This is a genomic window from Cytophagales bacterium, from assembly GCA_033344775.1.
Lineage (GTDB): Bacteria > Bacteroidota > Bacteroidia > Cytophagales > Cyclobacteriaceae > JAWPMT01.
On record JAWPMT010000005.1, the window covers coordinates 2,807,059 to 2,864,729 of the forward strand.

At 43.6% G+C, this 57,671-nt stretch carries 51 protein-coding genes (2 of these 51 only partly in view); 13 read left to right on the plus strand and 38 right to left on the minus strand.

Features of this window, described 5'->3' with window-relative positions; all coding sequences use genetic code 11:
- On the plus strand, window positions 1-893 hold the 3' portion of the coding sequence (locus R8G66_29375; protein ID MDW3196523.1) for an Ig-like domain-containing protein. Its footprint begins 769 nt before the window's first position; the window shows 893 of its 1,662 coding nt (coding positions 770-1,662); its start codon lies off the left edge, out of view; the stop codon is at window positions 891-893.
- 240 nt (window positions 894-1,133) lie between these two features.
- Window positions 1,134-2,891 carry a hypothetical protein gene (locus tag R8G66_29380; GenBank protein ID MDW3196524.1) on the plus strand — a complete coding sequence of 586 codons (1,758 nt, stop codon included), beginning with the start codon at window positions 1,134-1,136 and terminating at the stop codon, window positions 2,889-2,891.
- Between the two features lie 214 nt (window positions 2,892-3,105).
- Here R8G66_29380 and R8G66_29385 read toward each other — a convergent pair whose 3' ends face one another.
- From R8G66_29385 to R8G66_29430, 10 genes are all read right to left on the minus strand, one after another.
- The gene (locus R8G66_29385) at window positions 3,106-3,690 is read right to left on the minus strand and encodes a hypothetical protein (protein ID MDW3196525.1); all 585 of its coding nucleotides are present in this window, start codon (window positions 3,688-3,690) and stop codon (window positions 3,106-3,108) included.
- 90 nt (window positions 3,691-3,780) lie between these two features.
- Complete coding sequence (locus R8G66_29390) at window positions 3,781-4,650, minus strand: LytTR family DNA-binding domain-containing protein (protein MDW3196526.1); 870 nt, start codon at window positions 4,648-4,650, stop codon at window positions 3,781-3,783.
- Window positions 4,651-4,895: 245 nt separating this feature from the next.
- Complete coding sequence (locus R8G66_29395) at window positions 4,896-6,152, minus strand: T9SS type A sorting domain-containing protein (GenBank protein MDW3196527.1); 1,257 nt, start codon at window positions 6,150-6,152, stop codon at window positions 4,896-4,898.
- A gap of 108 nt (window positions 6,153-6,260) precedes the next feature.
- The gene (locus R8G66_29400) at window positions 6,261-6,704 is read right to left on the minus strand and encodes a DUF6756 family protein (protein MDW3196528.1); all 444 of its coding nucleotides are present in this window, start codon (window positions 6,702-6,704) and stop codon (window positions 6,261-6,263) included.
- 58 nt (window positions 6,705-6,762) lie between these two features.
- Entirely contained in the window at window positions 6,763-7,437 is a 675-nt protein-coding gene (locus tag R8G66_29405; GenBank protein MDW3196529.1) for a hypothetical protein, read from the minus strand.
- Between the two features lie 32 nt (window positions 7,438-7,469).
- A complete protein-coding gene (locus tag R8G66_29410; protein MDW3196530.1) occupies window positions 7,470-7,688 on the minus strand; it encodes a helix-turn-helix transcriptional regulator in 219 nt (72 codons plus the stop codon).
- Complete coding sequence (locus tag R8G66_29415; protein ID MDW3196531.1) at window positions 7,681-8,136, minus strand: hypothetical protein; 456 nt, start codon at window positions 8,134-8,136, stop codon at window positions 7,681-7,683. The genes R8G66_29410 and R8G66_29415 overlap by 8 nt, the downstream gene beginning before the upstream one ends.
- Before the next feature lie 107 nt (window positions 8,137-8,243).
- The gene (locus R8G66_29420) at window positions 8,244-8,945 is read right to left on the minus strand and encodes a hypothetical protein (GenBank protein MDW3196532.1); all 702 of its coding nucleotides are present in this window, start codon (window positions 8,943-8,945) and stop codon (window positions 8,244-8,246) included.
- Window positions 8,946-9,008: 63 nt separating this feature from the next.
- Window positions 9,009-9,521 (minus strand): alpha-ketoglutarate-dependent dioxygenase AlkB, encoded by a 513-nt coding sequence (locus tag R8G66_29425; protein ID MDW3196533.1) that lies wholly within the window; start codon window positions 9,519-9,521, stop codon window positions 9,009-9,011.
- 71 nt (window positions 9,522-9,592) lie between these two features.
- A complete protein-coding gene (locus tag R8G66_29430) occupies window positions 9,593-11,113 on the minus strand; it encodes an AAA family ATPase (GenBank protein MDW3196534.1) in 1,521 nt (506 codons plus the stop codon).
- 214 nt (window positions 11,114-11,327) lie between these two features.
- Between R8G66_29430 and R8G66_29435 the strand changes: the two genes are divergently transcribed.
- Complete coding sequence (locus R8G66_29435) at window positions 11,328-11,675, plus strand: PadR family transcriptional regulator (protein ID MDW3196535.1); 348 nt, start codon at window positions 11,328-11,330, stop codon at window positions 11,673-11,675.
- The gene (locus tag R8G66_29440; protein MDW3196536.1) at window positions 11,668-14,298 is read left to right on the plus strand and encodes an ABC transporter permease; all 2,631 of its coding nucleotides are present in this window, start codon (window positions 11,668-11,670) and stop codon (window positions 14,296-14,298) included. The genes R8G66_29435 and R8G66_29440 overlap by 8 nt, the downstream gene beginning before the upstream one ends.
- Before the next feature lie 49 nt (window positions 14,299-14,347).
- Here the strand turns inward: R8G66_29440 and R8G66_29445 are convergent, their stop codons facing one another.
- From R8G66_29445 to R8G66_29480, 8 genes are all read right to left on the minus strand, one after another.
- On the minus strand, window positions 14,348-14,752 hold the full coding sequence (locus R8G66_29445; GenBank protein MDW3196537.1) for a hypothetical protein: 405 nt from the start codon (window positions 14,750-14,752) through the stop codon (window positions 14,348-14,350).
- 103 nt (window positions 14,753-14,855) lie between these two features.
- Window positions 14,856-17,486, minus strand: coding sequence for an ABC transporter permease (locus R8G66_29450; GenBank protein ID MDW3196538.1), 2,631 nt, complete (start codon window positions 17,484-17,486; stop codon window positions 14,856-14,858).
- A complete protein-coding gene (locus R8G66_29455; protein MDW3196539.1) occupies window positions 17,483-17,812 on the minus strand; it encodes a PadR family transcriptional regulator in 330 nt (109 codons plus the stop codon). The genes R8G66_29450 and R8G66_29455 overlap by 4 nt, the downstream gene beginning before the upstream one ends.
- A gap of 210 nt (window positions 17,813-18,022) precedes the next feature.
- A complete protein-coding gene (locus tag R8G66_29460; protein ID MDW3196540.1) occupies window positions 18,023-19,861 on the minus strand; it encodes an NACHT domain-containing protein in 1,839 nt (612 codons plus the stop codon).
- Window positions 19,862-19,998: 137 nt separating this feature from the next.
- Window positions 19,999-22,983, minus strand: coding sequence for an amidohydrolase family protein (locus R8G66_29465; protein MDW3196541.1), 2,985 nt, complete (start codon window positions 22,981-22,983; stop codon window positions 19,999-20,001).
- A gap of 59 nt (window positions 22,984-23,042) precedes the next feature.
- On the minus strand, window positions 23,043-24,011 hold the full coding sequence (locus R8G66_29470; protein MDW3196542.1) for a phosphatase PAP2 family protein: 969 nt from the start codon (window positions 24,009-24,011) through the stop codon (window positions 23,043-23,045).
- Window positions 24,012-24,071: 60 nt separating this feature from the next.
- On the minus strand, window positions 24,072-24,650 hold the full coding sequence (locus R8G66_29475; protein ID MDW3196543.1) for a hypothetical protein: 579 nt from the start codon (window positions 24,648-24,650) through the stop codon (window positions 24,072-24,074).
- An 86-nt stretch (window positions 24,651-24,736) separates the two neighbouring features.
- Window positions 24,737-25,639 carry a LytTR family DNA-binding domain-containing protein gene (locus tag R8G66_29480; protein MDW3196544.1) on the minus strand — a complete coding sequence of 301 codons (903 nt, stop codon included), beginning with the start codon at window positions 25,637-25,639 and terminating at the stop codon, window positions 24,737-24,739.
- A 167-nt stretch (window positions 25,640-25,806) separates the two neighbouring features.
- Here R8G66_29480 and R8G66_29485 point away from each other — a divergent pair, with 167 nt between their 5' ends.
- Window positions 25,807-28,566: a prolyl oligopeptidase family serine peptidase gene (locus R8G66_29485; GenBank protein MDW3196545.1), complete on the plus strand. Its 2,760-nt coding sequence runs from the start codon at window positions 25,807-25,809 to the stop codon at window positions 28,564-28,566.
- A gap of 123 nt (window positions 28,567-28,689) precedes the next feature.
- Here R8G66_29485 and ggt read toward each other — a convergent pair whose 3' ends face one another.
- From ggt to R8G66_29500, 3 genes are all read right to left on the minus strand, one after another.
- Window positions 28,690-30,402: a gamma-glutamyltransferase gene (gene ggt / locus R8G66_29490; protein MDW3196546.1), complete on the minus strand. Its 1,713-nt coding sequence runs from the start codon at window positions 30,400-30,402 to the stop codon at window positions 28,690-28,692.
- An 88-nt stretch (window positions 30,403-30,490) separates the two neighbouring features.
- Entirely contained in the window at window positions 30,491-31,852 is a 1,362-nt protein-coding gene (locus R8G66_29495; protein MDW3196547.1) for a DUF4419 domain-containing protein, read from the minus strand.
- A gap of 30 nt (window positions 31,853-31,882) precedes the next feature.
- Window positions 31,883-32,386, minus strand: a complete 504-nt coding sequence (locus R8G66_29500; protein MDW3196548.1) for a GNAT family N-acetyltransferase — start codon at window positions 32,384-32,386, stop codon at window positions 31,883-31,885.
- A 144-nt stretch (window positions 32,387-32,530) separates the two neighbouring features.
- Between R8G66_29500 and R8G66_29505 the strand changes: the two genes are divergently transcribed.
- From R8G66_29505 to R8G66_29515, 3 genes are read left to right on the plus strand one after another with little or no spacing between them, the layout of a single operon-like run.
- A complete protein-coding gene (locus R8G66_29505) occupies window positions 32,531-32,845 on the plus strand; it encodes a helix-turn-helix transcriptional regulator (GenBank protein MDW3196549.1) in 315 nt (104 codons plus the stop codon).
- Window position 32,846: 1 nt separating this feature from the next.
- Window positions 32,847-35,525 carry an FtsX-like permease family protein gene (locus R8G66_29510; protein MDW3196550.1) on the plus strand — a complete coding sequence of 893 codons (2,679 nt, stop codon included), beginning with the start codon at window positions 32,847-32,849 and terminating at the stop codon, window positions 35,523-35,525.
- 19 nt (window positions 35,526-35,544) lie between these two features.
- Entirely contained in the window at window positions 35,545-36,690 is a 1,146-nt protein-coding gene (locus tag R8G66_29515; protein ID MDW3196551.1) for a serine hydrolase domain-containing protein, read from the plus strand.
- A gap of 134 nt (window positions 36,691-36,824) precedes the next feature.
- Here the strand turns inward: R8G66_29515 and R8G66_29520 are convergent, their stop codons facing one another.
- The 9 genes from R8G66_29520 to R8G66_29560 all read right to left on the minus strand — a co-directional run bounded on the left by R8G66_29520 (window position 36,825) and on the right by R8G66_29560 (window position 44,845).
- Window positions 36,825-37,718, minus strand: a complete 894-nt coding sequence (locus tag R8G66_29520; protein MDW3196552.1) for a GNAT family N-acetyltransferase — start codon at window positions 37,716-37,718, stop codon at window positions 36,825-36,827.
- 17 nt (window positions 37,719-37,735) lie between these two features.
- The gene (locus tag R8G66_29525; protein MDW3196553.1) at window positions 37,736-38,062 is read right to left on the minus strand and encodes a hypothetical protein; all 327 of its coding nucleotides are present in this window, start codon (window positions 38,060-38,062) and stop codon (window positions 37,736-37,738) included.
- Between the two features lie 4 nt (window positions 38,063-38,066).
- Window positions 38,067-40,301, minus strand: a complete 2,235-nt coding sequence (locus R8G66_29530; protein ID MDW3196554.1) for a DPP IV N-terminal domain-containing protein — start codon at window positions 40,299-40,301, stop codon at window positions 38,067-38,069.
- 135 nt (window positions 40,302-40,436) lie between these two features.
- On the minus strand, window positions 40,437-40,856 hold the full coding sequence (locus R8G66_29535; GenBank protein ID MDW3196555.1) for a VOC family protein: 420 nt from the start codon (window positions 40,854-40,856) through the stop codon (window positions 40,437-40,439).
- 92 nt (window positions 40,857-40,948) lie between these two features.
- Window positions 40,949-41,875, minus strand: coding sequence for a LuxR C-terminal-related transcriptional regulator (locus R8G66_29540; GenBank protein MDW3196556.1), 927 nt, complete (start codon window positions 41,873-41,875; stop codon window positions 40,949-40,951).
- A gap of 170 nt (window positions 41,876-42,045) precedes the next feature.
- Window positions 42,046-42,549, minus strand: coding sequence for a hypothetical protein (locus R8G66_29545; GenBank protein MDW3196557.1), 504 nt, complete (start codon window positions 42,547-42,549; stop codon window positions 42,046-42,048).
- Window positions 42,550-42,625: 76 nt separating this feature from the next.
- Complete coding sequence (locus R8G66_29550; GenBank protein ID MDW3196558.1) at window positions 42,626-43,645, minus strand: alpha/beta hydrolase; 1,020 nt, start codon at window positions 43,643-43,645, stop codon at window positions 42,626-42,628.
- A 2-nt stretch (window positions 43,646-43,647) separates the two neighbouring features.
- Window positions 43,648-44,319: a hypothetical protein gene (locus tag R8G66_29555; protein ID MDW3196559.1), complete on the minus strand. Its 672-nt coding sequence runs from the start codon at window positions 44,317-44,319 to the stop codon at window positions 43,648-43,650.
- A 112-nt stretch (window positions 44,320-44,431) separates the two neighbouring features.
- Window positions 44,432-44,845: a DoxX family protein gene (locus R8G66_29560; protein ID MDW3196560.1), complete on the minus strand. Its 414-nt coding sequence runs from the start codon at window positions 44,843-44,845 to the stop codon at window positions 44,432-44,434.
- 86 nt (window positions 44,846-44,931) lie between these two features.
- Between R8G66_29560 and R8G66_29565 the strand changes: the two genes are divergently transcribed.
- A complete protein-coding gene (locus R8G66_29565; GenBank protein MDW3196561.1) occupies window positions 44,932-45,837 on the plus strand; it encodes a winged helix-turn-helix domain-containing protein in 906 nt (301 codons plus the stop codon).
- Between the two features lie 31 nt (window positions 45,838-45,868).
- On the opposite strand, the gene R8G66_29570 is transcribed toward R8G66_29565, so the two are convergent.
- From R8G66_29570 to R8G66_29600, 7 genes are all read right to left on the minus strand, one after another.
- On the minus strand, window positions 45,869-46,174 hold the full coding sequence (locus R8G66_29570) for an antibiotic biosynthesis monooxygenase (GenBank protein MDW3196562.1): 306 nt from the start codon (window positions 46,172-46,174) through the stop codon (window positions 45,869-45,871).
- A 120-nt stretch (window positions 46,175-46,294) separates the two neighbouring features.
- Window positions 46,295-46,873 carry a hypothetical protein gene (locus tag R8G66_29575; GenBank protein MDW3196563.1) on the minus strand — a complete coding sequence of 193 codons (579 nt, stop codon included), beginning with the start codon at window positions 46,871-46,873 and terminating at the stop codon, window positions 46,295-46,297.
- Window positions 46,874-47,032: 159 nt separating this feature from the next.
- Window positions 47,033-47,773, minus strand: coding sequence for a CPBP family glutamic-type intramembrane protease (locus tag R8G66_29580; protein MDW3196564.1), 741 nt, complete (start codon window positions 47,771-47,773; stop codon window positions 47,033-47,035).
- Between the two features lie 59 nt (window positions 47,774-47,832).
- On the minus strand, window positions 47,833-49,296 hold the full coding sequence (locus R8G66_29585; protein MDW3196565.1) for a S41 family peptidase: 1,464 nt from the start codon (window positions 49,294-49,296) through the stop codon (window positions 47,833-47,835).
- Window positions 49,297-49,369: 73 nt separating this feature from the next.
- Window positions 49,370-50,449 carry a helix-turn-helix domain-containing protein gene (locus tag R8G66_29590; GenBank protein ID MDW3196566.1) on the minus strand — a complete coding sequence of 360 codons (1,080 nt, stop codon included), beginning with the start codon at window positions 50,447-50,449 and terminating at the stop codon, window positions 49,370-49,372.
- 92 nt (window positions 50,450-50,541) lie between these two features.
- Window positions 50,542-51,144, minus strand: a complete 603-nt coding sequence (locus R8G66_29595) for a ribonuclease HII (GenBank protein MDW3196567.1) — start codon at window positions 51,142-51,144, stop codon at window positions 50,542-50,544.
- A gap of 3 nt (window positions 51,145-51,147) precedes the next feature.
- On the minus strand, window positions 51,148-51,549 hold the full coding sequence (locus R8G66_29600) for a DM13 domain-containing protein (protein MDW3196568.1): 402 nt from the start codon (window positions 51,547-51,549) through the stop codon (window positions 51,148-51,150).
- Between the two features lie 123 nt (window positions 51,550-51,672).
- On the opposite strand from R8G66_29600, the gene R8G66_29605 reads away from it, so the two are divergent.
- Both R8G66_29605 and R8G66_29610 read left to right on the plus strand, forming a co-directional pair.
- Entirely contained in the window at window positions 51,673-51,804 is a 132-nt protein-coding gene (locus R8G66_29605) for a hypothetical protein (protein MDW3196569.1), read from the plus strand.
- A 37-nt stretch (window positions 51,805-51,841) separates the two neighbouring features.
- On the plus strand, window positions 51,842-54,193 hold the full coding sequence (locus R8G66_29610) for a TonB-dependent receptor (protein MDW3196570.1): 2,352 nt from the start codon (window positions 51,842-51,844) through the stop codon (window positions 54,191-54,193).
- 315 nt (window positions 54,194-54,508) lie between these two features.
- Here R8G66_29610 and R8G66_29615 read toward each other — a convergent pair whose 3' ends face one another.
- Window positions 54,509-55,531, minus strand: coding sequence for an SPASM domain-containing protein (locus R8G66_29615; GenBank protein ID MDW3196571.1), 1,023 nt, complete (start codon window positions 55,529-55,531; stop codon window positions 54,509-54,511).
- A 33-nt stretch (window positions 55,532-55,564) separates the two neighbouring features.
- On the opposite strand from R8G66_29615, the gene R8G66_29620 reads away from it, so the two are divergent.
- Together R8G66_29620 and R8G66_29625 are read left to right on the plus strand one after the other, a co-directional pair.
- On the plus strand, window positions 55,565-56,755 hold the full coding sequence (locus R8G66_29620) for a DUF4105 domain-containing protein (protein ID MDW3196572.1): 1,191 nt from the start codon (window positions 55,565-55,567) through the stop codon (window positions 56,753-56,755).
- A 138-nt stretch (window positions 56,756-56,893) separates the two neighbouring features.
- On the plus strand, window positions 56,894-57,671 hold the 5' portion of the coding sequence (locus R8G66_29625) for a polyprenyl synthetase family protein (GenBank protein MDW3196573.1). The gene runs 308 nt beyond the window's last position; only the first 778 of its 1,086 coding nucleotides appear in the window; it begins with the start codon at window positions 56,894-56,896; its stop codon lies beyond the right edge, outside the window.

Consider the following 57,671-nt stretch of genomic DNA (forward strand, 5'->3'; position numbering starts at 1 on the left):
AAACCGGAACGGTCCGCACGATACATGAGTTTGGAGCCACTTATCATTTGGTGCTCAGTGCCTTACTTGAAGCAAGTAATGGAAAGTTTTATGGGGTGGCGACCATCGGCGGTTTTGATGCCCATGGTGCCATTTGGGAGTACGACCCTGCTACTGACGAAGCAGTTTTTATCAAAGAGTTCACCTTTGCAAGTGGGATACACATTCCAGATGCTCCTTTGATGGAAGCATTCGACAACAACATTTACGGCACCACACGATACGGCGGCACCAGTCCAGGACTTGGCACCATTTTTCAGTATAATCCGGAAGAAGAGACCTTCAATTACGTATCCAATCTGGGAGGAGGCTTCCCAACGGGTAATGCCTTGCTGGAAGTCGGTGAACGAACGGTCGATGAAATCACCTTACACGCTGAAAGAAACTATTTGGAAGTAGGTGAGCAAATGCAACTCTCCGCCTATTTATTACCAGAAGACACACAGGGGCAGGCAGTTGTTTGGTCCGTTGATGATCCCATCATCGCAACGGTATCTAAAGCAGGTGTACTGACAGCCATCAGACAGGGATCTGTGCAGGTCACTGCAACCGCCAACTTTGGTTTAGGTGTAGCTGATTCCAAATCTGTCAGTGTTTTCAACGTGGGTCAGGTGTTGGGCGTAGAAGCGAACGACCCGATTAATGTATTTCCAAACCCTATTTCGGATGGTAAACTATGGATCAAAGGTTTGACCCAACCCGCAACATATAAGGTGACAGACCTTGCGGGAAAAGTAGTAGCCAAGGGAATCGTATACACTGAAGAATTACCAATTTCACTGGTTTCAGGTATTTACACTATCCAAGTTCTAACGAAAGAAACCATCTTCAAACGAAGGGTCTTGGTGAGATAAGTCCCAAACAAAAGAGAAAAGTCTTAGGGATCACTTTTAAAAAAAAATCAAAAACTTTTCTACTACGCAAAAACACTGCGCACTTGGTGTTTTTCTTTGGCTTGTTATTAGATCCTGGCAAAAGGGAGTTCCTATAAAATCTGGAAAATTTACTCCTCGCCGGACATTTCAAATAGGTAAAGGGAGTTCCTATATCTCCATTTAAGAATTACTCCTCACTTGTTAGAAAACACAAATACGATGAAAACACTACAATTATTCAATGCCGTTGTTGCCCGGGAATCAAACGAGCGGGCTTTCGTTTCTGAAAAAGGATATGTGATCGATTCAGGGGCATTATGGGCAAAAAATGACATCCTACAATTCCTAAAAAAAGAAAATCTGGACGGATACGGACTCAACAAAACATTTCATAAGTCCTGGAAAACGATACTGAACAGCTCTCGTGAGAAACTGTGGATGGAACAGGTCCGACATTATATCTCAACTTACGGCAGCGACTTTCAGGACACGATCTACATCCCCAATGACGTGTTGGATGTGCCTGATGTGAAACTTGCCTTCAAATTCATCAAGGCCTATTCCGAAGAGCAGATGATCTCTAAGTGTCTGCAATTATTGCAATCAGGGATTGCATTGAAAGAAGAGACCATCGATGACTTGTTATCTGTGTTGGTGGATGAATTGCGCTATGAGTTCGACGGCTCTGAAAACATCCGTAACAAAGAAGCGATTGTCAAAATCGCGGACATGTACTGCGTATTGCCTTCCGATACCATGGAGTTTTTCCGATACATCATTTACCGCGCTACGGGGGATTCGCTACTGATCAAAAGCAATGAAGTCATCAATGAGATTTCCCGTTCCAAATACAATCCGACCGTACAATTTGAGCAGTTTGGTTTGGAGAAAGTTGCGGAGATCTTTAACCGATTCAAGCCTTTATTCCTGGCATTTAAAAACAAGTGTCCAAAGACCATCAATAAGCTCGCCAAGTTGTCAAAAACGCATCATCAACCTATGGTGCAAAACCCGCTCAATTTGGTGTCCAGCGTGGTGCTGACTGAAAGCGAACAACATTGGTTGGACCGGGCAACACCATTCGCCTTGTTCAAAGCGTTATCGGCTTGTCACAACAGAATGGCTGGGCAGTATGCTTTCAACTATCGTGTGAGAAATGGTAAATCCTTTGTGAAAACAGGAAAGGTTTCAGGAGCCGTTTGGCCCAACTATGAATTCCTTTTCAACTACATGAAAGGGCGGTTTGAACTCACTGGGAAGACCTTCTTTTTGCCAGAAGATGTGGAGTTTGCCTTGCCTACCTCCGAAAAAATGTATGTCGGCAACGTACCAACAGGCAGCAAGTTCTATGGCCGGGCTTTGGCCGTAGGTGTCTACTGGGAAAATCAGTGGGGTGCTCGTGACTTGGACCTCTCAGGCTTAAACATTGGCGGTAAAATTGGATGGAATGCTCAGTACAAAATGGGAAAGGGAGAACTGTTGTATTCCGGTGACATGACCAATGCATCTAATGGTGCTGTTGAATACCTCTATGCTCAGGATGGGTTGCATATGCCCACACTAGTCCAAAACAATGTGTATTCAGGTACTGGCAATTGTGAATACAAAATCATAGTAGGCCGAGGAGATCAGGTGGACTATAACTACATGATGAACCCGAACAATTTGTTTTTAGAAACCAAGTGTCAATCCGTACAGCGACAGACCATCCTGGGTATGATGATCCCTGAAAAGGATCAACAGTGCTTTGTCCTGTTAAACATGGGTGCGGGGGAAACTCGTGTTTCCGGAAATTCTGAAGTGTCCTTAAAGGCTATCAAGGCGCTGTATCAGCAATGGAGCAATCCTTTGTCTTTTCGTGAACTAGTGATCGAATTGGGTGGTGAGATCGTTATGAATCGCTCTCAGGCTGATTATGACTTTTCTTTGGATCAGTTGCAGAAGGACAGCTTCACGAAGGTGTTTGAGGGTAATTGAAATCTAACATCTCTTTTTTTGAGAGGCGAATTATGCTAAGCCTAAAAAGATGATCGTCATTCCGATGGCACCGCAGCGGCGGACCGTCGGCCACCGGCGAATGCCGGAATCTCAAGGTCATTGAGCACATACTACATTGAGATTCCTGAACTACGTCAGGAATGACGCTTTGCTTAACAGCACCTCTAGGCACCCGGCATGATGATTATTCATTCTATTCCTTCTTCTCACAGAAAAGATACCATAATGGATAGACAATGGATTCATCCTTACTGGTCCATTCACCGGCCCAGTTGAAGCTATCGTAGCTTATGTCGGAGAAAGTGATGCGATAGAACCCTTCCATGCCATTGGGGGCAGTATTGTCCCGGTACAGGATCATCGTGGTATCATTGGTTTTTCCGCCTTCCCATGAAGGCAATGTTGAAGGAATTCCAGGAATGGAATAGTAGTGCACGTACCAGGCTGCACTATCTGCATTGTATTGGCGAATGCTTCCGGCATAGGTCCAATCTTCCTTGAAAGTCTCGTCCTGCACCGCATGACCATTCATGATGTATTTGTAGCGCCAGGTCATGGTCGTCGTGTCGCCCCAGGTCTGGTCTGGTAGTCGGGTAACGGATTTACAGTGGCTTTCCCCCATCAATGGATCATAGTCTTTGATTTCGGGTGGCGCCTTCGGGTTTGGCAAGCCAAATGGATTTTCCACAGAGGGTTCGTATTGAAACTTTGATTGGTCCTGCGCTTGCAGCGTCATGGCCAACAAAACAAAAAGTGGGAGTAAAAGATTGGTTTTCATTTTTGTCCTTTGAGTTCAGCAAACATGCTTTTGGACAATGGTAAGGGTCTTTGTGAATCGAAAAAAGGTTTTTGCAGGGAGTGCCGTGAATTATGCAGGGAGTCCGAGGTATCCTTTGAAATGCTCTTTTACTTTAGACACCCGCCCCAGGGCAATCGGTAATACCTGACCATCTTTCAAAGTGACACAAGGTTCAGGAGTATAGCTAAGCGTATCAACTTCATCTTTATTGACCAGCGTATTTCTGTGCAATCGAATAAAGCCCCATGGTTCCAGTTCCTGTTCCATGAGTTTCATGGATTTTCTTAGATTGTACGCCCCGCTTTTAGAATGAATCTTGACACAATAGTCGTCAGATTGTACCCAGAGAATATCATCAAGCAGGATGTTCTTGATTTTATTGCCCACTTTGATCTGGATCAGTGGAGCATGGTCATCTTTGATCTGATTGCTTAATTCATCGTATCGCGACTTAAATTCAACTTTCAGGTCGGTCAATTCTACCATTTTGGAATCCAGTAATTGAGCACTCTGATGCAAATTGAGGAGGATGATCATGCCCAGGTATGCATTGACAAATAAGGCTGCCTTTTGATACGTGAAGTAAGCGAGGAGCTCCCCAAAGTATTCCCTACTCAAGCCACCGCTCCACAATTCTACCCCACTTATTGCAATTAAAGTAACGACTAAGGTCAATACTGATCCAATACCATATCGGATCACTAGTCCCGAGTTAAGTTGCCTGGCCGGGTGCTTAAAAACAAACCGAGCCAACGGAAAGGTCAATATCAACCATATGATCCAACGAATGGAATGTCTGCTCATCAGACCCAAAATGGTCACTTCATCCTTACCTGCCAATTCGAAACTGGTGATGTAGAAGTATTGCTGCGCCGCTTCGAACCATACCAATCCGGCGAAGTAGAGGAAAGTTGCGATATAGATCCAACGTCGTTTCACATTTAGGAAACCAGTTTAAGTGGGGAATCCATTATGAGTCTTGGTCAATTTAGGGAATTAAGCGGATTTATTCAGTCGATTAATCCAAACCTAATATCGTCCATTTGTTATTAGGAAGTTGTGAAAGATCGTCGGAAAAGATACCGGTCTTTTTTCAGCTTCCTTCGAAATATAAGCTGAAAAAAACCGGTCTGACGATCTTAATTTTCCTGATTAATTGGAATCCTAACATTGTTTGGCCTTATTCACTCCTTAACAAACTTGATCGTTTCCTGTTTGATGGTCAGCAGATAAATACCACGATCCAATCCCGAAACGTCAATCGTATTTTCTGTTCCACTTTTAACCAACCGTCCATTCAGATCGAAAATTTTGAACGGAGTACTTGCTTGCTGATTTTCCAGATACAGTGTTTCTGCTGTCGGGTTCGGATAAACGCGGATCCGGCTATGCTCATTGTCTGATACAGATAATATCAATGGTGCTTCCTCCAGTCCGTTCTTTAAATGTCTGGCCAAAAAGATCTCCCCTATCTCACCTTCTGTCGTATCAATACTCTGGAAATTGATGGCAGCTTTGACCTCAGGCAGGTTGGCTGCCAGTGCCTGCTCCCATATGGCAATGGAGTGTGCGCCATGGTGAAAAACATCCTGTTCTGGCAAAGAAGCACCTGAAGAACTCAAAATATATAAAGGAGGATCATCCGCACTCATGTGGTTGAGCATGTCCACCTCTTCCCTGTAGGCAATTAAAGCCTCGTCTTGATAGATCTGATCCACAGATTCAAGTCCTCCGTAAAAATCGGACAGGCGATCAAAACCCAGGATTGCCTCAATATCGGCCAGGGTGAAGCCAAACTCGAGATAAACGAGGCTTTCCCATTTTGGAATGTCATAGGTGGCCTGGCTTCCTCCTAAGCGAACCGCTGTAACCCGCGTAGACTCCTGAAGAACAGGATCTTCGGAATTTGGGTCAGCCATATCGTTATGGGTGGCCAACCAAAGGGCTGTCCCTGCTCCTGCGGAGCTACCCATTAAACCAATTCTTTCTGGCATGATATGCAAATCTTCTGCGTAATGTCTGATGAACTGTAGTGCTCTTTTAGAATCTTTCAAGGACTTGATCACTCCTTCTTCCTCGGTGCGATTGTCAATCAATCTATAACCGGCGCTAATAAAGGCGATGCCATTTTCAAGAAAGTATTTTATGGCTCGCTGTAGTGCTTCATCTTCGAATACTTTGTCTCTGCTGCCTCCGGTGAAACCACCCCCATGATAAAAAATCACCACTGGGAATTGCCCGTCTGTATCAGGAAGGAAGAGGTGAAAAGCTTGCCGGTCCTGATTGATATCATCATAAGGAATGTCAAGGGATTGTACCGGATCTGGGCTGTTGATGCTACTATTGATGGGTTCAAATTGAATTGACAACTGCGCGAAGCTGCTGTTGGAAAGCACCCAAGTAAAGGTGAAGAGCCCAATGAAGGCCAAATTAAATTTCATGTCCAAGCTATCTATTCAGGTAAGTTAAACCTTAGACAATTCTGTACGGTGAAGGTTTAATCCGCATGAAATTGAATCAGGAAAAAAGGAGGGTGATCGGGAATTGTTTTATTGAGAATTCTTCTTTAGTGACTCGATTTTTGATTTCATCGGACCAGTTCCACTTAGTACCCAGTGGTGGTCAAAAGTGAGAATCCAATCTAGTTTTTTTGACACGACAATGAGTTCATCGATCAGATACGATTCATCCAAAATCTGGTCAAAAGCAGCAACCTTTCCTTCGTAATACCAGAATTTGCTTCTACCGTTCAGCGAATCATCAAGAATGAACCACACGGCCTCTTCCGGCTCAATGAAATCTTTGAAGTATAACTTACTGAAGTCGATGACAATGGACGAATGCGGTAATATCAAAGAATCCCATATACTAAATGGCTTTGGAGGATTCGAAAACTTTGTCCAAACATTCGCATCAATATCCCTCCATTCATGAATCCCTATCTCTGAAAAATCTTCTTTCGGGATATTCAGTTGTTGACATAATTGTACGATTTAGCGCGGAGTTCGGTCCATGTATTTTTTTTATTCGATCTTAAGTGTCGAGGCTTTCTCACTTCGCTTGATATTCTTGAATCTGCTCTTTCATAGCTCGCTTCCAAAAGTCCCTTTGGCCCAGATACAATTCTGTCAAAGGAAAACTTCCTTGTTCTCTCTTTCCACTCCATGTCAAATGAACAAGAGCTAATTGTCCATTTTCTATCTCGATTAAGATGTCGTCATTATCCTGTCTTTTAGCCAAAATTTCTACGCCTTTTTCAAACAACGGATGATCTTCATGGAGCTCCTTTTCTAGCTCTGCCTTCAGTGAATCACCAAAATCTTCCAAATCATAACAATCTATCCAGGGTTCAAGAAAATCCAAGGCAAAAACAGATTCATTTAACAGCTCTTCTAGATCTCCTTCTTGAAGTAGCTCCGATATGGTTTGCTCGACACATTCACGTGTCAATTCTTTTACATACAAATCGGATGGCAACTGATAAATCACTTCTTTATTGGCAGATTCCCGGTTGATTTCCGTTTGGAAATATTTGAAGGTGCAAAGGGTAATGACATAACGCCGCCCATCCATAAGGTTCACTTCGATGTTAGCATAGTCGTCTGTCAGATCTTCCCAATTTCCGGTGTTTTCGAATTCTGTCCACAGTTTGAAATTAAAATCCCCAGCAGAAATGACTTTGTTTCTTAGTGCTTCTAATTCTTCCTCACTGATATCGTCACTCATTGTTGTATTGTAGATTGTTGTCCAATTTTATCTTAGAAATCCTTAGCGATCAACTCAAAAACTTCCTCAACCTTCAATTCAAAGGCCTTGGCAATTCTAAATGCCGTGATCGTAGAAGGAATGAACTTGCCAGTCTCTATCGTATTGATCGTCTTACGGGAAACGCCAACGATCAACGCCAATTCGGCCTGGGTCATGTCTCTTTTAGCGCGTTCTACCTTGATCGTATTTCTCAACTCAAACTCAGCCATCCGTCGGATTCCTATCAAAATAAATAAAGCTCCCAATGGCGGATACCACCGAGACGAAGATGGTTAGCTCAGCCGCAAATACTCCCGAGATTTGAATGTAGTCAAAGGACAATGCAATGATCCCAACTTGCGTAAATACCACTGCTATCAACGCAAGTCGCCAGGTTTTCAGTCGGGTGGCAGCTACCATTTCATCGTTCAGGACTTGTAATGCCATTTTAGTCTTTTTGGCTTTCATTCCCAGCCGGGTCAATTGGATAAAGCCCAGGACCCAAATGAGCCAACCAATGATCAGAATGATCTGGTAGGTATTGGAAATTCCTCCTGAGATGACATAACTATCCAGCATTCTGAAACCATCCCAGATGATGAATCCAATCAGATTGATCAAAAGCCAACGGGTCCTCATCCGTTCCAATGCTTCGATTTCGTTGGCTAGTGTATTCATAATTGTAACTTGAAGGTTTTAAAAAGATACCTTTAGGTTACATACGAAATACTAAGAATTTTTGTTGCGGTTATGGATGGGATTGAATCTTTCGTTGCTGGAAAAGCTTATTTTATGACGTAGGTTAATCCAAGTCGCAAGATGAATGAAGAGGGCAAAAAGTTGTCCTTTACATTGTCCGCTAAGAATCTTTGCCGTGCAGCAAGTTGGGGATTGTCGATTCTGGATCTAACATGATGCAGATCAAAAAATCCAATTTTCGCATTGGCATCCAAACTAAACTTCGAATTAATTGCGTACATGACCCTTGGAATGATATGAAGAGTTAACCTGGAATAATTTTCCGTGACTTTGAAGCCGGGTGAATTTCCCTCTTCCGGAGTTAATGCCGCATTTGTATGGTACATGCTGGCACCAAGGCCCCCAATCAATTGTATGCGCCCTTGACTATATAGGTGCTTGCTAAGCTCATATTGCAGAGAATAGTTCTTTTTATCATGATCGTCTGTCTCGGGAACCCAAGACTCATGAGTTACAGGCTGATTGGCCCTACTAAATGATACACCTATTTCATTATTCCAATTTCTTTTATTAACCAACATAACCGCCAGTGAAAACCGGTTAAAATCCTGATAAGATTGTTTCAATCGTGCATATTCACCTGTATTGGTGTTGAATTGATCATATTGAATTTCTGATCGTTGATAGAAGGAAGAGTGGTGGTAAATCTTAGCGTAGATTTGATCCTGAGCAATTGCCGAACAAAAACAAGTGGATACAATAAGCAGGTGAATGAAAAGCTGTTTCATAATATTGTTTGATCACAACTTAATCAATTTCCACGAGCAAACCAGGCAATCCAATAGCTCTCTTCAAATCATCTTTCTGAATGTCAAACTCATTCTCCCCTGATCGGTATCGGATTTAGGGATGGCGTGGTGCCACTCATCCTGCATCTCCTGCGACATGTAGATCAGGGATCCTGAAGGCAGGGGATAATCAATGAGTTCTTCTTTGTTATTAATATTTCTGAATCGCAGGGTTCGGGTTTCCCCGATAGAAACAATTGCTACACCGGTCTGCCCTTCCAAAATATCTGTCTGATCCGAATGAAATCCCATCTTTGATTTCCCATCCAGGTAGTAATTGATCAGGCAGTTGTTGGGCTCAAAATCAAGTGCCTTCAAAATCAATTGGTTGATCTCCGCCAACTCGGGTAAGAATTCCTGAAAAGGATAACTGATCTGCGAATAGTTGTAAGCCTTGCCATAACTGGCCGTTTTCCGAGCTTTCATGCGTTCGTCCCAGGCTACCTCAGTTTGTAGTTTTTCAAACAGTGCTGCCGGGTTGGGCAAAAAGTCTTCGATGTAGGTTATTCCTTTCATTATGTTGTTTTCTAACTACGAGAAGTATGAGATTATTGTTCTCTTAGCAATCTCCTCGATAGCAGTAATTCCTACTTGTTAGAATTTAATTGTTCATTTATCAATTTCAAAACATCAATGATTTCAGACGCACTTATTTTGAATTCTTCTTTTGCTAGATTATCATTATCATAAATCCATTGTTTGACTTCATCTAAAAGCATTTTTTTGGCTTGACGTTTTTCTTGCTTTCCTTTTATTGACAAGACACGATTAACTTCTTCTTGGAATCTCTCAGGGTAGTATTTTTCAAAATCATGCTCCGAAAACTGATTGAAGTTCTCTTCCTGCCAACCTGAGGCTGCATAAATGCGGCGCATCTCTGAAATAATTGATTCCTCTTCCTCTCCCGAATCGATGTAAACCCAAACTTTGTTTTTGTATGTTGGTTCTAAATGTAAGAAGACAAACAACTTATTGAAATCATCGAACTTTGGTTTTACACGACTAGAAGAACCAGCAGAAAAAGTTCTTAATTCGAATTGCAATTTTGGAAAAAACCATCGAATTAAATGGTCTCTCACAATCACTTCGGCAGACGATTCTTCTAGAAACAACCATGCCTTCCAGAGGTTGAGATCAAAAAAGTCATAGCCAAGTTCTTCTAATACCTGTAACCGTTCAACTGGTGTATTTGGAACTTCTTTTAGAGAAGACATTCTCAAATTGACTCTTTCTTTATCAAATTCATCATTCGTTACTTTGAAAACTTTGGAGTCGTTGACTGCTCCTAGATGTTTCATGACGATATTAGAATGCGTAGATATGAAGAATTGGTTTGTGGTTGACTTTTCTTCTATCAGATTCAATAGCGCTTTTAGTGCTTTCGGATGAATATCGTTTTCAGGCTCCTCAATTAGGAATATTTTGTTTTCAGCAACACATAAATCTGTAATCAAGCCTAAAATATTGGCAACTCCCTCTCCCATCGCAGTAAGCGGAATGTGCTCAAAATTACGAACGTAATAAACGGCTCGTTTACCATTCCCCTTTGCAAGAGTAGAAACTTCAAACCCTAATATTTCATTACAGGCCTTTACATATTGAGCGTTACCAGGTTGAAATTGTGGAGTTACCAAACGATCAATTTTGGAATAAAGGTGTTCAAAATTGCCTAAAACTGAATTTGTATTTGACTCTGAAATTGAATCCGAATACCCTCCAACCTTCCTTTTTGACAAATATGGATAAATCAAATTATCAGGTTCTACGTCTTTGATAATGTTTACTTTACCTGCAATTCTTCCATCAGCAAATTCATAAAACCTTTCACCGTTTACCAGGTCAATCACGATCTTCCATGTTTCACGCTCACTTTTCTTTATTCTGTTATGCGAGCCATAGTAATGCAAGCGAACGGCTCCACTATTTTCTCCGATTGTAATATCTCCATTTCCAAGCCCATCTCTTTGAAGCAGAAATATTGAACTCAGAATCGTTGATTTTCCTGCATTATTCGGGCCAATAAAAACGTTTATGGTTTCAGATAATCCAGTTTTATTGACTCTTTGAAATCCGCGGACATTTTCTAATTCAATAGCCGTTATTTTCATTTTAAGAGTGGTTAATAAAGCAGCATAAGATCAATATAGTTAACTCCCATTCTTTACCCAACCATTTCTTGTCAAAAACCTCTCTCTTATTCTCTTACTCAAAACTCACCATCTTCTTAGCTCAGCTTTTCCTTAATCCAATCATGTTAAAATCTCTTAACTATACTGGATTATCTATGTACATTGATTATCTATGTATATAGATAAGTAACGTATGAAACCTTCCAAGTCCCTCGTAGCAGCCTCTTCCAAGCCATTGATCCTCGGTATTTTGCAAAAAGGACCTACCTATGGCTATGACATCATTCAGCAGATCAAAGCACTTTCTGGCGGTCAACTGGAATTTGCGGATGGCATGCTGTATCCGGTGCTGCATCGATTGGAGAAGGATGGCCTGGTGACTTCACAATGGAATCAATCTGAGAAAGGTCGTCACCGGAAGTATTACTCGATCACTGAGTCGGGTAAAGAAGCCATCCATCTGGAACGTGAGAATTGGATGGGCATGCATACAGTCTTATTGAAATTATGGTCACAAAACTCAAATACGCAACATGGCTGAATTAAGCAAAAACCTGGAGGGGCAAATTTCCGCATGGAAAAAGCAGCTCCGAAAACAAGATTACCTCGATGATGGGGTCATCGAAGAACTGGAAGATCACCTTCGAGAAGGTCTGGACCGTCTTTTGACGCAAGGGATCTCGGAAGACGAAGCTTTCAACAAGGCGGTCGCTGACCTGGGCACTCCGGCCGATCTGAGCAGTCAGGAAGCAGCGGTCCAATTCAAATACAGTAGTTCTCCCTGGCCTTTACTCATTAGTTATTTCTTCATCGCCTTGCGCAACATCAGGAAGAAAAAGCTGATCTCTACCATCAATGTTGTGGGGTTATCTATTGGTATGGCGGTAACGATCCTCCTCGGGACCTATTCCTGGAACATCATCACTTATGATCAGTACCATGAAAATTCAGAGGACATCTACTTCCTTTACCGGACCCGGGTATTACCGGAAGGTGGAAAAATGGAAGTTTCCGATACCTGGCCACCGATGGCCGAAGAAGTCCAGAATGCTTTTCCTACCGTAAAGAGCATTGCCCGGTTTGTTTTTTGGGGTGATACCCGCATCAAATACGGCGACAAAGAACTCACCCGGGAAATAAGCATGGGCGAGCAGGGCACCTTTGATGTCTTTTCGTTTCCGCTATCCAAAGGCAATCAGGATCATGTATTTGACAATGCCAACTCCATTGTGATCAATCAGGAAGTGGCCGATGCCTTGTTTGGCGAGGAAGACCCGATGGGCAAGACCGTGGAATTGATGATAGGTGAACCCACTTCGTTTGTGGTGACAGGTGTCTTTGAGAAAATTCCTTTTAACTCCAGTCTGAATTTTGAAATTCTGGTCAACATGGATTTCAGGAAAACGCTATGGACAGAAAGAGGTTATTGGGGCTGGAATGCTTCTTTTATGTGGAGTTTTGTCAAGTTAGAACCCGGAGAAACCGAAGAAAACCTGGAGGCTCAATTCCCGCCATTGGTAGAAAAATTTGTGCTCCCTTCGGAGCGTGGCACCTTCGAATTGCTCCCGATCTCGGAGTACTATGATTACAATACTCAGCAGCAAGAATACGGTTACCTATTGGGATACATCGCCATTGGCCTGCTGCTCATTGCCTTCTTCAATTTCACTAACCTGAATGCCGCTCAATCGCTCACCCGGAACAAGGAAGTCTCTTTGCGGAAGGTCTTTGGGGCTGGGAAAAACAACCTGATCCAACAACTCATTGGTGAAACGGTCTTTTTGTTTTTGTTTTCTTCTCTCCTGGGCATTGGCCTGGCTTTTCTCCTGTTGCCTTACTTCATTGACCTGTTTGAGCAACAAATGTCTTTGAGCTTCCTGTTTGAACCTGTGACAACTCTGATTGTCCTGTTTGGCATATTGGCAATGGGTTTGTTGGCAGGTGCATACCCAACGATTCGCCTCTCCCGATTACGAGCAGGGGACGCCATTCGTGGCAGTCGGGCCGGAACGCGTCGTGGCTTTGACCCTAAGAATATTCTGGTGACCATTCAATTCAGTATCGCTATCATCTTGCTAAGTGCTGTGACAATCATGTACCAGCAGATCGATTTCATGAAGACCACCGACAAGCATTTCAATCCCGACAATCTACTGACCATTCAGGCCGCTCAGGGTGGTGGCGATGATTCTCCACAACGCCTGGAGAGTTTCCAAAATGCCGTTTCGGCAATCACTGGTGTTGAATCCGTAAGTGCCACCGGATCGGTACCGGGTCGGTACTGGCCCAGCTATGCACTGATTGTGAACGCGGATGAAAAGAACAAACCTCCATTTGATTGGTTGCTTTCTTCTGTGGATGCAAACTACTTCCCGGCACTGGAAACCGAGTTTGTCGCAGGTAGAAATTTTGATCCTTCATTGGGTTCAGATGAGGGGAAAGCGATCATCAACGAAGCCGCGTATCAACAATTGGGATGGACGTCTCTCGAAGGCAAAAAGTTGGCCTTTCCCGGTGCAGACTTTGAGATGGAAGTGGTTGGGGTCGTCAAAGACTTCAATTATGAATCACTGACGGAGCAAGTAGCACCTGTCGTTCACCGGTATCGGGGCAGAGCCAGCGAAAGATATGGTATGCTGATGGTTCGACTCAATGGTGGTTCTATTGGTGAGACGCTTTCCCAAATCGAAGAAGCCTGGGGTACTTACGAAACCAATCAGCCATTTGAATATTCTTTCATAGATGAAGCTTTTGCTGAGGCTTATGAAAATGAAGAGCGCATCAGCACCATGACGGGCTATTCTGCCATGATTGCGATTGCCGTGGCCATTTTGGGCATTCTGGGGCTGGCCAGTTTCACCGTCATCGAGCGCATGAAAGAAATGGCCATTCGAAAAGTACTTGGAGCTTCCATACGGCAGCTTCTTTTCATTTTGCTCAAGCAAACGACGATATTGATGCTCATCGGTCTGGCAGTCGCTGTTCCGATCAACTATTATTTCATGGAAGACTGGCTGGCCGATTTTCCGTTCCGAATTGAATTGAACTTTCTGGTCTATGTATTTGCGACCCTTCTGGTAATGGCCAGCTCCTGGGTAGTCCTCGGATCATATACGTTGAAAATGGTCAAAGCCAATCCATCGCAGACGTTACGAGACGAATAAAAAACTTGCATTGCTTCCCCGGTGCGCTCCCAGGAGTATAGCCGGGGATTCAATTCCCCACCTGAGTGATGGTAATACCATCGAAATAATTGCCATTTTGGAGGCTGATGATTAGTACTCTTTCATCAGGTGATGGGTTTTCGGTCAGGGTGATATGGATCTCAGTACCGTTCCTTCTTTCAATCGTGAACTCCTCTGCCTCGATGATGAAATTTTCTTCAATGGTATCCTCCCCAACAGCGCTGCTCCAGTCTCCGTTCCACCCATAGCTTTCAACCCACCAGCCAGTTTCGCCAGTAGTGATCATCGTAGAAGTGGCCTCTGCCGGTAAGTCCACCGATTTGGTAGAGAGATGTATGTTATCGTCCCAATCTCCTTCTGGTCGAGCCGTGTCGCAGGACACTACGGCAAGCACTATGATGACCGTAAGTCCGATGTTGATTACTTTATTCATTTTGTTTTTGTTTAAAAAAGGAAAGTTAGCGCAATAAACGTACCTCCCGACTAATCATGAAGTTTTTCTGAATGGACAATATTCTTAAGTAAATTCATCTACTTCATTCAGTTCTCAATAATTCTGTTGGATTGGCTCTGGCCGCATTCAATGTTCTGAAGGAAATCGTGATCAGGATCATCAGCACCATGACCAACGCGGCGGCAGGGTAAATGGTCCAATGAATTTGAATGTGGTAAGCAAATCCTGTTAACCAATCCGTGAGTAAGTGGTGTACAATTGGCAAGATGATGAGCAGGGCCAGGACAGTCTGCAAAATGTATTTCTTAACGAATAATATGTACAACGAACGTATCGAGGCACCCAGAACTTTCCTCACACCAAATTCTTTGATCCGCGTATTGATCATGAAGGCCACAATACCATACAATCCCAGGCAAGCCAGCAGTATGGCCAATACGGCAAACACCTGGATCATCTCAGAAAGCTTCTCTTCAGAATGATACAACCGATCCAGTTTTTCATCTAAAAACCGCCAATCCAGGGGCATCCCCGGAGCCACTTGCTGCCAGGTACCTTCCATGAATGCGACCTGTTCCTGAAGATTTCCGGATTCAAATCGTACGTACATAAATTCCATATCGATGAAGGGCATAATGACCACCGCAGGACCAATCTCATCGTGTAAAGAAGTGTAGTTAAAGTCCTCCACAACGCCTATGATCGTGCGCGGACCTTCCAACTCGAAAAAGTGTACTTGTTTACCAACAGGGTCCTGGAGATTCAGATAATCGGCGGCTTTCTGATTGATGATCATGGACCGGGTCGGGTCATTCACATGGGCTTCAGAAAAGGAACGGCCTTCGGATAAAGGAATGCCCATGGTTTTGAAATAGTCGTAATCGGCCAGGTTGAAGAATACGCGTTTACTGTTTTCCGGATCTTCATTGACCGGGAGGGCCACGCTCCATGGCCAGGGGTCGCCCACTACGCGTTCACTGCGACTCACATGGGCTACTGTCGACTGTTGCAGTAATCTTTCTCTGAAAATCTCATAGTGATGGGACAGGTCTTCCGGCAACATTTTGATGGCCACTACATTTTCGGTCTCATAACCCATATCCGCACTCGACAAATAATTGAGCTGTTTCGTGATGATGATTGTCGCTGTAATGAATCCAATGGAAATCGAGAACTGCAGCAAAATCAGCACATTTTTCAGCTGCCAGGGTTTGTTGGCCCCACCCTTGAAAGCTCCTCGCAGGGATTTGATCACATCAAATCCTGCCAGGGCCAGCGCCGGATATATGCCAGCGAGCAAACCAGTCACCATGCCTGCGGCAATCATTAGGGCACTCACGGACCAAAACTCCCCTGGACCTGGAGTAATCTCCCAATCTAACCATGAGGAAACCATCGGAAATAAATAAATTGTCAAGCCAATAGAAAATGCCAGGCACAAAGTGGTCAATAGCAATGATTCGGTTAACAGCTGAGCAATGATGTTTCTCCTATTGGCACCCAATACTTTTCTGATCCCCGTGGATTTGCTGCGGTTGATGGACAAAGCATAACTCAGGTTTGCAAAGTTGAATCCTGCAATGATCAAAATGAGAACGGCAATCGTCGAGAGGGCATTTACGGTGAATTGATTTCCTGAACGGATGTGGCTTGCCAGGTCGTCCGCCATGCCAACTGAACCCAGATAAATGTCAGACAAAGACTGAATTTCCGGTAACATCGGATTCGGATTATCGGGATTTAAATCTTTGAAATGCTGCACAAGTTTCTCCTCAAAAACCTCTGGGTCCGATTGGGCACTCAATTCCACATAGGTCAGGAATCCTAGCCAACTCCAGCTGCTTAAGTCCGACGCATATCCTTCGGGAATGGTGTAAGTTGAAAAGGAAATCAAAAAATTGAAGTCGAGATGTGAGTTATCAGGGAGGTCTGCCAAAATACCGGTGACCTTCAAGGGAGTCGTATTATTGAACATCAGGGTCCTTCCAATGGGATCAGTACGATTGAAGTATTTTGATGCCAGCGATTCAGTAATGACAATTGAATTAGGATTATCCAGCGCGGTACCAGGATCACCAGCAGACATTTCGAATTGGAGTGTTTCCAGAAAAAGCGAGTCTGCATAATAACCGTGATCCTCGTAAAACCGACGGTCGCCGTTTGCCAACAAACTGTTCATGGCATAGCGCATCCGTGAGATTTTTTGGAGCTCCGGAAACTTTCCCCAAACGCCCGTCGCTAATGCTGGTGGTGAATTCACCAGTTTGGTCACATTCCCTGCATTGTCCTGAAAGGCAAAATTGACCCGATAAACCTGGTCCTTGTTCGCATGAAATTGATCAAAAGATTGTTGATGATTGACAAAAAGCATGATCAACAGGATACTGGTAAAACCGATCGTAAGTCCAAACACATTGATCGCTGTAAATCGCTTATTGCGACTTAAAAAACGAAGGGAGCTGATGAAATTATTCTTAAGCATAGGTATGGTATTGGAATGATGGGATGTGGATTGGTTTTCGCGTTTTAGGGTAAATCGGTTGAAGAATTGAAGTACACCCAGCCAATAGTAGAGTCGTGCTTTTTGGACACCATACTTGTCTAAATTCTGACAGAACTGTTCGTCCAGGTCCCCGAGAATTGAATCGTGCAGTCGGTTGCGGCAGTACCAACTGAAGAAACGTTGGGCGAGTTTGGGTGGGCTATTTTTCATAGGCCTTCAAAGCTGATTTTCGGGATCATCTCCCACAACATGTTCCGGGACTGCCGGGAGGATTCCAACGCTTGTTTGCCTAAACTGGTGATTTTGAAGATGCGCTTGCTGCGGCCTCCTCTTTCTTTGGTTGATCCACCAACCTGAGATACTAAAAAACCCTTTTCTTCCATACGGTAGAGGGCGGTATGTACACTACTCAACGTCACATTTCTGTTCAGTTTTTTCTGAATGGAATTCGCAATGGAAAGCCCATACGCATCCTCGTGGTGCACGGCAACCAAAAGCAAAACAATCTCTTCAAACTCACCCAGGTGCAATTTCATTGTTATTTACCCATTTGTAAAAGAAATACGTAAAATAAGATAAAGATGTTTGGCATAACTGCGAGAGACCCTAAAATTCCTATTAAACTATGCAATGAACATTTAAATTCTTTGAGCAATTAAACACTAATCGAGTCTATTATATCCTATTCATATGGACTGAATACCATAAGAAGAAACGGTATTCGAGAGTATCCGAACTGGAAACCGTTAATCAAACATAATAGCAGTAGCTTTTAATTCATGAGGAGAATCTGATACCATTCTTGATCGCTTTTTCAAAGAAAAAATGTTATCACGTTGCAATGGCTCCACTTCATAAAAGTTTAAAAGTAGTTTACAGCTTTCCTTTATTCCTGAGAGATTGCAAAATGTAACCCATATTTCTTTATCAGGATCATCAAGTGCAAAATCCGCAAAGAGTTCACACAGAGTCACGCCGAAATAAAAATCTTCCTCGAAATCGATTTTCTCCAAAATGATTCTATTTAAAAATTTATCACGTGTGTCCGGACCTAATACCTTTAGACATTCACTAAATACATGATTTTTATTTGTTGAAAAGCTAATAAATACAGCAAGCTCATTTGGCATTACAGCCAGATAATGGCTGATTTTGGATAAGGGGCGATAGTTAGAAATGTATTCCGCTGAAAGGAATTCTTGTAAACACTTATGGGGAAATTCGAATTTGTGGTAACCCGAATTCACAAAAAGTCCTGATGATGCTTCAAGTTCCGCAACAATTTCATTTACCTCTTCTTTTTGTAAACCAAATCGCTTTGTGTTATTGCGAAATACTGACCCCAATGTTGAAGGAGTAAAGCTCGTGTCCTCCCTTTTTGACAACTCAAAAGCCAAGAGTGTAAGAAAACTATATTTATCGGAATCGATAAATCCGGCGAACTTACTTTTTCGTCTGATGTGTCTTTGTCTGTCCCATTTTGTGATCAGTAGGTCAACAATTTCCTTGTAAACAGACCATGGCTTTGGAGGCAAGTAGCCGTTACTTTCGAATAGAGCGATAAGAAATGTTAAATTAAGAGGTCTAATGGTTGTATCATAAAATGGGGATCCTTTAACTTGTTCTACGAAGGATTCCGCCTTTTCTTCACTATCGAGCCAACTCAAACTAAAATCAAGAATCTTTTTTTCAGTTAATGGAGCTATCTCAAAAGCTTTGGCACTCTCAATAGTATCAAATGTATTAGTTCTTGAAGTTATAACGACCTTTGAATTGTTTAAAGAAAGACATAAAAATTCGATTTCCTTTCTCATCTCAAATTGAACAATTTGAGGGATTTCATCAAACCCTTCAAGTATAACTAGGCAGTTAAGTTTCTCCAGAATATTTATGACATAGTTTTTAATAAATCCACTATCAAAATCTCTATATAACTGTTCATCATCTCTATGGTCTAAACTCAAACCGAGTTCCCTATATATAAGACTAAATAGAAGATTATTAGCATAAATTCTTTTTGTGTGTTCCTCTATCTTCTCCGGAGAAATCTTCGATATATCAATACTGTGATGTCCTAGTAATACATGTTTATTCGTGTGATTAAGGAGAGTAGAACTATGCTCCCTAAACCGAACAACAAACGGGAAAGAATACTCTACTTCGATTCGACTCAGTAAAATATTTCTAGATAACATCTTCATAGATGTTGTTTTCCCGGATCCTGGTCCACCAAGTAGTATTACATGTCTACTGCTGATTTGTAAAAAATTCTGAATCAAATTGATTTCTTTTTTCGGACCATTTTCTCCGTATGAATACTTCAAAGGCTTCAAATAGAAATCCAAATAAATATGATTATCATCTAAAAACTTATCTCCTTCTACCTCAGGTAATGAGGTTGTGTAAGTCGTCCAATTAGCCGTTCTTTTTAAGTTGTTTTGTAAAGAATCTGCTAAGTCCTCAAGCTTGTGTCGTGATTTTCTATCGGTATTTTTTAGTGTTTCGATAGAGAATTGAAATGCTTCTTTAACTGCGGAAGTAGCGACTATCTTAGTAATTATTTCGGTAAAATCTAGATCTGCCATTATTCTTCAGTAATGGGGAAATTTGGGTTGATAGTAAATAACAGTAATACTTACAGTTGCCGTGATTATTTAATTGACACTTCACTGAAAAGAGAATTAAATTACAAAAAATAATCTATAAACCCTTACTAGATAATTCACTCCCCCTTAATCAACCGTTCCAACTCAAACACTTCTCCATTCTTAATCACCATCCGGGTTTTACGGGCATTTCGAATGTCTTCTAATGGATTACCCTCGACAATCACCAAATCGGCGAGCTTCCCCACTTCAATGGTACCCAGATCATCTTGTGCATTAAGTGCCTTTGCGTTATTGATCGTGGCGGTTCTTAATACATCGATTGGTCGCAAGCCCGCATCCTGGTAATTTTCCAGTTCCACATGCAATCCAAACCCCTGTGGAATGATAGGCGCGTCTGTTCCTGCGACCACCAGACCTCCTTTTCGATGCACATCGGCTACCATCCGAATGACATTTTCATAGAGCTCATCGTAAGTTTCCTGATCACTCTGAATCTGTTCTGCAGAGGCACTGATGCTGGCCAGGTAGCGCAACTCTGTCAGTTCCTGCAAGCGGGCATCTTCCATGACACTTGGGTCCCTGGCAACTACATATTGATAACCCAAGTAAATCGCGGTGGTAGGGGTAAACCACATTCCTGACTCGGCCAATAGATTCGTCACGTCATCATAGGCTTGCCGGGTTTCGGAGAGTTTAGCAGAGTAGCCACGCCGGCTCGTTCCTTTGACGTGTTCTACGCCATCAATGTTAAAACCCACGGCCGGATACAGCTCATGAGAAGTCACTGGAATGCCAATACGATGCGCACCATCCACCACACGCTTCTGAAGCACATCCGGCAAACGCACATACGTCTTGATCAGGTCATAATCTAATAATTCCGCTTTCCTAAGTTCCTCATCGACCTGCTGCTCGGAAGTAGTGGTAGAGGCACCACCATAGAAAATCCGGTTACCATCGATCGGGCTTCCTGTAAAATATATCCTGGGACCAAGGGCTTTTCCCGATTGCATCGCTTCCCGTCGATTGAGAGCATCATACGGATCACCGGCAGGATTCCTGATGGTAGTCACTCCCCAGGAAAGCCAGGTCCGACCCAATCGCTCACCGTTTTCACTGCCTTCATGTACATGGATGTCAATCAAACCGGGCATTACAAAAGCATCAGACGCATCAATTTTCTGATCTGCTTCGCGCGACTCGTCATGAGCCGCTATTTCCACAATTCGATGCCCATCGATCACAATGTCAATGTCCTGCTTTAACGTATCACTCACAGCGTCGATGAGGCCTCCGGCATGAATGATCGTTCTTCCTTGTGCATGTTTTCTTTCCCAGGTGAGGTGCAGGGCTATCTTTTCGGCAATTTTAGTATCCACATTCAGTACCTTTAGTTGATCCGTCGCCATATAGAGTAATTTTTTCGAATCACCACTCCAGGTGGGGGCATCAGCCATTTCTTCCGTCAATTGAATGGGATCCCCAGTCGAATTTCCAAAGGAATCTACTGGCATCATCCAGAGTCTCCCTTTGGAGATCAAGGCCATGTATTCGCCATCTGGTGACCACACTGGACCATCATTCGCCCTTACACCAAATGACCAGTGTTCCGGTGCTTTTTGAACCCGTTGACGACCGCCATCCACCGAGAATAACATGACTCGATTTACCCCTTCTCGATAGCGGGTAGAATAGGGCGCTAAAGCAGACAGAGCGACTATTTTTCCATCCGGTGACCAGGTCGGTGTTCCTACACTGCTACCCACGCCTGCTCCTAATCGTTTTTGTTCTCCGGTTGCCAGGTCCAACAGGTTAAGTGTGCCGAATCTTGGACCATAACTCTTCGTAAAAGCGATCGTTTTCCCATCGGGGGACCAGGTCATCCCGGAGACGCTGCTACCAGTTGCCAGAACTTTGTTAGCATCCGATCCATCAGCATCCATGGTCCAGATACCAAAAGATCCATCTTTGTCTGAGCTGTAGGCAATTTGTTGCCCATCGGGTGACCATATTGGTAACCACTGTACGGCCGCATCATCAGTCAGTTGTACCAGATCTGGCCCGGTTTTTATCCAAAGGTCTTGTAATGCCACAAAGAGCACCGATTCGCCATCCGGGGAAATAGACGGATACACAATGCCTTTTGCCAGCTGTGGGGCTGCATCATCAAAGTCACGTTTTTTACGCTGATAAGGTGTCCGGTCCAATTCCACTTTGACCGAAAAAGGAATGGTCTGTTTTTCACCCTGCGCACTCAATTGATACATGTTCCCTGAAGCGGTGTAGATCAGCGAGCCATCGGACATCCAGGAATGTCGAAAAGGAAAAACATCTTCTCCTTCAGAGGACACGGTTTTTACCTCCTGGCTTTCAGCATCCACTTGTTTTAAGGTAGCGGTCACATCCTTGTGCTCATTGATTAGCAATTGGTTGCCATCCGGCGACCAGGAGGCACCTGTCAACTTACCGCTTGCAGTATACAGGGAAGTGCTTGCTCCGGATATTGCAGATCGCTTGACCAATTCGAAATTGCCATCCATCTCTTTCACGTAAGCCAATTCCTTTCCGTCCGGTGACCAGCTAGGTCCTGATTCATTTCCGTCAGCCGAAGTAACCGGCACCATCTGCTCACTGACAATCTGAAGCGTCCAAATGTCATAATTACCATTTCGATCAGATGAAAAGGCCAGTGTTGTTCCGTCAGGCGACCAATGTGGTTCACGGTGATCAAATTCCCCGGAGGTCATTTGTTTTATACCTGTTCCGTCTGTATTGACCGTATAAATGTGCCAATTTCCATCCCAGTATGCCTGGAAAGCGATTTTCTTACCATCTGGCGACCAGGAAGGTTCTCTTGCATTGCCATAGGGATCGGTGATTGGTATGCCCTCGCCTCCCGAGACGGGCATCAGCCAAATGCGCCCTAACAAATCATAGGCCAGTGTATCTCCACTCGGGGATAAAGCCACAGCCATGTTGGTCCCTTCGGTCAGGGTCAATTCCTTTAGTTCTTTCTTAGGCTTATCCTCCACAGGAGGGCCATCACATTGAGAAAAAACAATACCGCATATCAGCAGGAAGCATAATCCTTGACGCATTTATGAACAGGTTGATGAGCGTAGGAAGATACGGATTTTTGAGGAAACCCAAATGGCTCTTATTCCATCTGATATAAACCAGCCTGCTTTGAAATGACTATTCCCCCAACAAAGGCAATCACAAAAGTTAAATAAGTACTCATCATGGCAACTACGGGTAATTCATCCCAGCCGTGAGGTTCCAAAAACCCTTTGAGTATCATATCAATTAACACAAAATTGATGGAGACGATAACCACCCGACCTGCTCTTTTCCAAAAGCTACCTGAGTCCTTTGGGATACCCTGTTGGATCAGATAAGCATATATCGTAAGCAAAGCGAGCACCCTTCCTGCATTTTCATTGTGAATCTGCGAAGCGAATGGAGCGACTGTGGCAATAGGAATAATCAAAAAAGCTAATGGGATAAGCGTCCGCCATTCTGAACTTTCGTCTCTTAACAACTTACGTAATAAAACATGAGCAAGCCATAAGCCAAGCATACCAACCAATACTCCTCCAATCACATCTGCTAAAAAGTGCCGTCCGAGGTACATTCTGGAAAGGCACATCAAGGGTATCCAAAGCATGGAAAACCAAAGCACACTCCTGGAACGAAAAAAGAAGGCAATCGCTAGTAAGCATACCGTGGCTGAACTTACGTGACCTGAAGGTAGACCATAACTCCAATCAGGCTGCATACTAACCAAACGACGTGCTTCAATTGAAGGCAGATCCCAAAAACTTGTTCCTGCACCGCTCTCTTTCAAATCAAAAGGAAGCTGATAGCCTTCTGGTAATACTCGTATATCCACATCACTAGGCCGGGGAAACTGTATGGTCGTTTTTAAACTAAATGTCAACAAACCCACGATTATCGCTGCGATCATCACGGCCAGGCCTTTTCTCAGGTGGACTCCAAAAACAAGGCATACCATGATGGTACCGTAAACTTCGGAGTATCCTAGTTGGGAAATGGTCGTCATCAACCAGTCCATAGCCGGTGATGTTAATGATCGCAACCACAAAATCGGTTCAATTTGAAACATGGCATTTCAGTTTTTAATCCGGGCCTATCCGGTTCGTTGAAACATGAGATGTGATTGTAATTATTCTCTGGTCGAAATCAGCTTACCGCTTTCATATGAGCGACTGATCTGGGTTCCATCACGGAAAAAGAGTGTGCCAGCACCATGTTTAAGGCCTGCTTCCCAGGAACCTACATACTTCAATAGGCGATTGCCGGGCTCATACCAATAGGTACCCATACCCCACCTCTGACCATTTTTGAACGTTCCTTCATAATAGTCCCCGTCATCGTTATACATGCGGCCAAAGCCCTCTGGGGAACCTTTGCGAAAATGCCCTTCAAAACGATCACCATCCAGCCAGAGGATCTGACCAGCCCCTTCTGCTTTGCCATTCACCAGTGAACCTGAAAAGAAGGCATAGTCAAAGCCATTCTGAATCACGGTTAATTCTCCGGCACCATGAGCAAAACCTGATACACACTCACCGGTCCACCTAAAGGACCGATGTTCAAAGTTTTGGCTTGTCCAGCATTTACACTCCGAGTCGACTTCTACAATCCAACCCGCATTTTCAGTTGGTTTTTTGAAACGTACAGCGAAGTACAGGATAACCATTAAAGGGAATACCTGAACAATGATGAACAACAGGAACTTCATGGATTTCACAAGTTTCATCGCATCACATCAATACTTGCAAACTATCGTCTGTCATCGGAAGAAATAAATGGATGTTATCAACGGCTTTAATTTGTGACGAATTGACAGGAAGCATACTCATTTAAAGCACTTTTGAGCCACTTGATTTTCGGTCTTGCGACTGGGATTTTTTCCGGTTGTTTATCGATATGAACAAACAATCCTTGGGAGTTACCCTTTAAAGATGAGATCGCTTTGAGGTTGATCACAAAGGATCGGTGACATCTGAAGAATGCAGGGAACTCAACAAGAGCAGCTTCCATTTGTTTCATGGTTGCTCGATACAACAGGTTTTTGCTTTGACCTCTAACTTTTAGAGAGATGTAATTTCCTTCTGCGCTGATCCACAATAAATCATCGCTATTCAATAAAATTTCTTTTCCTTCCAGTGCCAACCTGACTGCTGATGAATTACCCAACTTGTGTGGCTGCTCTACTATTTCCCGCGACCAGTCATTCAATTCCTGGGCAATTTGCAAATGCCTTCTCGTCAATATATTGTAGCGGATCAATACCAGGAACCCCGATGCCACCAGGCCAATAGCCACCACCTTTGAAATGCCTGATACGAGTTGTTCAGGAGAAGCCATCAGGAATATGTTCTCCTCAACAAAAACAACCTGATACAGGTGATACCAAAATCCAATGATTAGAAAATTGTAAGAAAGGAAAATCAATGCTTTGACAATGGACCAATGGCTATCTTTAAAAAGTGTCGGGAATAATGTGGGTAGCACAATAAAGTTGACCCCCATGGTTATTGCCCCAATGACTATCACCGCTAAAAACTGGAAACTTTGATCAGTAATAGAAAAACCAAAGGGTTGTAATAAGATGAGGACAAGTCCTGCAGAAGCAGACAGGATCAAAATCGTGTTCCGCTTTTCTTCAAAAGTCTCTTCAAATGGATACTGGAGGTTAAGCCATGAGAAATTCATGCTAACAGGCATTGATCAAGTATTTAAAAATGCGAAATCATGCCTTCAATTCAAAATAGCCTTACTAGCTAAGGGCTTATTCCACCATTCAAATCGACATGATGGTACCCCATCAATCTCACGGCCAGAAATCACTGCAATTACAATTATCTTTCCCTTTTACAGAATTGACCTGAACCATGAAAAATCTTGTCCTATTTCTTCTGATTGCATCGCCATTCCTAGCCTTTTCACAAAACAAAAAGACCCTGGATCATTCGGCATACGATGAATGGCGTCGCATCAACAAAGACCTGATCAGCAATGACGGTAAGTATGTGGCCTATAGCACCAAGACCAATGGCTACGGCAATGAGGTCGTTCACCTGCACGAGATCAGCGGGAAACCTTTGGTTGCTTATGAGCGAGGATCCAACCCTACATTCAGTAACAATTCAAGCCACCTGATTTTCAAAGCTTCTCCTGATTATTATGACTTTCGGGACCTGAAACGAAAGAAAACAAAAGAGAAAGACCTCCCCAGCGATACGTTGGTCATCTACTCGATGGCAAATGGAGACATGGAGCGTTTGGCGGGGTTAAAATCATTCAAAGTGCCTGAAAAGTGGGACGATTATTTGGTGTACTTGTATGCGCCTACCATCGACTCCACCAACATGAAGGAGAAGAAGAGAAACAAGAAAAATGGCTATGACTTAGTGGTGAGAAACCTTACCAATCAATCAGAAGCCACTTTCCCCTATGTGCTGGATTACACCATCGCCGAAGAAGGTGCTGCTATTGCACTAACAACCACCGGAAATGATAGCACGTTGCTGCCGGGAGTATATGCTTTCGATTTCGATAGCCAGACTTTCGATCCGGTATTCCGATCCAAGGGAGAATACAAGCAATTGGTTTGGGACAAGAAAGGGGAACAACTTTCATTTATCTCGGATACGGACAGCACGAAAACGCTGCTACGAGATTATCACCTGCATTACTTCCAATCAGCCTGGGACAGCAGCAAAACCATTGCGAAAAGTGATCTGCTTCAGGACCTGATCGTGAATAAGGATTATAGAAATTCCTTCTCAGAGTCTGGTAAACGGCTGTTTTTCCAAACCAAGGAATATCCAGTCCTGCAGGATACGGCCTTACTCGCAGATGAAATCGTAAATGTCGAAGTTTGGAATTACAATGATCAACGACTTTTCACCCAACAAGAAAATCAGAAGAGCAATGACCTGAAATTCGGCTACGGAATCTACTACGATGTAGCCGGTGATCGTCTGGTTGAATTAGGTGGAAAGCCTTATTCTTCTGTTCGATTGAGTGATCAGGGTGATGGCAACAACGGTATTGCCATCAGTAACTACAACTATCGCAAGTTGAGGAGCTGGGAAGGCTACGTGCTACAGGACATTTATGATCTGGATGTTACGTCTGGCGAAAAAACCAAAATCGCAGAGGCTGTACGAGGGAACATTTCTCTATCCCCTAAAGGTGAGTACGCCTATTGGTACAACAACCTGGATTCTGCCTGGTTTACGTATTCCTTCGGCGATAAGGAAATCCGACAAATAACTACTAACGATCAGGTGGCTTTCTACAACGAGATCCACGACACCCCTTCCGACCCCTGGCCTTATGGTGTGATGAGCTGGACGGAAAATGATGACAAAATGCTGATCTATGATCGTTATGATATCTGGGAAGTTGATCCTTCCAATCAAGTGGCTCCTATAAGAATCACCAACGGACGGTCAGGGAAATTGGTGCATCGATATATCAGACTGGATCGGGAAGAGCGCTTCATCAAAAAAGGTCAGACGCTAATGTTGACTGGCTTTTATGAAGGTGACAAACACGCGTCAATCATGAAAATGAAGTACGGATCGAGCAAGACTTCCGAATTGATCTCCGGAAATTATCGGATTAGAAATTTCCAAAAAGCCCGTGATACCAATGCACTGATCTACAGCCAGGAAAACTTCCAGACCTTCCCGGATTTGATTGCTTCCGACCTCAACCTGAAAAAGAGTACTCGAATCAGTGACGTCAACCCACAACAGAAAGATTACAATTGGGGAAGCATCGAGCTGGTTTACTGGAACTCGTTGGAAGGGGAAAAAATGGAAGGCATGCTCGTGAAACCCGAGAATTTCGACCCGAATAAAAAGTATCCTCTTATGGTCAATTTCTACGAAAAGAGTTCCAACGGATTGCACAACCACCGCGATCCTTTTCCGCATCGATCTACCATGAACTATAGCTTTTATGCTTCCCGAGGATATGTGATCTTCAATCCCAATGTGAATTATGGCACAGGGTACCCGGGAGAAGATGCGTACAATTGTGTAATCCCAGGAATCACCTCGCTGATCGAAAAAGGATTTATCGATGAGGAAAACATTGGTGTTCAGGGGCACAGCTGGGGCGGTTACCAAATCGCGCACTTGCTTGCAGAGACGGACATTTTCAAATGTGCAGAAGCTGGGGCACCGGTGGTGAACATGATCAGTGCTTATGGTGGCATTCGTTGGGGTTCTGGCCTTAGCCGTATGTTCCAGTACGAGCATACCCAAAGCAGAATTGGTGGCTCACTCTGGGAGTACCCGCTGCGATACATTGAGAACTCTCCGATTTTCACGCTGGACAAGGTGAATACACCCGTATTGATCATGCACAATGACGAAGACGGTGCAGTGCCGTGGTATCAGGGAATCGAATATTTTGTTGGGTTGAGAAGACTCGGCAAGCCTGCCTGGATGCTCAACTATAGGGGCGAACCTCACTGGCCATTGAAAACACAAAACCGGATTGATTTCAATATCCGTATGTCGCAGTTCTTTGATCATTACCTGAAAGGCCAGCCGCTACCCAAATGGATGCGGGATGGTGTCCCTGCAACGGAACTGGGTATTAAGCAAGGTTATGAGTTACTGGATCAAGAGTAAAGAGGCTGGAGCCTCTTGCAATATGAACTTCTCGGCCGGAGCCAAGAAGTTGATCTTATTGAATAGGAAGATCCCGGAATAAATCCGGGAATTCAATTCCGCGTAAGTTAATTAGACAATAAATCAGTATCCTACGGCCGCTCCATCTGGTCTGGAGGAATCTGAAGCTCCGATCATGACGTTGTTCTCTGTGTCCACCTGAATGCCCATCAATGCACCTAATCCACCCCAGGGAACCACAGTATGGCCCATCGCTTCCAATGCCTTTCTGGTATCGGGTGACATAAGATTTTGCTCATAAGCAATGCGGTCTGGCAGCCATTGGTGATGAATTTTCATGGCTTCAATGGCTTTGTTCACTGGCATATCATAAGCCAGCACATTCAGTACGGTTTGGAAAACGGTATTGATAATGGTTCTGCCTCCTGGGCTTCCAATGACCAAATACGGTTTCCCGTCCTTGGCGACAATGGTTGGGGTCATGCTGGAGAGCATGCGCTTTTCAGGTTGTATGAGGTTGGGGTCTGTTCCAACTTGACCAAAACTTGTGGTGATCCCTGGTTGTGGATTGAAGTCGCCCATTTCGTTGTTAAAAATGAAGCCCAGTGCATCAGCACCCATACCCGAACCATAACCATGTTCCAGGGTGTAAGTCATAGAAACCGCATTTCCGTCTTTGTCCATGACAGAAAAATGTGTGGTACTTGTTCCATCATAAAGCTGTCCAAATTTCGAAGAATCACTCACAGAGGCTTTCGTCATGTCAATGCTTGTAAATCGTTTCTTCGCATGTTCCTTCGAAGTGAGTCGGTCAAGGGGAATATTCTCATTAAAATCCATATCTCCCATGTGCTCTGCCCGGTCGGCAAAGGCCCTGCGCATGGCTTCTGCCACTACATGCACATAGTCCGCTGAATTGAAAGGAATCTCTTCAATCTTGGCCAGTTCCATGATGTTCATCATCTCCACTAGTGCTACACCCCCGGAGCTTGGAGGCGGCATTGAGTAGATCTCATAATCTTTATAGGTGCCTTTGATAGGTGTTCGTTCTACCGCTTCATATCGTGCCAGGTCTTCTTTGGTAATGATCCCATCATTCTCTTCCATGAACTGGACAATTTCCTTGGCCACTTTCCCTTTATAAAATCCATCATGTCCTTTGTCTCTGATGGCCATCAAAGTTTTGGCCAGCTCCGGTTGCTGCCATGCTTCCCCGAATGGTGTCAACTCTCCCTGGTCATTATCAAAGAAGTTTTGAAGGAAAGGAATGGGCGAGTTCGCCTTGAAAAAGCCCGCAGCACTAGCTAAAGTCCAGGTTAGTGGAAAACCATCTTGAGCAAGGTCAATGGCCGGTTGTACCAGATCAGCCCAGGGTAAGCTACCATATTTTTGATGCGCCTTGTAAAGCCCGGCCACTGTTCCTGGCACTCCGATTGACTTGGCCCCGATGTGGTTGACGGTGGAATTTCTTCCATATAGGTTAGTCCCTTTCATGACCTGCCCCTCTTCATCCATAAACATTTCAGGCGTTGCGGCCAGTGGCGCTTTTTCCCGGAAATCGAAGGTCGTGGCTGCGCCAGCCGCATCCATGTAAACAATAAAACCTCCTCCGCCAATGTTACCCGCCGTAGGGTGAACAACAGCTAAAGCGAAAGCAGTAGCTACCGTAGCATCGATCGCATTCCCTCCCTTCTTCAATACTTCTACACCTACTTCAGAGGCCAGTTTATTGGCAGAAACCACCATGCCATTTTTGGCATGAACCTGGGCTTTCGAAAGATTAATCTGCAAACAAATGACCAGAACAATAAGTACGAAACGGGTAAGGTATTTCATGATTTTAGAGATTCCACAGTGATTGATTGAACTCGAAAATATTGGAATTGAAGGCTGATTCCAAGTCGGAATACAGAAGTGGTCGGACTCATATCTCCTTACCCTCACCGTAAATCTCATTATCATAGTTTAATATCACCATGGTCATGCTACCCTTGAATTTCTCCTGAAGGTCCTCGAGCATTCCTTCTGGCACAATTCCATTCATCGTCAACCTAGTGGCTTTAATGCACTCCAATTCTTCCGGATATTTTATCTCTCGCTTGAAATGTAAAATCAGATCTCCAAATTCTTCTCCTGATAATAATTCCTGAGGAAATTCTTCCAGTGAAAAGTACTCTCTCGATTCTCCTCCTATAAATCCGTTGGGGCGTTCTTCTGGAATGCGCTTATCTGTTTTATCACCAACTAACCAACCGATTTCCGGACGTAATCGCATGGTTGATGGATCCTGACTTAATCCTACGAACCCTGCAGTGAATTCTAAATGTTGTTCTTTTAACACTTCCCCTGTAGGATCGGCAATTCTTATTTTGAAAGGGATGATTTTTAGTTCCGGGGGCAATTCATTAAAGATCTTTTCTACAGAAAGCTTTTTTAATTCCTTTCCGATGATTCTTCGCCCGGTTTTATCAAAAGGGTAGAAATTCATGATCCAACCATCGATCACCTTGGGCTCACCATATTCTTTTTTGGTGTGGACCTTGAACATGTTCATCCAAAAGTCAGTGGCAGTCACTCCGTCAGCGGAAGCCTTTATCTGGGTAATGATTGGCTCAATATGATCAAACCACCAATCCAGGTCGAACTTGCGGAAATAGGTCAGTTTTTGCAAAATTTTGTCCCAGTCTCCGGATGTCCCCTGCAATTCAACACTTGGAATACCACAAACCAGTGAAAAAATGATGTATTCAAAATAGGGACTCATGGCATCCATGATCATCAGATCGCCTACGGTACATTCCTCTTGCGTACTTGCACTAAAGTTGAGCCGGAACTGATCAATAAATTCCTGATCGAGATAGTCTTGCGTCAAATCCACAAATTCTGCCGCAATTGCTTCCCAATCCGACTGACCAAAACTGACTTTATCTCTACTGATCTCAAGGCTTTTTTTCTCGAGCAGCTCTGGGTAATATTTGGTAACACTCCCCATACTCCGATACAAGTGCATGGATATTCCTTGCTGGATCAAGAGCCAGATCATTTCTGGAGAAATTGTGAAAGGTCGATGTTCAGCATATGCCTGATACATTCCTGCAATGAAGGTATGAGAACCTAAATCCACCAATTTTGATGGTAAATCACAACTTGCCTGAACGTTTTGTCCATGCTTTGCCATCAAATCATCCGAATTCACCTCTGGCAATAATTCCTCCGGTCCCGAAAGCTCTTCTATTTCGATAATTCGGGAATTTCTGGTTTTTAATGTGCTTGTTGTTTTGGACATTTATTCAGGTTTTTGAAGCTTCTTCAGGTACTATTTAATCAATTTTTCCATGATCAACTCGTCGTAAAAACGATCATTGTATCGAAGTTCCTGATTTAGCATACCTACGCGCTGAAACCCGAATTGCTCATACAAGTTAATCGTAGCAGTAAGTTCGGCATTTACGGCCAATTTGATCTTTCTGATTGTTCCGATCGCTGTGAGTTTCTCAATAGCCGCTGACATTAAGAGCTTTCCAATTCCTTTCTCCCTGTGCGAAGACTGCACATATAAGCCAAAGACATTGGCCACATGCCTGGACTTGATGTTGGTCTGTTGGATCAATACCACCATTCCTATCAGTTTATCATTTTCCAGGGCAAAAAGCGCGTTTTTGATTCTTGTTTGCCATTCTGCATCAGATATGTTCTTTTCTTCTTCATAAGAACTGCCAAAAGCAAGGGGTTCTTCCCTCAATGCTTCCAACCGAAGATCACGACAAGCTTTCCAACGACTTTGTGGTAATTCCTGAATCTCAATCTTTCTGGCGGTCATTCATGCTGAGTTTATGGTCATCAATTTTTGCATAATAGGATCAAAAACCAAAGCGATCACAATTACCTAAACAAATATTTACCATATTCGTATATCCTAAACGAATGTTATCTAAATAGCATTGCCACAATTGATCAACAAACTATGAATCCTACTTTGGGAGCCCTGGAAGAAATAATTCTCTTACTCGTCCTTAGAGAAAAAGAATCGTATGGAGCAGAGCTGGTCAAGCTTTATATCCAACAACTGAAAAAAGAAATCACGCTACCTGCGGTGGTGATGGTCCTGAAACGGCTGGAGAAAAAAGGCATGCTGAAGTCGCATGTCGGTGAACCTTCCAAGGCAAGGGGTGGTCGTAGAAAAGTGATTTATGAGGCCACAGAATTGGGTTACCGTACGGTTGAAGAAACCATGAAGGCCAAAACTCAAATTTGGGACATGGTACCAAAATTTTCCTGACATGAAGCCTGAATATCCACGTCCTCCCAAAATCGCTTACTGGCTGCTCAAATTTTTTTGTCGCAAAGACTATTGCGACGAGGTGGCTGGAGACTTGCAGGAAGTCTACGAATGGCGTTTGGCCAATAGCAATCGTAGGGTTGCTCAATATCGGTATTTTCTGGATGCTTTTAGTGCCATTCGATTTTATCGAGGCGGACGAGTAACATCTTTTCTTTCAAAAGCACTGATTTTCAGTTTCATCAAGAGTGCCTTCCGGAATTTCAAGCGTCATGCAGGGTACACTGCACTTAATGTTTTTGGACTTGCGGTAAGTCTTTCTGCTGCATTGTTCATCCTCGAGTATGTATCAGAAGAATTGAGTTATAACCACAGTTCTCAAGCGGATCAACTCTATCGCGTCTCTAATGATTACTATCGTTTCGGAGGTATGATCTACGAAAGTAGCATGACCTTTTCGGGAGTGGGTCCGGCAATGCAACAGGCATTTCCTGAAGTGACCGAATTCGCCCGATTGTATAGCCCTACTTTGAGCCGAGGGGGTTCAGTTGTACTTACACGACCAGATGCTCCACAAATCAATTTCAAGGAGCACCAGCTCTTTTTTGCTGATCCCGCTTATCCGGAATTCTTTGATTTGGACATTACTCATGGCTCTAATGCATTGAACAAGCCTAACACTTTAATGATCACTGCAGCACTGGCCGAAAAATATTTTGGAAGCATCAACTCCGCCATTGGTCAGCTTTTGCAATATGATGATGGCCAGATGAGTCACGGGTTGATTGTCAAGGGAATTTTTGAAAAGCCTTCCTTTCCCTTGCAAGTAGATGCGGACATACTTGTTTCTTACCCCACATTGGAGATGTACAACCCTGAGAGGTTCGTGAATGATTGGGGAGGTAATGCGTTCATCACCTTCGTGAAAGTTACTGAAAATACGAACCCGGTACAGATTGAGGAAAGTATGAGTGAACTCACCTTACGTTATAAACCAGGCTATCTGGAAAAGAATGAACAAGGTGAATATTTGAGGGTCAATCGATATTTTTTGGTGGGAGTCACGGATATTCATTTGCATTCCACTTATCAAAATGAAGTCGGGCCAATGGGTGATGCTACTACCATCGAGGTATTAAAGATCATCGCCATCTTCATTGTGATCATTGCGTGGATCAATTTTATAAATCTAAGTACGGCAAAATCCGTTGATCGGGCACGTGAAGTAGGCGTGAGAAAAGTGATGGGTGCACGAAGACTTGAATTAGTTATGCAGTTTTTTACGGAGGCGGTACTGATCAGTAGCATGGCTATCCTCATCGCTCTGACGCTGGTTTTCTTCGGTCAGTCCTTGTTCAATCAGTTTGTAGAAAAAACACTTTTACTTGACAGTATTGACCTTCAACGTTTCGGCTTACCCGCATTACTCATTTTTCTGACTGGGACAATTCTTTCTGGATTTTACCCTGCCCTCATTCTATCTGCTCATCAATCCATCAATGCACTGAAGGGTAAATCGAAAGTCAGTTCGGGCCACTTCCTGAGGCGCGGGCTTATTGCTTTTCAACTCCTGTTCAGTTCCTTGCTCATCATCGCAACCCTCGCCATCAATCAACAGTTGGCCTTTATGAATGATCAGGACATGGGATTTGATATGGATGAGGTCTTGATAATGAAAGGGCCAGTCATCAGTGAATCACAAGGACGAGATAAAATTCCAAAGATCGAATTGTTCAAACAGCAGGTTATGAGCATTCCGGGAGTAAGCCAGGTAGGAACCTCCACAGTAATTCCTGGTCAGGGAATATTGCGAGGAATTGCCATTTCGCGAATCAAGGAAAGTGAAGCAGACATGAAATCCATTGAGCGGGTAGTGATCAGTAATGGCTTTCTTTCTGCGATGGACGTCACATTTATCGCAGGTCAGGATTTTAATGCCAGCATGAAAGGCTATGAACCGATCATTCTCAATACATCAGCGGCCAAAGCCCTGGGATTTGATGATCCGAAAGCATCCCTTGGCCAAACACTCTTTGAGTTTACGCGCGAGGAAAGGAAGGTTGTCGGAGTAATTCAGGATTATCATCACGAATCATTGAACCGGTCCATCGATCCGATGTACTTTGTTCGCCATGCCGCATTCGATTCATTTTATGCCATTCGACTTAATAGGGATCAAGTAAGTACAACACTGGCCAAAATTGAACAACAATACCTGACTTCCTACCCGGGGAATCCAACAGAATACTACTTTTTGGATCGTTTTTTCGCCAAACAATACAAGAAGGATGAAGTCAATAGAAAAGTATTCAGTGCTTTTGCGCTCATGGCCATCATTGTTTCTTGCCTGGGCCTTTATGGATTGTCTTCTTATTCAGCCTTGCAGCGAACGAAGGAGGTTGGAGTAAGGAAAGTGCTGGGAGCCAGTATTTCCGGACTTTTTATGTTGCTGTTAAAAGAGATCTTCTTGCTGGTTGTGCTAGGTTTTGTCATGGCCATTCCCATTGCCTGGGTCGGGATCGATAGCTGGTTAAGCGAATTTGCGTATCGGATGCAGGTTGGGCCGTTATTATTTCTACTACCACTTTTACTGATTACGGCAATCACCTTAGCCGCCACAGGTTCACGCATTTTGAAAGTAACCCTGGCCAATCCAGTACAATCATTGCGATATGAATAAATCAAAGGTCAAAACTCATATGAAGAAATCACTCATCATCATTGTCAGTATATGCCTGACCCTGGGAACCCTGGCCTGGTCGACCCGAACAAAACCAATCGCCCTGCCCTCAATTCCTGTTCCTCAAAACGTCTACGAGACTGCATTGCAGGAGATTGATTTGACTTCCAAAATGGAACGTTACGGTGTTCCCGGAGTAAGTCTGGGAGTGGTAAAAGATGGAAAGCTAGCATGGGCCAAAGGATATGGCCTGATTCAATTAGGGCGGCCGGAAGAAATAAATACCGCAACCATGTTCTCGGTAGGCTCAGTGAGTAAAGTTGGTGCGGCAGTCATTACTTTGAAAATGCAGAAGACCGGCCAACTGGATATTGATACGGATGTGAATCAATACCTGACATCCTGGAAGGTGCCTCAGAATCAATATACGGAACAAGCCTCTGTTACACTTCGCCGAATCATGTCCCATACCGCAGGCTTAACAGTCCATGGATTTGCCGACTTTGACCCAGAGGAAGAGCTGCCTACTACGGTACAGATATTGGAGGGCAAATCGCCTGCAAAAAGTAATAGGGTTTATGTGAATATTCCCATTGGTCGCCGATTTCGGTATTCCGGTGGTGGAACAACCGTAGAACAGCTAGTCATTGAGGATATTACAGGAAAGTCCTTTCATGAAGTTACTTCAGAGATGCTCTTTCAGCCATTGGGTATGTCCAGAAGTAGTTATCAGAATCCCTTACCTGAGGAAATGGGAAACATTGCCAAAGCCCATAACAGACACGGGCATCCGGTAGCTCTGCCCCGAGGCTATCAAAGCATGCCCGAAGCAGCGGCTTCCGGGTTATGGACCACTCCTTCTGATTTTGCCAAATTAATGCTCATGTTGATGGAGGCTTATGAAGGGAAACATTCCTTCCTGAATCAAAATTCGGTTCGCGATATGATGACGTCAGTTTACCCGAGTGAATACGGTTTAGGTCCAAGGATTACAAGGAATGGAGACGACATCATTTTTTCGCATGGCGGTGCCAATGATTGCTACAAGGCTCACTTCAGTGGTTCAATTTCCCAAAAAACAGGGTTTATCATCTTCACAAATGGAGCAGGAGGACATCAATTGATCCGGGATTTGCAGCCCGTTTTTGAGGAAATGCTTTATTAGGGTGTACAGATTACAACTCTAAGGTAATTAGGTTTGAAAGCCTCAGAATCCCCTAACCCCCTTTAACGAAAAGGGGGATTATTTGCCTCAAACCCACTGATTGCCGCTCATTTGACAATTCTTGCAGAATAACATTAAGCATGCGACATGATCGGGAACATCCATTGATTTTCCTTGAAAAAGTTGGATTGATCTTGAAGCATAAACAATTGATCTTCTCCGGTAATCAGGCTCTTTTCAAGTCCCGAAATATCGAGTGGTGTAAACCCTAATTTGACTTGATTAATATTGCTGGAAGAAATCTTCTGGATCACCTCATTCAAATCAACGCCCCGTTTACAGAATACCTCGTGCAATACTAAAGTGTCTCCTTCCTGATCAGCAAAAACGATGGTTTTCAGTTCCTCTAACAGGTATATACTTTCCTTCATGAATGACATCCCATAAAACAGGATCATCGAAGCATGATCACGTACGGAAATTTTGGATACGGGAACGGATTGATTTACGGTCTCTTTCAACAATGCCAAATCGTCGTTGTTTTCAATATTTAACTTTCTGAACGCGGAAGTTGAATCGGAATTGACTGACCTTGAATATTGATATTCCTCCAATGACTCGAATCCAAACTTCGGATAAAAGTCCAAGACAGAATCATTAGCAAAGAGATAAATGAAATCTGCCTGACCTTTCCAATCTTCCAGAACCCTTAACAACAGGTATTTATTGAGTCCTCGCTTGCGATAGGCTTCATCGGTCATGACTGTCCCGATTTGAATGCCGAGTTTGGCCTGACCATTGATAACGAACTCCAGTCGGTTAATAGAGACATTGGACACGACCTCTTTTCCATCAATCAGCGCATAAGGAACATAATAGTCTCCCCAATAGCCTGACTGATACCAATCTTCCAGGCTGAACCCAAAGTGAGTTTCAGTCATGGAATTGAAACTCTTTCTCAGGACCTCATCGTGTTTGAAGTCCTTGATGAAGTGATAAGAATTGTCCTTGATAACTAATTTCTCCATATTACGAAGTACGTAGTTTATCCCTTTTTCAGATCAATTTTGACCGAAACCACTCTGCCATTCTCTCGGGTTACTTCCGCATCATCTTCTTCTGCCAGCATATCTAAGAACTGCTGGGTAAATGGATTATTACTACCCCGCCTTGCCCATGTCTCCGTCTGTAAGAACATATGTCTTGCATGATTAATCGGCAGATCAAACTTCTTTGACAACAGCTCCATACAAAAATTCGGGCTTGCTCCGGCACATAGCAGGTCTTCAACGAATGCACTGATTTCATCCTTGGAATCCTTAAGCTCTCGTCGCGAAATGCGTTCTAGTAATGCCTGATCCGGTTTTTTCAAGGGCTTATTTGTTCAACGGCAAATTCTCCAGGAAGAAGTTGTAGATCATCGTATACAAATGTCTACGGGTGTTCTGCCCTTCGTAAATGCCATGAGTTCGATTGGGATATGCCATCATCTGGAACTGCTTGTTGTGTTTGATCAGCTCATTCACCAACATTTCCGTGTTCTGGTAGTGCACATTATCGTCTCCGGTCCCATGGATCAGTAGCAGCTTTCCTTCCAGCTTCTTCGCATGTGTCACTGGTGATCCCTGTACAAAATCTTCCTTATTCTCCTGTGGTAAGCCCATGTAGCGCTCCTGATAGATGTTATCGTAAGTAAGCTGATTAGCCACTGGAGCTACGGAAACACCAGTTTTGAATAATTCGGGATATTGGAACAGCAAGTTCAGGGTAGAAGATCCGCCTCCACTCCAGCCCCACACGCCTATTCGATCTTCATCGATATAAGGGAACCTGGCAATTTCTTTGGCCGCCAGTCCCAGGTCCGCAATGTTCACTCTTCCAATCTGACGATAGATGGATTTTCTCCAATCAGAGCCTTTCAGACATGGTGTGCCTCGCGGATCAATAGAAATCACTACATAGCCTTGTTGGGCCAGCATGATATTCCAAAGGCCGATATAGGAATCCGTGGCCATTTGCCCGGCAGGTTCTCCATATACGTTGAATATGACCGGGTATTTGGTGTTTTCATCAAAGTTGACTGGCTTGATCAAGCGGCCATCTACCGTAACTCCTTGTTCGGTTTTGACCTGAAAAAACTCAACTGCAGGCAGGTCCAATTCAGCCAGTTGCTCCTGATACGTGTCATTGTTCACTATCGTCTTGATGGTCTTGTGATCAGGAAGAGAAATCAGCCGAACATTACCAGTTCTCAAAGCACTGGAATGGGAATGGAAAGCATACTTACCATTCGGTGAAATGTTGTAAGTATTGATCCCCGTGAAAGAAGCCGGAGTAATCCTTTTGTCTTTTTTCTTGCCCCCCAGGTCAACTGAATACAGATAGCGCTGGGAGTTCTCATCAGGAGAGGCGTTATAATAAACCGACTTTTTGGTGTTTCCGGCAACAACAGCGACATCATAGGTACCTGTAGAAATCAAGGTTTTATCCCCGGACGTAAGGTTGATTTTATAGATGTTTCTCCAGTCATCTTCTACCATTCTTAAGACCGACTTTCCTCCTTCTACCGGCCTCAAATCGTTGTTTTCTCTTCCGGCTTTTGATCGGTCCGGGTAGCGAATATCTACCCAGCTTTCTTCTTTTTCTTCGTACAACAAATTAGTGACTTTGGACGTGGTATTGTATATCCAGACTTTCAGGTGATTTTGTTTGCGATTGAGTTGTTGGATCAGCAATTGTTCGTCACTTAACCATTGGATCGCAGGGATATAGTTCTCGATCGTACTTCCTTCTAGTTTCACCCACTCCGTGCTACCGGATTCCGTATCAACAATACCTATTCTTGCTGAAGAGGGGTCTTCACCCACTTTTGGATATTGCACCGGGACGATTTTCGAGTACACGTCATCTGTGTTATTGATCATGTTGAATACACCAATGTTCGAGGCATCAATCTGCCAATAGGCAATCATGGAAGCATTGGGACTCCATCGAAAGCCATCTCTGTTACCAAATTCTTCCTCGTATACCCAATCAAATGTTCCATTGATCACTTCGATGTTACCATCTTTAGTCAGCATGGTGACTTCTCCTGTCGTGAAATCCTCTTTGTAGATGTTGAATTCCATGACGTACGCCACGTAGCTGTTGTCGTTGGAAAATTTCGCAAACATCAATGAAGAAGCTGGAAAATCCTTCCCGATCTGAGACAGGTTACTTGTCGACAAATCATATACCCAATAATCGCCTTTGGTATTGGATCTCCAAACCCGCTTGGAATTGGTGAAGATCAGCACCTTGCTTTCATCATTGGACAATGAAAAAGACTCTATACGCAATGGTGTACTCTGCCCATTTGGTGTAAGCTGTACACTGGAAAGAAATATCGACCGTTCTGCATTAGAAGAGCTGTATCGGATCATTTCGTTTTGCCCCTGATCGTTTCTTTCGATGATGATGAACGCATTACCCTCTTCAATCCAGGTAGCGGGTCGCTGACGATCTTCTCGAAATTCGCCGGAATAAAGACGATCGATCGACAACTGACTGTCCTGGGCCTGTAATGCAACAACGGTTAATAAAGTGATAAAAAGGGTAGAAACGCGTTTCATTTTGATCAATTACGATGGAATGGGTAAATGTGCGGCTAAACTCAACAGGTTTAGCCAGTTCGCCCAAAAGTATCTGATCAAGTGAGCCTATGCAAGTTTCAATGGAGACGGCCGCGTTCTAATAGCCGTCTTTGATCAAGCATAGCTATTCCGCTCTGTTACTTCTTCACTCAGGTATTGCACAAATTCATATTCATTTCCCTCCTGATCCATGAAATATTCCCTGATCCGGAATTTTTCGACCTGTTTCGGAAAGCCGTGTTGGTAACCTGCTGCCGAGAGATTTTCTGCAATGGTTTCTACATCCTCCACTACAAAACCCAGGTGATTGATGCCTGCCCGATAATAGTTCTTTTCTGTTTTGGGGGTTAGGTCCAGTGCCTGATTTAGGGCTAGGTAGGTATTGTCATCTCCTAAATGAACCCATTCGTGCACCTCTTTCCCTCTTCCTCTGATCTTGAAATGCGGAAAAGCGGTTTGAAAAAAATGTATCGCTGCTTCAAGGTTTAGAACGGTGATGTTAGCGTGTTCAAGGTAAATGCTTTGTGTACTCATAATCTTTCTATCTGTTGAGTACAAAGGTCAATGAACGAAGCACCCCATAAAACGGACCTAAGTCCAAATTGCTACCTGTACTTTGGTACAGTTCATCGTCTAAGAAGGCCTCGCTTAAGGCAAATATCTACCGCTTCAGTACGGGTACTGGCGTGGAGTTTGGACAAGATCGAGGTTACGTGAAATTTTACCGTGCGTTCAGCGATGTAAAGTTGCTCTCCAATTTGCGCATTTGTTCTTCCCTGCTTGATCAGGGCAATCACTTCAAGTTCTCTTTTCGTCAGCGGCAGCTCAGGATAATGAAATTCCTGTTTGCGATCTGGCTGATGATGTTCCTCCACCTCCTTCGCAATGTCCTTCAATTGATGCTGTAGCTCCTCCACTTTTGTAAGGATCGCTTGCTGATCGTCAGCTCCGAATTCGAGCATCTTCCGCATGTCCGTCAACTGTTGTTGAAAAACACGCGTGATTACTTTCTGAAAATTGATCTCAGTGGATTCAGCCCCTCCAAAATAGGTTTGTTGTAAACGGGTCCGTTCAATGGCTGAGCCAATCAATTCACTCACCGTATTAAGTAATGACAACTCTTGCTCATCAAGCTGTCTGGAGGCTTGGCTTAGCAAATTCATCAAACCTACTTTTTGATCGGCAATCATGATCGGTATCGTAGCGTGATATAATAAACCCCTGGTGTCCGTCTCCAGGTCTACGAGTCTTGAACATTTGATCTCACTGATGTTGATCGCTTCTTCCATCTCATCAGAAAGGTATTGCTTGATGCACCAGCACCACCCCGAAAGTCTTTCTGGATGATTACTCAAGGCAGGAGGTAGTTGATAAGAAGCTGCGAGGTAAACGGATTTTTGATCAGGTTCAGTTAGCCAAATCCAACCGGATTCTACCTCAAAGATCTCCACGGTCTTTTTCAGGACACTGCGCAACGCAGCCGGCAAGGCATACTCCCTGTTCAGGAGCCTTGCAATTTCGTACAGATGGACGTGATGGCTTTCCTCAATCATAGCAACACATGCTAAAGATATGGGGAAATTGGTATTGAGTCAGAATCTACATTAGTTGTTTTGAATATTCCTAATCCAACTCAATCAAGAAGTAAAGTTCATTGGTATGAACAACGTCATTCCATTGACCAGCGAGTCCTAGTGGCCAATCAGAAAGCGCGAGACCCAAATCAGCCTTCTGCTTTTTTTCTTAGCAGGTCAAAAAATTCCTGTGCTGCATCCTTGAATGCTTCAAGGTCAAAAGCGTCGCCAAACATTCGTTCACCCTTTTCAAGATCCCTGATCAATTCTCCTTCTTCGAAATAGTAACGACCTTCAAAGCCAGTTTCCAGGTCTTTGGCATAATCCCCCCCGATAAATTCACCTTCTTCATATTTCTTCGCAAAAGTCCTTTCTACCTCAAAACCGAAGAACAATTCACTGTCTTTCAGGTAATATTCAATTTCCACATTTCCATAGGAAAGTCCGACCCACACAACAGCCTTGACGAGAATATCTCCTTCGAAATAACCAGTCAGTGTGGCTCCTCCATCGGTCATGTGTCCAAGCACGTCTTCATTTTCCAATTGAACACGCCGGGTACTTATTGAATTGATTCTATTGTATTCTGCTCGGATACTCAAAATATCTTCCTTCTCTGCCTGAGCAAATACCATCATTGAATTCAGAAGCACGAGTGCAGTGATAAAAAATCGTATAGCCATCATCGAAGTTTTGTAATGGCTAAATTTATTAATTCCTAGCTTCTCATCAATTCCTCTCAATAAAATCCTTAATTGCCGCTACATATTCCTGAGGTTCGTTGCTCATGGGCGAATGTGCGGATTGATCAAAAATGATCAATTCGGAGTTAGGAATACGGCTATCCGCGGAAACCCCTAATGCAGGAGGAACTACAAAGTCGTACCTGCCCCAAAGCAATAAGGTAGGCACATTGATTTCACCTAATCGATCCGTGAGAGAAGTCACTTCACTTTCCGCATTATAAATCTCGCCCGAGAGCAAGTTGGCAAACCAGGTACCAACGGTCAGCACAGGAATACTGAAAAGCCCATGACTGAAATTGAGGTCCTCATCTGCTTCAGCCAATTGATCCAGCAATGCTTCGCTGCTGTGTGCCAATTCATTCAATCGACCACTTTGTTCGAAGGTGATGTTGGTGATATCCAGACTTTGTGCATAATCCACACGTTCTTGCCACTCGCTGACATTCCTATCGGCGGCTATTTCCTGATTCCCTATCTCAATGAACATTTTTGTAAGTTCCACATTGAGCAAAGGGATGTCGTGCGCGCCAGCCACTTCTATCCACCCAGCCACTTCATTTTGAAGGTTGGTGTTGAGCAAGGCATGTGTTCCTGTAAGTCCACCCCAGCTGTGGCCAAGCAAAAAGACGTTGATATCCGCACCATACTTCTGTTTCAAGAACAGGGTCAAGGCATAAATGTCATCGGAATTGGTTTGTAGGGTCACATCGCTTTGATCATAATTTCCTCGTGAGGCGCCATGTCCTCGTTGATCCAGGTAAACCACCGCATAGTCTTCTTCCAACATATCTGCAGCAGCGCCATAATTGTAGACATATGAGCCTCCGCCAGGGCCACCGTGTAGCAACAGGATAAAATTATTACCTGCCAAATTGCCATTGACCTCTACCGCGAGATCTGCATTGTTGTGGCGGAAATAGAACCGGTTGTATTGATCCGTTTCAGGGTCTGTACAGCCAATGAATACAAGAAATAAAATGATAAGGTATGAATATCTGATCATGATCATTTGCCTTTGAAGATGGATGGATGTAAGATCACGCCTGCTTCCAAGGTGGCAGTGATATTATAAGAATGGCTGTAAGGGGCAGTGGCTAAAAGGGCAGGTTTAACATACCACGCCAATGGCTTCCCCGATTTGATGAAAAGGTCCCGGCCAAATTCTATTCCAAAGGAAAAGTTAAATGCATTTCTCCCCGCTCCTAGGACCCTTCGAGGCTCGGTTTCCCCTAATTCATATACCGGAATGTTATAAAAGTACCGGGTAGCACCAACCGATAATACGGGACTAAAGAATCTGCCTTTTTCATTGGTCCGCCGATAGCCAATTCCGGCATTTGCAGAAAAATTGAATTCACTGTTGGGTACGTTGAAGCCGCTTAGATTCCCTTCCAGAAATACCTGGCGGAATCGTTCCTTGGTTGGTCGCTTCTTTCGACTGGTGTCTTTGGTCTTCGTCCAGGACTTGAGGGTTTTTTCCACCCCAACCTTCAATCCCGGATGGATCAGGCTTTCACCATAATAGGCGCCTTTCCATCTCCAGGCGGGGATATCCGAATACTCATTCGCTTTTTGTGCTTGTGTGATGAATCCGCCAATAAGCAAGACAAGGCACCAAATCCATTTTAATTTCAATCCTGTTTGCATCAAATCCGTCTCTGTTCGAGTGATGTTCACGGATTATTCAGCTAACTCACGAAATACCCTATCTCGTTTCGATGATTGGAGGGGTTTTTGGGGTGAAGGGAAAAAGCACGCGTTACAATACAAACGCGCGCTAGTCAATTAATCAATTCCTTGATTGCTTTCTCCGTTCCAACCAATAATCCACACTGATTTTACCGCTCCCATTAAATAGGAAAGAGGCAAAGATCAGCAGGAGGTAAAAGGGCTCGGACCGGGGATTTCCGTCTAACATGATAAAATTGATGACACACATGACCATGATCAAGGGAATCGCGCTTAGCCTCGTCAGCAAACCGATCACCAGAAAAATCCCACCTATTAGCTCTGTCAGCTTTCCGATGTAAGCCATCATTCCGGGCCATGGGATGCCCACATCAGTGAGCCACTGCGTGTAGCCTCCAATCTGCTCGCTATCAAAAATCTCTAATCCATAGGTGAAGATGATGCCACCGCTAATGATTCGGATGATGTCCAACCCTGGTGAAAGCATTTCGTTTGTTTTCAATAGTTTTCCCACTACTTTGTATTCTTTGGTAATTCAGCATTGAAACTTACACGGTTGTTGAGGCACTTCATTCGACCAATTTGTAAAATGAGATTAAAATGAATGTAAAAACCGATTTTACAACTCCTAGAAAACTGAATATCAGCCACTTGTTCTTTGTAGTAGCTATGATCCTGATCATCATTGCAGCCGATCAGTTTGAACTACCCAATGAAATTCTTCGTTCGCAAAAACAACATCTGGAGTTGAGGGCTATTGGGGATAGGCTTTTACATGATGCTAATGACGCCACGTCAGTGGTTCCTCCTATTCAACAAATCAATGAACATACATTAAGGCTTCGTCTTCATCAATCCATGGCCATCAACCCAGACCGATTAGCTGATTTATCCATCAAACACTTGAATGAAGAAGTCGCTTTACATTCGGTCATCCAGGTACTTGATTCCCAAACCGAAGCAGTTGTTTATGGATTCGAAATAGATCATACCCAAGCATTGGATATTCCTTGTTTAGGAAGGATACTCCCAGAAGCTAATTATGTGGTAGAAGTAAGCTTTTATGACCCGATACCTCTTGAGGGCAACTTTCCTTCCTTGACATTTGCGAGTGCCTCTCTGCTGCTGACCATTTTCGGCTTTTCATTTTTAAAAGAGAAAAAGCCCAATCAAAACCAAAAAGACCCTGAAATGTCTGACGGTTGGAAACTGGACCTGGCATTGGCTCAGATTCAATCGAAAGATCAGCGCATTCAATTGACAGAAAAGGAGTCACAGATAATGGCCATTTTGTTCGAACATATAGAGCAATTGGTCACACGCGATCATTTGATCGAGGAAGTTTGGCTGAAGCATGGAATTGTGACAAGTAGGAGTTTGGACATGTACATTTCCAGATTGAGGAAGAAGCTAGGCCCCCTGAATGCCTTCGAAATTGTCAATCAACATGGAAAAGGATATATCTTGAAGAAACGAACTACAGACCAAATAAATGGTCAATTTTGAAAACGAGCGCCAATATCTAGAGAAGGTTCAATCACCCCTCCTCTAAATTCATCTCATGGAACTGATACATGGAAAATGCGGTGAAAAATTGTGCCATTTCATCTGGGATATGGGCTTCATTCCAATTTTCCCCAGCAAAATCAACCAGATGTGCTTCACTTTCCCACTGGGTAACCATCACGTATTGCAAGGGATTCCATTTCGTTCCTTTCCCTATCTCCAGAGAAATGAGACCGTCATAATTCTGAACGAGGGGTACTGAGATTGCTTTGAACTTCACTTCAAATGCTGCCTGCTGAGCTAGTGGAACTTCGGCGATAAAAATTCTAATGATCATGAGTTAATTTTTTCGGACGTATGGGTAGCAAGCATAAAGCCTTCGAAATTAAATCCATAATTGACAGATGAATGTGTCTGCTAAAGGAGATTTCGAACTTGGAAACTCGTAACATGTGATTCAATACTCCGTCATTGTCCGCACCTTCACCATCTTATGACCTTCGTGTCGAACAGGTTCCTCCGTTTCAATGGCAAAGCGTTTGAGGGGTGTTTTACAGACATTACAAAGACCAGTCAGCGCCCCCTCAATAGAAGGCATCACATAATCCATGTAATGACGGAGAAATGTGATTGAAATCAAGCATCTACCTGGCTGATTGTCCTCCAATTTGACCAGGAAATAATTGGTGTAAGTTGTGGTGATCTGGGCACTGCGTTTCAAGACATTTTGTGTACCTCCCATTCTAAGGATCAATCGCAATAGGCCATTGAGATCTACTTCCAACAAGAATCGGGTGAAATCGATCATCGCCGTTTTTCTGGTCTTGCCTAGTTTTTTAGCGACCTGATCTACAATCTCATTAGACTGGTCCAAAGGCATCCTGGTTGCCGGGAAAATTTTGCCTTCGTAACCCGCGGCCTTCAGCACTTCATCAAACGCACCGGCCTTTTCATATTCTTCAAAGAATTTCCGAAGGTTCACGTGGTATTGTCCCTTTACATAAAAAGTATCCTCCTGGGTCAGCCGGTCGAGCATTCGTGCGGTTGTTTGTCAGGATGAATTTAAGGGATGGATGGTTTACTGACAAGTTCAGTTATCCAAAATTTTAAACAGGAAAAGATCGTCATTATGGCAAGAGATCCCGGTATTTTTTAGCCTTTCAAAATCTACGACTAAAAAAACCGGGATGACGATCTAAGTCAGCAACGACAACCCCACCGCAATCACATTATTCGCCATGTGGAACAAGAGTGGATATTGAAAGCCAAACTTGACTCGGGTGTAGCCATTGATCAAGGCACTCATGAGCTGGGGTAATGTTAAAATGGGAAGCAACAGCACATTAAGCAAAATGATCTCGTACTTGGCCAGATGAATCCAGGCAAAAACCAAACTGGAGATATAGTAGATCCAACGGAAATTGGTTTCCCAAAAATTATTCAGGACAGCTTTGATCTTTCGATAATTGAACAAGGGAAACAACAACAATCCGAAACCAAACGATACCCCCGTTCTTAGTATGAAAGATTCATCCATCGCACTGATTTTGGTGTCAAAAATCAGCTTGGTCAGGACATAATAGAGAAAAACGGACAGTGATAAAGACAGATAGATCGGCTTGAATCTCAAACTCAATCGAAAGGCAACTTCTTCTACCAAAGGCAGAATGAATCCCCCGACTAACAACATCATTATTGGCGTAAAGCGCTCAGACATGCTGGCCTTTTGCACATTCTCCGGATCGTAGATCAACGCAAAAAAAAGAATTACTGGGATCATGCAAATCATCTTCACGATGAATAATCCAATGGTGTCGTAGATCTTTAGTCTTGTCGACTTTTCTGCTTGCTCCTCTAGTGAAGGCTTTTTGACGAAATGGAAGAGGTCTCTAAAAAGGGAAACATAGTAGGTTGGCTTGACCAGTGGGTACTTCATGGGGTAAACTTTCGATGAAGACGCAGTTCACCCCAATTGGTTACACGGCACTCCTAAATTCAATTTGACCCATTTTGGATAAAATTAAGTGTCCACTCCATTTGTCGGTCCTTACCATTGAGCACATCCTCTACGGAAGGCAATACCTCATGATCCGGGATCACACCTCGACCAAAAGGATTCCTATCCGGATCTACATTGAGTTGATGACGTACCAGCGGAATTGCCAATTCTAGTTTGGAATGAGGAAGTGTTACAAAAGACTTCCCCATGCTTGTATTGCCGTAGTACCCACCGCCGGATTCTTCTCCGATAATGGTCGCAAGGCCGGAAGATTTCATCATCGCGGCAAAATCCGATGCCGCAGAAAATGAAAATCCATCGATTAGAATAAATACCTCTCCTTCGAATTGAGAACCCTTTGGCTTGTAAGGCTTTGTCATGTAAAGACCGGTCATCGCGTATCGTGTGCTGTCTACATGAGACATCTTACTGGAACCCGGGAACCAGGTATGCCACCACTTCCTTTTGATCCATTTCATGTTGGGCAGTTTCTGATGGGAGTAGTAATCGGAAGACTTAGAAAAAATCAGATCAGCATTGTTAGCAAACAAAAACGATTCATTAACGAAATATGAATATAGCACCCATGGTACTCGACCTCCGCCATTGCCCCTAAGGTCAATAATCAGTTGATCTGCCCCATTTTCTTCTATCTGTCTAAATGTTTCTTTAAACTTCTTTTCAATCCTCGTCTTAGTAAGTCCTTCTTTCCATCCAAAAAAAGCCTTGATCATTAATGTGGCAATTCCATTGTCGAACGTTAAGATCACATTTCGTTTGGCCTCTTCCGGCTGGTCATTTTCGAAATAATGTGCATACATCTCTTCTTTTGGCATCGCCGGAACTGAGATTGTTTCCTCTTTTAAATCATCATTCAGGAATTGGATCTCATAAGTATTCGGAGCACCAAATAACTCGGTGTACGTATACCAAAAATGCGCATTAAGCATATTGAGTTTGCCTGTTTCTGTGAACCCATCTCCGGAGAGCATATCAATACAACCTGCGTAGATGGAATCCATGAATGCACCATTCATCCGTGTCAATCGATTACCAGGACTAATCCCAGCAATTGGATCCCCATAAGATTTGATGAAAAAAGCCTTGCCATCCTCAAATTGTACTTGAAATGGTAGAAAGGCCACCATCTCACTTTCCGTTGTTTGTTTTGAAAGTGAGATATAAGTATGCCCACACCCTACTTTTGAAAGTGCAGAAGACAAGATCCGGTAAAATTGCCGTTCTGTCATGGGCTGAGTAAGGCCGTCTTTTCCAGATTGAAAAACCTGATCCATTTCAGCCTTATTCCGGTACCAGTATAATCCGGGGTGGGAATCTTCCAGGCTTCCCTGAAACACTTCAAAGTCTTCTTTCAGTTGTTCAATTGAAAATGTGGGCTTATCCTGTGCTTCAACTACAAAACAGTGCAGCAAGGAAAGTGCAAACAGCAAATTTTTCATGGTTGTTTTTGATACAAAAAACGGGGGTTTTGCTACCCTCGGTGTTGCAAATCGCCTTTTGAAACAAAATAAATCAGCTTTTTAGCAGTTCTGCCGGTGATTTCCCAGTCTTTCGTTTGAATGACCGATAAAAAGTGGTTCGTGAAGAAAACCCAACTTCTATCCCAATGCCTTCGATACTCAAGCGGTCAGATTCTCCATTCTCCATTTTCTCAATGGCTTTTTCAATCCTGTATTCATTAATGAACTGATTGAACCCTTTTTGATAATAATGCTTGAAAATGAAAGATAGCTGCTCTTCGCGGATAGCTGTGTACTGACTCAGCATCTTAAGATTTAAATCAGTTTGACTATACAACCGATCCTGAGCAAGTGTTTTGAGAATAGTCGAGCGATATTTTTCAAGTTCTTCTTTGGTAGCAAGGTTCGCCCTATGGGACATGCCTCCAACGATGAGGCGATAAGTGACGAAATAGAAAAAAGCGGAAATAGCGTACAAAACCGGATGCAAAAAGACATATTTCATCAACGACAGCTGGATTTCGGTAAATGCAAAAATCACATAAGGAGACCAAATCAAGTCAATCAGACTCATCCCAATCAAAATATCCCTCGCCCATCGGTAGGTATTGGTATCAGCAATGGCTCGATTAGCCAAAAGGTATTTCCAACTGAAGAATAGGTATATCGTGATCGAAAGCAGTTGTGGATAGCCAAGAATTTGATTGATGTTGTCTAACAGATAGTAGTAATCGTGTCTCGAACTGTCTTCGGGAATGGTGTCTAACCCAATCGACCAAATCATGAATGCGAAAACAGACGGAGCCAAGTCCAAAATGGCAGGAGTGAAGTGGAGATAGTCTTTCTTTTTCAGATTAAAACCCTTTTCGAACAAGCTTCTTGTATAGAAAAATGTCACTGGTCCGAACAGCATAATAAGCTCAGGATAAACAAAATCAAGTACCGACGTTATATGTCCATTTCCTGAAGGAAAGAAAACCAGGCTATTGGCCGAAGACAAGCCCAACAAAAACAGAAGCGTTCCAAATAATAGGTTTGAAATGGACCTCTTTGAGCCTAATACAAAAAGGATGATCAACAGACATTGTATGAGCCCGATAAAAACAAACAGGTTCTGGACGTCTATTTTCAATGAATTAGCATTTCGTGTGGAGCAACTCCTTAAAAGTACAGAACCCTCAGGGGTAGCGCAAGTAGTACACTTGTAGGAATACCAGGTTCAGATCACTCAGGAAATAATTCCATTTGCGTGGGTAACAACTGGAAAGACATTCGATGAAGGGGGGTCACTCCGAGTTCTTTGATGCCCGAACGATGGGCGGGAGTAGGATAACCAAAATTGGTTTCCCAGCTGTATCCTGGAAATTCATTGGCTTTTTCTCGCATCAATTCGTCCCGGTAGGTTTTCGCAAGAATAGAGGCTGCAGCAATTGAAAAGTACTTGCCATCACCTTTGATGATACACTCGAATGGCGTGTCATTATGGCTTTTGTAGCGGTTGCCATCAATGAGCAACAGTTCTGGAGTGATTTTCAATTGATCGATCGCGCGATGCATGGCCAGATAGGAAGCATTCAGTATGTTGATCTCGTCGATCTCTTCGGGAGAAGCAACTCCAACTCCATAAGCCAAAGCCGAATCCATGATCTCCTGACGTAAGGCATCACGTTCTTCTTCTTTGAGTTGTTTGGAGTCATTTAAAACTTCATGCTTGAAGTCTTTTTTCAAAATGACCGAAGCAGCCACGACAGGCCCGGCCAGGCACCCACGCCCTGCTTCATCACAACCGGCTTCTATTTTATTTGGATCAAAAAAAGAGGCTAACATCAATCAATTTCGCAGGGGCGAACCACCCCACAGCTTCGCATATTGCTCGCAATGTACGATGATCGATTGATATTCGGAGGGATTGATGGAAGCAGGAATTTCAAATTTCATTTTTCCTTCGTATGTGCTCAAAGGAGTAACCAAAACGGACTGATTGGTGGCATTTTTCCCAGAGATATCCTCAAAGTCCATTTTTGACAGGAAGATTTTCAGGTCGGGAGCTTTCTTGGCTTCAAAATTGTCCGCAAAGACCACAAAGTAGGCATCTCCGTTTTTTTCAATTTTCCAGTCTCCTTCGAAGGTGGTCCAGCGACTATCGGCATCAAAAGTTCCTTGAAAAACCACCTCCTGTGCCCATAGCGTTTGCGCGGATAAGAATGCTAGCAAGACCAATAATTTTCTCATGATTTCTAAAAGTGAACTGTTCGTCGACAAATCTTAACAAAAAAACGACAAAATCATTCGGGGGGAAACCCTTAGCAGCCTGTATTGTCCATTAGAAGGCAAACGGTCAAATATTAATCGCCCATGATCAAAAAATACATCAGCTTTTGGATAGTCACCTGCCTGCTGTTGGTAGCCGCTTCCAACAATCAAAGTCATGAATCCAATTCAGTAGCAACTGGTCAAGCTCCTGTAAGCATGGCTTTCAATCATTAACTCACTGTCGTCAAAAACTCAAGATCACTTTTCAAACATGAACAAACTCATCTGCCTTTTACTTTTCGTGGCCAATTTTTACAGCGCCACAGCACAGGAGCTTACACAAACCCTGAAAGGTCGCATTGTCGATCAGGTTTCCAAGTCTCCAGTCATCGGCGCAACGGTCATTATCCAGGGAACCGAACCTTTGAAAGGAGCAACTACGGATATCGATGGCTATTTCGCAATCAAACAAGTGCCCATTGGTCGGGTTTCTTTATCCATTTCTTCAGTAGGATATGAACAAAAAGCCATTCCGAATGTCCTGATCGAGTCGGGAAAGGAAAAATTCCTCAACCTGGACATGGTAGAAGCGCTGATCGAAATGGAAGAAGTAGTCGTGGTAGCCGACGCACAAGACCGGGGACAACCCATCAATGAGCTGGCTACCGTTAGTGCCATCTCTATCAATGTGGAAGAAACCAGTCGCATGGCAGCCACTTTTGATGATCCGGCACGTGCGGCGCTTACCTATGCCGGGGTTTCTACTGGAGGTGATGACTTACTCAATGAGATTGTGATCCGCGGCAATAGCCCAAAAGGTATTTTGTGGCGTCTGGAAGGGGTGGAAATCCCCAACCCCAATCACTTCGGAAGTGTCGGCTCTTCTGCAGGTGGGATCAGCATGTTGAGTTCCAACTTGCTGAGTACTTCCGACTTTTTTACCAGTGCATTTCCTTCTGACTATGGCAATGCCACTTCCGGGATTTTTGATTTGCGCATGCGTCAGGGAAACTTTGACAAACATGAGCATACGCTACAAGCAGGATTGTTAGGCGTGGCTGCAGCTTCCGAAGGACCGATCAATCGCCAGAAAAGATCCAGTTATCTGGTGAATTATCGCTACAGTACGCTCGCATTATTTGATAACCTTGGCATTGAAATTCTGGGCTCTCAAGAAGATGTCACTTTTCAGGACCTGTCCTTTAAAGTCAATCTACCAGGAACGAAATTAGGTTCCTTTTCGATCTGGGGATTGGGGGGTAAAAACACCTACACTTATCGTCCTCTACTAGAGTTTGGGGAATGGGACTATGAAGACAATGAGCAACAAATGGGAGTTGCAGGTTTGACCAATGTGGCCTACCTCAACAAAAACACCTACATCAACACGGTCGTCTCTTACTCGCTTTTCGATACCCATTATGTCTTTGACTCTTTGAGGTTCCGCGCACTTGAGGACGAAGAAGTAGTGGAGAAAGCGTTGCGTATTTCCAGCTATTTGAACCACAAGTTCAATGCAAAAAACTCGATACGGGTGGGTGGAATCTTCAGCAACCTGGCCTTTGATTTGGCCTATGATGAATGGGATTATGACCTTAATCGGTCCGTGAATTATCTCAATGAAAACGGAAGTACCAATTTCTTCCAGGCATTTACGAACTGGCAACATCGCGCCAACGAGGAATTAACGATCAATGTAGGACTACACGCTTCCCATTTCCGCTTGAATCAGGATTGGTACATTGAGCCCCGACTGGGATTCCGTTGGGCTTACGCACCAGGAAAAGCCTTGACCGGTGGTGCAGGACTGCACAGCCGCATGGAAACTTTGGCCTTGTACATGGGGAAAGAGTTTCTGGAAGATGGTACATCTCGCCAAAACAATCGTGACTTAAGCTTTACCAAAGCAGCGCATGTGGTATTGGGTCATGAGTGGATGCTGACTAACGAAATTCGTTTCAAAGCCGAGGCTTATTATCAGCATTTGTATGATGTGCCGATTTGGGCAACAGACACCACAACAGATCAGTACCTCAGAAGTTTTTCTATCCTCAATACTTTCGAAGGATGGACCTCTGATGACCTGGATAATGGTGGCAGAGGCAAAAATTATGGCCTGGAATTCACACTGGAAAAATTCTTCTCCAATGGCTACTACTTCCTGAGCACCCTTTCTCTTTATGAGTCTAAATATAAAGGCTTAGATGGCATTGAAAGATCAACACGATTTGATGGGAAATACATTTTCAATGTAGTAGGAGGTAAAGAGTGGACTTTCGGAGCGAACAATAACAAGGTGATCAGTATCAATGGTCGGGCCATCTCTTCCGGAGGAAAAAGAGAAGCACCGATTAACGCCTTTGCTTCGCAACAAGAAGGGTATACGGTACGGGATTTTAGCAGGAATTTCGAAACACAACTCGAACCATACTGGCGATTTGATCTGGGAATCACCTACAAAGTGAACAAAATTAATCGGACCACAGCCATTGTGCTTAACGTTCAAAATGTGGTCGGCCGTGCTAACGAGTTTGGTCGCTACTATAGCACTACTACCAATCAAATTGTCTCTGAGTCACAGGTGGGCATGTTCCCGAATTTGGCTTATAAGGTGAGTTTTTAATTAACTGGTCCGAGTTTCTTTAAATTAGAAGTCAGGTTAAGTAAAAAAGAAACCCGTCAGTCCGGCCGGGGCATGTCCGGGAATCTCAATGTTATTTAGTAAACCCAATATTGAGATTCCTTGTTCAGGCACCCTGCCTACGCAGGAATGACGTTTAACCTGACTTCCTTTGGTTTTCCAATGCCCTCCTTTAGAATCATAAGATTCCCTACCATCAATCCAGGAATTCCAATACTTATCGCAATGAGACACCTACTCTGATGCCTGCCTTGTTCGGCAGATAGGCAGGGAATGACGTAATAAAAGTAAATAATACTACGCCCAAACCTTCGTACCTTCTGTACAATTGCGGCACATCTCTATTTCACTCCTGCCTTTCAGTAAAGTTGAACGGAAATCAACGTAGGCCTGAGCATTCCAGATTTCCTCAAAGGAAGTTTCAAAGGTATTTCCCAGGGTGTAATGCGCATCCTTATCAAAGCAACATGGAACCACTTTACCGTCCCAGGTGATTACGCAACTGCTCCACATTTTCCAGCAATGATCCAGCAGCTTATTTTTTACGGCGTATGTACCATCGGCCTGCAGGCGATACCTTGAATATTTGTCCTTCGTCGGGATCAGCGGACTACCCAATTCATAATCGTAGATCTGAGCAGTTTTAAATGCAATTTTGTCTACGCCGTATTCCCTGGCCAATTGCTCCGCTTCCTCGATTTGGTGTTCGTTGGGCTTCACCACTAGGAACTGCCAGGTAACAAAAGGTGTCGCACTCTTCAATTCCTTTTTCTTCTGGATAATATTTCTAGTGCCTTCCAAAACTTTGCTCAACTGGCCTTCTTTCCGGTAGGACTCGTAGGTCTCTTGTGTGGTGCCATCGATGGAAATAATGAGTCGATCCAATCCGGATTTTATCGTGGCCTCTGCCTGTTGATCATCCAGAAAATGTGCATTCGTTGAAGTAGCTGTATACATTTTCCGGTCACGGGCATAGTTCACCATTTTCAGAAAGTCTGGGTTCAGGTATGGTTCGCCCTGGAAATAAAAGGTCAGATAAGTCGTTTTGGAGGATATTTCGTCTATCAATTGTTGATACCTCGGGAGTTGCAACTTTCCAGTGGGTCTCGTGAACGAACGCAAGCCGCTAGGGCACTCGGGGCACCTTAGATTACAGGCAGTTGTCGGCTCGATGGCCATACTGATGGGCAACCCCTGAATTTTGGGGTTCCCAGTAATTCGCGAAATGATGTACGAACCCAGGATCAGGAAGGCATTGATTACCCGATTTAAGGTTAGCTTTGACAGCAATTGTAACGTATCGCGAAAGCTGATAAACATAAGGTAAACCTATACGCTGAAATTTAAATAGTCATGTCAAAACGAAACTTTCTCTGCTCATTGTTCCTCGTCCTTGCCATGATTGTCAATTTTTCCGTCAAAGCGCAAATCCAGCTTTCCAACGAAGCCACCATTTCCATGGTTACCATCGGGCCCTACGATCCCGAATTATGGTCATCCTGGGGGCATTCGGTCATTCGTGTTCACGACCCGTTACAAAATATCGATTGGTCTTACGATTACGGGCGGTTTTCCTTCGAACAGGCAAATTTCTACTGGAATTATGCTTTGGGCAAGACCTACTACAGCATTGGTAAATTCAATGACTACCCGCGTCTAAGAAACCATTATCAAAGACAAAACCGAAGTGTCATTGAGCAAGTGATGAATTTCACCCCAGCAGAGGTGCAAAAGGCCTATGAATTTCTCGAGGAAAACAACAAACCTGAAAACAAGGAATACCTCTATAACTATGTCTATGACAATTGTGCTACGCGTCTGGTAGACCTGGTGGAAGCGACCATTCCAGGTAAAGTCACGTTTGATCCTTCATTTATGAAAGAGGGCAGTACCATCCGAGACCTAATGGACGAAGGCCTGGAATTCCAGCCCTGGGGTGACCTGGTAATTGACCTGTTTCTAGGCACACAAATCGATCATGTGGCTAACCAAAAGGAATACCTCATGATGCCAGATTATGTACGGCAGAGCTTTGCTAAATCCACCATCGATCGGGGAAGAAAGGCAGTTCCTTTGGTGAAAGAAGAAATCATCGCTTATCAAGCGAAACCTGAAAACCTGGCCAATGGCATCTTCACACCATTCAATGTTTTCGTGCTGATCTTCTTTGTGGTAGGCTTCATCACCAACAAGAATTTCAAAACATTGAAGCGCACCAAATGGATCGATTATGTGCTCTTTACACTAGTAGGTATTTTGGGGTTGGTATGTGCGTTTTTGTGGTTTGGTACCGAACACTTGTCCAAATACAACTGGAACCTGCTTTGGGCCATTCCTTTTCATATTCCCGCCATCTGGATGACCAATAAAGAAAAGTATCAGCCTTTTCTAGCCAGGTATTTCCGGTTCACAGCAGTACTTTATGCCTTATTGCTACTCTTCTGGGTGATCCTCCCCCAACCTATCCACCAGTCTTTGGTTCCATTCATTCTATTACTTGTTCTTCGAGCATTTTACATCAGTTATGATTTGAGTAGGATTTGACCAAACCTTCCGTTCCCGAACACTTGTAGATAATTCACGAATTATCTGTACTCGGATGAGGTAGAGGTGAATTTTTTTCGGAGATTGGTTCCATTCTTTGCAACCGATTTGTAGCTTTATTGAGTATAACTATTGATTATGGATTATAAGAAAGGGATTCCAGTCGGGCACACCTGGCAATCATATTTACTTAAATCCAGTCTGGATGGTCCTTTCTCAAACCAAGTCGAAAATTATCTCTTACAATTCGAAAATAGCTGGAAGGAACTTTTTCCAACCCCTCAATATGAATTATGTCAGCTTGATGGAGGAAGTAGACTAAGACCAACCATAGCTTTTCTCGGTTATTTGATTTCTCCAGACTCCTCCAAAACCAATATTTCCAGTCAAATCGTTGAATTGGGGATAAGCATAGAAATGATTCACAAGGCCTCACTATTAATTGATGATATAATCGATAGAGATGAATTCAGAAACGGGGTAAAAACCTTTCACATAGTTAATGGGGAAGATAAAGCCCTTGCAATGGCTACATATCTGATTGGCAGTGCCTTCAATAAAATGGCGATTTCTATTGATGCACTAAAACCCAGAAATAACTTAACGAGATACATGGAGTTGTCAGGAGCTATCTTGAAAGATATGTCAGAAGGGTTAATGATGGAATTGGGTATGTTTGAGATACAAAAATCTCGTCTTGATGTGGCAAAAGAAATTATCAATAAAGAAACAGCCTCTATCATAAAGAATGCACTCACGCTTGGTTATTTAATAAGAAACCCAGAGAATCCTGCTATAGTGAATAGCTTGAAGGTAATTGGTGAGTCTTGTGGATATATTTTTCAAATTATGAATGACATTGAACCCTTCGGAGATGCCGATAAAAGAGCTTTGAATAAAGGGAACAGCGTAATCG

Coding starts and splice junctions, on each gene's coding strand:
- R8G66_29550 (MDW3196558.1), bottom strand. CDS start 43,645: ATGATCAGATATTCATACCTTATCATTTTATTTCTTGTATTCATTGGC.
- R8G66_29595 (MDW3196567.1), bottom strand. CDS start 51,144: ATGTTAGCCTCTTTTTTTGATCCAAATAAAATAGAAGCCGGTTGTGAT.
- R8G66_29410 (MDW3196530.1), bottom strand. CDS start 7,688: ATGGCTGAGTTTGAGTTGAGAAATACGATCAAGGTAGAACGCGCTAAA.
- R8G66_29535 (MDW3196555.1), bottom strand. CDS start 40,856: ATGAGTACACAAAGCATTTACCTTGAACACGCTAACATCACCGTTCTA.
- R8G66_29515 (MDW3196551.1), top strand. CDS start 35,545: ATGAAGAAATCACTCATCATCATTGTCAGTATATGCCTGACCCTGGGA.
- R8G66_29610 (MDW3196570.1), top strand. CDS start 51,842: ATGAACAAACTCATCTGCCTTTTACTTTTCGTGGCCAATTTTTACAGC.
- R8G66_29500 (MDW3196548.1), bottom strand. CDS start 32,386: ATGACCGCCAGAAAGATTGAGATTCAGGAATTACCACAAAGTCGTTGG.
- R8G66_29615 (MDW3196571.1), bottom strand. CDS start 55,531: ATGTTTATCAGCTTTCGCGATACGTTACAATTGCTGTCAAAGCTAACC.
- R8G66_29470 (MDW3196542.1), bottom strand. CDS start 24,011: ATGTTTCAAATTGAACCGATTTTGTGGTTGCGATCATTAACATCACCG.
- R8G66_29395 (MDW3196527.1), bottom strand. CDS start 6,152: ATGAAATTTAATTTGGCCTTCATTGGGCTCTTCACCTTTACTTGGGTG.
- R8G66_29505 (MDW3196549.1), top strand. CDS start 32,531: ATGAATCCTACTTTGGGAGCCCTGGAAGAAATAATTCTCTTACTCGTC.
- R8G66_29455 (MDW3196539.1), bottom strand. CDS start 17,812: ATGAAATTGCACCTGGGTGAGTTTGAAGAGATTGTTTTGCTTTTGGTT.
- R8G66_29580 (MDW3196564.1), bottom strand. CDS start 47,773: ATGAAGTACCCACTGGTCAAGCCAACCTACTATGTTTCCCTTTTTAGA.
- R8G66_29540 (MDW3196556.1), bottom strand. CDS start 41,875: ATGATTGAGGAAAGCCATCACGTCCATCTGTACGAAATTGCAAGGCTC.
- R8G66_29385 (MDW3196525.1), bottom strand. CDS start 3,690: ATGAAAACCAATCTTTTACTCCCACTTTTTGTTTTGTTGGCCATGACG.
- R8G66_29405 (MDW3196529.1), bottom strand. CDS start 7,437: ATGAGTGACGATATCAGTGAGGAAGAATTAGAAGCACTAAGAAACAAA.
- R8G66_29460 (MDW3196540.1), bottom strand. CDS start 19,861: ATGGCAGATCTAGATTTTACCGAAATAATTACTAAGATAGTCGCTACT.
- ggt (MDW3196546.1), bottom strand. CDS start 30,402: ATGAAATACCTTACCCGTTTCGTACTTATTGTTCTGGTCATTTGTTTG.
- R8G66_29605 (MDW3196569.1), top strand. CDS start 51,673: ATGATCAAAAAATACATCAGCTTTTGGATAGTCACCTGCCTGCTGTTG.
- R8G66_29465 (MDW3196541.1), bottom strand. CDS start 22,983: ATGCGTCAAGGATTATGCTTCCTGCTGATATGCGGTATTGTTTTTTCT.
- R8G66_29425 (MDW3196533.1), bottom strand. CDS start 9,521: ATGAAAGGAATAACCTACATCGAAGACTTTTTGCCCAACCCGGCAGCA.
- R8G66_29620 (MDW3196572.1), top strand. CDS start 55,565: ATGTCAAAACGAAACTTTCTCTGCTCATTGTTCCTCGTCCTTGCCATG.
- R8G66_29440 (MDW3196536.1), top strand. CDS start 11,668: ATGGCTGAATTAAGCAAAAACCTGGAGGGGCAAATTTCCGCATGGAAA.
- R8G66_29380 (MDW3196524.1), top strand. CDS start 1,134: ATGAAAACACTACAATTATTCAATGCCGTTGTTGCCCGGGAATCAAAC.
- R8G66_29510 (MDW3196550.1), top strand. CDS start 32,847: ATGAAGCCTGAATATCCACGTCCTCCCAAAATCGCTTACTGGCTGCTC.
- R8G66_29530 (MDW3196554.1), bottom strand. CDS start 40,301: ATGAAACGCGTTTCTACCCTTTTTATCACTTTATTAACCGTTGTTGCA.
- R8G66_29600 (MDW3196568.1), bottom strand. CDS start 51,549: ATGAGAAAATTATTGGTCTTGCTAGCATTCTTATCCGCGCAAACGCTA.
- R8G66_29420 (MDW3196532.1), bottom strand. CDS start 8,945: ATGAAACAGCTTTTCATTCACCTGCTTATTGTATCCACTTGTTTTTGT.
- R8G66_29520 (MDW3196552.1), bottom strand. CDS start 37,718: ATGGAGAAATTAGTTATCAAGGACAATTCTTATCACTTCATCAAGGAC.
- R8G66_29570 (MDW3196562.1), bottom strand. CDS start 46,174: ATGATCATTAGAATTTTTATCGCCGAAGTTCCACTAGCTCAGCAGGCA.
- R8G66_29495 (MDW3196547.1), bottom strand. CDS start 31,852: ATGTCCAAAACAACAAGCACATTAAAAACCAGAAATTCCCGAATTATC.
- R8G66_29585 (MDW3196565.1), bottom strand. CDS start 49,296: ATGAAAAATTTGCTGTTTGCACTTTCCTTGCTGCACTGTTTTGTAGTT.
- R8G66_29565 (MDW3196561.1), top strand. CDS start 44,932: ATGAATGTAAAAACCGATTTTACAACTCCTAGAAAACTGAATATCAGC.
- R8G66_29445 (MDW3196537.1), bottom strand. CDS start 14,752: ATGAATAAAGTAATCAACATCGGACTTACGGTCATCATAGTGCTTGCC.
- R8G66_29475 (MDW3196543.1), bottom strand. CDS start 24,650: ATGAAGTTCCTGTTGTTCATCATTGTTCAGGTATTCCCTTTAATGGTT.
- R8G66_29485 (MDW3196545.1), top strand. CDS start 25,807: ATGAAAAATCTTGTCCTATTTCTTCTGATTGCATCGCCATTCCTAGCC.
- R8G66_29450 (MDW3196538.1), bottom strand. CDS start 17,486: ATGAAAAATAGCCCACCCAAACTCGCCCAACGTTTCTTCAGTTGGTAC.
- R8G66_29480 (MDW3196544.1), bottom strand. CDS start 25,639: ATGCCTGTTAGCATGAATTTCTCATGGCTTAACCTCCAGTATCCATTT.
- R8G66_29430 (MDW3196534.1), bottom strand. CDS start 11,113: ATGAAAATAACGGCTATTGAATTAGAAAATGTCCGCGGATTTCAAAGA.
- R8G66_29435 (MDW3196535.1), top strand. CDS start 11,328: ATGAAACCTTCCAAGTCCCTCGTAGCAGCCTCTTCCAAGCCATTGATC.
- R8G66_29415 (MDW3196531.1), bottom strand. CDS start 8,136: ATGAATACACTAGCCAACGAAATCGAAGCATTGGAACGGATGAGGACC.
- R8G66_29575 (MDW3196563.1), bottom strand. CDS start 46,873: ATGCTCGACCGGCTGACCCAGGAGGATACTTTTTATGTAAAGGGACAA.